This window comes from Ruegeria sp. CDSC045 (assembly GCF_059610725.1).
The window spans coordinates 113626-171296 of sequence record NZ_JBXWOE010000007.1 but is presented as its reverse complement, the minus strand read 5'-3'; the positions used below and the strand labels follow the sequence as shown (position 1 = coordinate 171296).

The window sequence follows — 57671 nt, the reverse complement described above, 5'->3', positions numbered from 1 at the left end:
TGGCATTTGACGCAACCTTCCCGTGGTCGCGTCCAGATTGTGACGACGCAGATGCACTGTCTGAAAATGACCGTTCACGTTGTGAAACCTACAATTTCTCGAACCCGTTCTATGAAGTTGTGGACACGTTCTTTGCTCGCGAAGGTTCGGGCTATGAAGAGACCCTGACATATGCGGACTTTGCCGGTGCAACCATCTGCCGACCCGAGGGCTGGTCCCTGTCGCATATGGACGCGGTGGGGCTGTACGAGCCCGCGATCACGATGCTGCGCCCGGTTTCGCCGGATGAATGTTTCCATGCATTGATGGATGGAACCGCCGACATCGCCGCCATTGAGGCCCATCTGGCCGTCGAGGCAATCGGTCGGCTGGGTTACGAGCATCGCATTGTAGAAAACCCCAACCTGGCAGCGATCAAGTCTCTTAACATCATGACTCACAAGGATAATCCTGATGGAGAAGCGATCCTTGAAACGCTTAATCAGGGTCTGGCGATCATGCAGCAATCAGGCGAGTGGCGCGACATCGTCTCAACCGCTCTGCGTTATCAAATGGAAAATGGCTAAGGCCCTTATCGGCCTAAACTCAAAAAAGTCTGGAGGAAGTGGACATGTATAAATTTAACCTGAAGAAAGTCGTGATTTCGGCCACCGCCGTCACCGCCCTGAGCGCCGGAGCTGCCGCAGCACAGGAAGCCTGTAGCAACTATACCGTCGCGGATGGTGACACGATGGCGACCATCGCCATCGCGGCTTATGGCACCTCGAACTATCAGCCGATCTTCAACGCCAACCGCAACATCATCACCAACCCAAACGCGCTGGCGCCTGGATTGGTTCTGTCCTTGCCCTGTGAAGACGGTAGTCTGCCGAATGGCCAGTCAGCACAGGAACTGATCGCAGCAGAAGAAAAGCGTGCGGCCAGTGTGAAACGTTCGAACGTCTACGCCCCGCCAATCAAGCTGGTAGCGGGTAACGGATGGGAGCCATTCACAACCGAAAGTCTGAATGGTGGTGGGATCATGACCCGCCTGGCGACCACAAGTCTTCAGCGTGCCGGCAACAGCCGTGATTTCTCGGTCAGCTTTGTCGACGACTGGACTTCGCATTTGGAAACTCTCTTGCCGCTCGGCGCATTCGACATCTCGATCGCCTGGACAGTTCCAGATTGTACAAATCACACCTATGAGTGGTCTGCAGCGACTGAATCCCGGTGCAACGAGTTTGTTGCTTCGGTTCCGGTCTATGACATCGTCGGCGGTTTCTTCACTCTGCCGGAAAGCGAATACTCACAAGCGACGGCCTTCGAAGACCTCAAAGGTGCAACCCTGTGTCGTATGGACGGCTGGAGCATGGTTGTACTTGAAGAAGTTGGCTTGAATTCCGATAACCTGACGTTGGTTCACCCCAGCTCGGCCCGCGAGTGTCTGGATGCCGTTTTGACCGGCTCAGCCGATGTGGCCGCGTTCGAGGTCGATCTTTTCGCCGCAACCATGAAGGACATGGGCCTGACCTCGGAAGATATCGTAGAAAACCCCTATGTTTCCACGCTGTCCTCGATGAGCTTCCTTGCTCACCGCACCAACCCGTTTGCACGCGAATACATCGCTATGGTCAACAAGGGCCTGAACGAAATGCGTGAATCCGGCGAATGGTACGCGATCATCTCGGACACGCTGCGTGAACAGAACGAAAAGCTGAACGCCGCGTCAAACTAATACCGATACATATGAACAGTCGCAGGGCCGGTCTTTGGACCGGCCCTGTCTTTTTTCAAGATCCAAAGATTTTTGCGACAGGAATGAGAGTCCGAATAATGGCTGCCGCGGTTTGATGCCTAAAAGGGCCGACCTTCCCTTCGAAGCCGAAACAACTTGGTCCCGGTGGCACTATCTGCCGGCGTTTGATCCAAAAGACTCGACTCTGTAAAAGCGGAAGCATAAAAAGAACAAATCAAGAACATATTGGTATCTGGCATGTTCGATGGAATGCAGCGTCGCGTCGTTTCATTGTGGTTTCCTCGGTTGGCAAGCGACCGGGTTCTGCGTCGACGCCTGGTGAATGGGCCCTTTGTCCTGACGCTCAAACAACAGAATGCCAATCGTATTTATTGTCTGAACGCTCAGGCTGCGGAACAGGGGCTGCATCAGGGCATGTCCTATGCGGATGCGCGCGCCTTTTGCCCCGCTTTGCAAAGCTGCACAGCCGATCCTCAGGCCGATATGCGTTTCCTGCACATCCTGCGTCGCTGGGCAACGCGCTATTGCCCCTGGGTGGGGATGGAAGGCGAGGATGGGCTGGTGCTTGACGTCACCGGGTCAGCCCATCTCTTTGGCGGCGAAGAGGCGATGTTGGCTGATATGCGCGGACGGTTTGCGCGCGCAGGGCTCTGGGTGCAGATCGGGTTGGGGGATACGCGCGGTGCGGCTTGGGCGCTTGCCCGTTATAACGAGGGGGTCGCAGCCTCTGGCAATATGCTGACGGCCCTAAAGTCGCTGCCGGTGGCGGCCTTGCGTCTGGATGAGAAGACCTCGGTCGCCTTACAGCGCATGGGCCTGCGCAAAATTGGTACATTGGCGGCAGCACCGCGCGCACCGCTGACACGGCGTTTTGGTCCCGGTCTGCTGCTCAGGCTGGATCAGGCTCTGGGCGCGCAACCCGAAGCAATCACACCGCTGTCCGATCCCCCCAATTACGCGGTGCGCATGACCCTGCCGGACCCCATCGGATTACTGTCGGACGTGATGGCTGGTACCGAACGGCTGTTGGCCCAGCTCTGCGCCAAGCTGAAGGCGCAAGAGATGGGCGCCCGGAAACTTTGCATGACATTGCGTCGGGTGGACCAGGACTGCCAGCAGGTTGAACTGCGTCTGGCCCGACCTCTGCGCGATCCTCAGCGTATCCTGTCTTTGTTCGAACGCGGTTTGGGGGAAATAGATGCCGGTTTTGGCATTGATCAAATGCGGTTGGAGGCCACCGGGGTTGAAGCGCTGCCAGTACAACAAATCAGCCATGTGTCGGACCACAGCAAGAGCCGGCTGGATGATCTGATCACCCGGCTGGGCACCCGGGTCGGGCTGGAGAACATTCAACGTTTCCTACCTGCGGACAGCCATATTCCCGAGCACAGTTTCATCATCGCGGCCGCCGCCTATTCCAACCCCTCCAGCGGCTGGAGCATCCTGAACCCACGCCCGCTCTACCTGTTTCCACCCGAACCAATTGCGGCAACCGGCCCGCATCCGCCCGCGCGGTTCCGCTGGAGACGTATGTCCCTGACAACCGGCCATGCCACGGGCCCCGAACGCATCGCGCCCGAGTGGTGGCATCAGGATGAAAGCTGGCGCTCTGGCCTGCGGGATTACTGGCGAGTGGAAACCACGCAGGGGCGCAGGCTCTGGCTGTTTTACACGCCACAGAATCCGGGCTGGTTTGTACAGGGAGAGTTCGCATGATCACAGCAAACCGCCCGACAGACGCCCTGCACCGCCATATGCCAAAGCCCCATGCACAGGGGCTGGGTTATGCCGAACTCTGTGTCACCACGAATTTCACCTTTCTGACCGGGGCCTCCCACCCCGAAGAGCTTGTCCTGCGCGCCGCCGAGCTGGGATTGTCGGCAATAGCTATCACGGATCACAATTCGTTGGCAGGGGTTGTGCGCGCATGGTCGGCACTGCGAGAGCTTAAACGACAGACCAAACAGCCCCTTCAAATCAGATCCGAACATCGTGTTGATACCTCTTCCCGGCAGGAGGTTGGCCACAGGCAGGCGCTTCCGAAACCGGACTGTACTGTTCTGCCTAAACTGATTACCGGCTGCCGGCTGCTGCTGCGCGACAGTGCGGTAGATTGGGTGGCGTTGCCCTGTGATCTGGCAGCCTACAAACGCTTGGCCCGCCTGCTGACTCTGGGCAAACGGCGTACAGATAAGGGCGATTGCGAGCTCTATACGCAAGACATGCTGACGGCCTGCAAGGGCATGATCCTGATCGCCCTGCCCCAGACCACCCTGTCAGAGGCCGCATCAGATATTCGGACCGTGCGACGGCGCTTTCCCAATCATGTTTTTCTGGGCGCTGTTCCGCGCTATGACGGCAGCGATCAGGCCTACCTGGCCGAATGCGCACAACTGGCCCAGAAGAGCTGCGCCCCCATGGTGGCGGTCGGGGATGTTCTGATGCACCGCGCCCACCGCAAGCAACTGGCCGATATCCTGACCTGCATGCGTGAAAATATCACGATTGATCAGATCGGCACCCGCGCATTGCCCAATGCCGAACGCCGCCTCAAATCCGGCCATGATCTGGTCCGGCTGTTCCGCCATCACCCCAGCGCCTTGCGGCGCACGATGGAGATTGCCGACAGGTGCAGCTTTGATCTGGCGGAGCTTTCGTATGAATACCCCGATGAGATTGCAAGCGGGGAACATCCGCAAACGCGTCTGGAACGTCTGGCACACGAAGGGTTGCAGCGCCGGTACCCCGAAGGGCCGCCCGACACGGTGGTCGGGCTGATGCGCAAGGAACTGGCGGTGGTCGCGGATCTGCAGTTTCCCGCTTATTTCCTGACTGTACATGACATCGTACAATATGCCCGGTCGCAGGGCATTCTGTGTCAGGGGCGCGGGTCCGCGGCCAATTCGGTGCTCTGTTACCTCTTGGGCATCACGGATGTCAGCCCCGACCAGATCGCCATGGTCTTTGAGCGATTCGTGTCCAGATACCGGGGCGAGCCGCCGGATATTGATGTCGATTTCGAGCATGAGCGGCGTGAGGAGGTGATCCAGTGGATTTACGAGAAATATGGCCGCGAACGTGCTGGTCTTTGCGCAACTGTCATCCATTTCCGCACCCGTGCAGCCATTCGCGAGGTGGGCAAGGTCATGGGGCTGTCGCAGGATGTAACCGCTGGGCTGTCGAGCCAGATCTGGGGCATGAGCAATGGCGGCGTTGATCTAGACCGTATTCGCGAGCTGGGGCTGGACCTCAGCGACCGGCGCCTCATGCAAACCATTCATCTGATTGGCGAAATCATCGGATTTCCCCGCCATCTGTCCCAGCATGTTGGTGGTTTTGTGATCACCAAAGGACGCCTGGACGAGCTTTGCCCGATTGAAAATGCCGCAATGGAAAACCGCACCGTCATCTGCTGGGACAAAGATGATATTGATGCTCTGAACATCCTGAAAGTCGATGTGCTGGGGCTTGGTATGCTCAGTTGTCTGCGCAAATCCTTTGGCCTGCTGCAACAGCATGAAGGCCAGACCCTGAGCATCGCCAAGGTGCCTCAGGACGACACCGCCACATATGACATGCTCTGCCGGGCGGATGCGATCGGCGTCTTTCAGGTCGAAAGTCGGGCACAGATGAATTTCCTGCCCCGGATGCGCCCCCGCGAGCTTTATGACCTGATAATCGAAGTTGCGATTGTGCGCCCTGGCCCCATTCAAGGGGATATGGTGAAGCCCTATATCCGGCGACGCAATGGGCTGGAAAACCCCGAACCCTTTGGCCCGAAACTGGAACAGGTGACAGCGCGCACATTGGGCGTCCCCCTGTTTCAGGAACAGGCCATGCAGATTGCCGTGGTCGGGGCCGGATTCACGGCGGAAGAGGCCGACCATCTGCGCCGCTCATTGGCCACGTTCCGGCGAATGGGCACAATCGGCACATTCCGGGATAAATTCATCAATGGGATGCTGGGCAACGGCTATGACATCAAAGTAGCTGAGCAGTGTTTTTCCCAGATCGAAGGCTTTGCCGATTACGGGTTCCCGGAAAGCCATGCGGCGGCCTTTGCCATGCTTGCCTATGTCTCCGCCTGGCTGAAACGCCATCACCCGGCGATCTTTGCCTGCGCGCTTTTGAACTCTCAACCCATGGGGTTTTACGCGCCCGCTCAGATCGTGCGCGACGCCCGCGAGCATGGGGTCGAAATCCGCCCTATCTGCGTCAATCATTCCGAGTGGGACAATATACTGGAACGCCGCCCCGATGGCGCGCTGGCGCTGCGGCTGGGATTCCGCCAGATCAAGGGGTTCAGGGAAGAAGACGCCGGCTGGATTGAGGCCGCCCGCGGCAATGGATATCAGGATCCAGAGGCGCTGTGGCTGCGTGCGGGGCTGCGGCCTGATGTACTGACGCGCCTGGCCGAGGCAGACGCTTTTTCCGATATGGGGCTGACCCGGCGCGATGCACTCTGGCAGGTCAAAGCCATTCAAAGCCCCAAACCTCTGCCCTTGTTCAATGATCCGATTGACGGGGAAACGGTTCACGAACCCCCGGTCAACCTGCCCGCCATGCAGCTGGGCGAAGAGGTGGTCGAGGATTATGTTGCCACCCGCCTGACCCTGCGGGCCCACCCGATGGAACTGCTGCGCCCCTCTCTGCCAGGGCTGACCACACATGTCGCCTTGCTAGAGGTGCCCCTGGGGCGGCACAGCGTTTGTGGTCTGGTTATCACCCGTCAGCGGCCGGGCACGGCGTCGGGTATAATTTTCCTGACGCTAGAGGATGAAACCGGGGTCAGCAATGTGGTGGTCTGGCCCAAGGTTTATGAGCGTTTCCGCCGGGCCGTGATGGGCGGGCGCCTGCTGCGGATCACAGGGTATCTGCAGCGTGAAGGGATTATCGTGCACCTGATCGCCCAGGACGTTCAGGACATGTCACATAAGCTTTCCGAATTGGGGCACCCGCAACCAGAGGTCCTAAGCACCGAAGGGTCCCGCACTGATGATACACCGAAGAAATCCCGCTATCCTGCCAGGGCAATGCACCCACGGGATCAGGCAAAGCGGCTGTTTCCAAGCCGGGATTTTCATTGAACCGCACTGCTGCATATCTCTGGCAGGGTCCGCACTGTCGGATTGCCGCAACTCAAAACAATATTGAGGCAAACTCACCCCTACCCCGTTCACAGGGCAAGACACCCTGTGCTAGGTTAAGCACGTATAATTGTTTATGAATTGGTGAGTTTCCGATGGCGCGAAAATGTCTGGCAATCCTGATTACGTCGGCGGGTCGCCGTGTTGGCTTGTTGCAATGCTTCAGGGCGGCTGCGGAACGTCTGGATGTTGATCTGACCATCATCGCCTGCGACCTGAACCCAAATGAAAGCGCGGCCTGTGCACTGGCCGATCACGCCGCCGCCGTGCCGCGATGTGACAGCCCCGATTATGCAACCTCGATCCTCGAGATTGTGCGTCAACACGGGGTCAGCTTGGTGATCCCCACAATCGACCCGGAACTGATGCCCCTGGCACAGGCCGCACCCGCCTTTGCCAATCTGGGCGCGCGAGTCCATGTCTCGCCGGTGAACGTGATCGAGGTTGTCCGGGACAAGCGCCTGACAATCCAGAAACTGTCCGAAGCCGGGGTTCCAGTTCCGCGCACATTGGATCATCAGGAATTGCTAGAGCGGCCACAGGACATCAGTTGGCCCATCTTTGCAAAACCAAGCGGCGGCAGTGCAAGCCGGGGGCTGGATGTATTCGAAACCCTCGCTGATGTCCCCTCTGAATTCCCCGAACCGATGATCTTTCAGGACAAGCTGAACGGACCGGAATACACAATCAACATGTTTGTAGATGCCTCGGGTCAGCTCTGCACGGTGATCCCGCATCTGCGCATTCAAATTCGCGCCGGTGAGGTTGAAAAGGGTGAAACCAGGCGACGCAATGATCTGCAAACCATCGCCGAAGGCATTGCACAGGCCCTGCCCGATCTGCGCGGTGTCGCCTGTTTTCAGATCATCGATGACCCAGAACATGGCCCCGCAGTGCTTGAGATCAATGCGCGTTTCGGGGGTGGCTACCCTCTGGCCGATCATGCGGGCGCACAGTTCGCACAGTGGCTTTTGGAAGAGGTCGCCGAATTACCGTCAACCGCTCATAACAACTGGCGCGATGGTGTGAAAATGATGCGATATGACAGTGCGGTGTATCAGGGCTGATGCTGGTATTTGATCTGGACGACACCCTGTATCTGGAGCGAGATTTTGCCTTTAGCGGCTATAACTGGCTGAACGGTTGGGTCCACGAAAAAACCGGCGCTGAAGGGTTCGGACAACGGTGTCAGGCCGCGTACAATGCGGGGGAAAGACGACGCATATTCAATGTGGCTTGCGCGCAGACCGGCCTCGATGCGACCGATGCTTTCATACAGGACCTGATCACCAAATACCGATCACACCCGCCCCTCATTTCGCTGTGCGAAGACGCCGAGCGGTTTTTGACAAACGCAGATCAGCCGATGGGGTTGATCACCGACGGGCCCGAAAAGATGCAGCGCAACAAGATCGCCGCGCTGGATCTGGACCGCTTTATTGCGCATATCCGCCCGACCGGCGCCTGGCCGGATGGCTACGGGAAACCGCATCCCCGCGCCTATGAAGAGATGGAATTGGCCGCGCAAAACCCGCGCAGAATGGTCTATGTCGCGGACAATCCGGCCAAGGACTTTATCACCCCGAATGCCCGAGGCTGGCGGACGGTTCAAATCCTCCGGCCCGGAGCGGTTCATGATCCTATTCCACCCAGTACCCAGCATACCGCATATGCCACGGTCACCAGCTTAGACCAGCTTACAGAAGTTCTGTCAGACCTTTAGCCGTGCCGGCTTTGGCAGCAACTCCGATTTGCACATTGGCAATCAAAGAATCCCAGTCCGACAGGACGTGCTGCGGTTCCAGCCATTCCCTGTTATGGCGCGCATTCTGACGCATTTTATTCAGTAAGGCATCATCCTTTGACAGGCTGAAAATCGCCTTGGTCAGACCGGCAACATCCTCGGCCGGAACAAGCAATCCGTTTTCCCTGTCGCGGATCAATTCCCGTGGCCCATAGGCGCAATCGAACGATATGACCGGCAGACCTGTGACCGTGGCCTCGGCAACTACATTCGGGAACCCTTCAAAGCGAGACGGGAATACAAGAATATCCGCGTCTTGCATCCAGTCTCCGGGTTTTGGGCTGGCGCCGGGCAATGATACGACATCCGATAAATTCGCAGCAGAGATCTGCTGTTCCAACGCGTCGCGCTCTGGGCCCTCGCCAAAGATCGTCAACCGGATGTCTGGGTTGTCGCGCAGCACTTCGGGCATTGCCCGCAGCAGCATATCGAACCCCTTTTGACGATCCAAACGCCCGACAGCCACAAGCCGGGTCTGTCCGGACCCGATGTGGATCCCCCCCAGCGGAGCACATGGATTGGGGATTACACTGGCCTTTGGGATCAGGTCCGCAGGCAAATCCAAACGCGCACGTTCGGTCTGCATGACAATTCCGGATGCCCCCCGCGCAAGCCTGTTCACCGCTTTCAGCCACATGGGATTTCCGCTTTGAACCAGCGGGTTGTTCCTCTCAGAGATCACGACAGGCACCCCGGTTCCACGCGCGGCCAACATGGTCAGCACATTCACCTTGGTCAGAAACGAGATGATCAGATCGGGACGCACAGCCCGGATGACCTTGCGAATATGCAAGTAGCGCCGTGCCTGCGTCAGTCGCCGCGAGATCTTTAGCGGCTGAATCATGTGTAAATGCGCGCACTCAGGATAGGCGAAGTAGGAACCAGAATCCTCTGTCGCCATCCCGGCGACGTGAACCTCATCCCCGGCCGAGATCCGATGCGCGGCGATCATTGCGGCGATCTTTTCCGCACCGCCTGCTCCGAACCCAGCTTGCACCAATAACAGTTTCATTTTTCACTCAGCGGCGCTTTTTACACGATCAGCTTGCTGTACCAGATCCAGAGTTTCCGGACGGTTCAACTCTTGTTCGACAATGGGCCGGTTCAGGTCTTTGGACTGCAGGAAAATCCGCCCAATATATTCGCCCATTATTCCCAGGAACATCGCATTCAAGGTCATCGACAGCAGCAACAGGATGGTGGTCGTGGCAAAACCGCCCGGCCAGTTCTGGCCAAAGAACAGCTTGCCGATCACATATCCGATCATCAACAAAAACGTCCCTGTGCCAACCGTCAGACTGATCATCGAGGCAAGGCGCAAGGGCAGAAGCGAGTGGTTGATCAGCCCGTCGACAGCAAGCGACAGCATGGCCCGAAACGGAAATTTCGACTCGCCAGCGGTGCGCGCATTGCGATCATATTCAAAGCCGATCTGGCGGAAACCCATCCCACTGATTAACCCGCGAACATAAGGAGAGCGATCATCGACCCGGCGCAGCTCGTCCAGAATACGCCGGTCAGTCAGCCGAAACTCGCCCGCATTTCTCGGCAAATCATCATTGCTGATCATGTCGATCAAAGCATAAAAGCCTCGCCGCGCGGCAGCGACGATGGGTCCGTCCGGCAGGCTACGGCGAATGCCGTATACCACGTGATATCCCTGCCGCCAGGTATCCAGCATCTGCGGGATCAGTTCGGGCGGGTCCTGCATGTCGCAATCCAGTTGGATCGAACAGGCCCCGTTTGCGGATCGATAGGCCGTCAGAACTGATGACTGATATCCCATATTGCGGGCAAACCGGATGACCCGGACACGGGGATCAGCAGCAGCAATATCCGACAGGATTTCAAATGTACGATCCGTGGAATGGTTGTCAGTGAAAATGATCTCGGGCTCATAAGAGGGCAGATCGTCAAACACTTTGGTCACACGTTCATAGGCCGTGCGAACATTATCTTCTTCGTTCAAAGCGGGGATCAGGATTGAAACCAAAGTCACGCGTTCATCTCCGCTTGTTGTGACTGTTTTGTCCATTGAACCGTCCTTTCAAGGCCTTCACGCAAAGCGATTTTTGCCGACCAGCCATAACGTTCCGCCATCTGTGAAGGATCCGAAACCAACAATACCGGGTCATCCTTCGGCGGCGCAGAGGAAACCATATCCGGAGCTGCTCCGGTCAACACCTGCAACTCTCCTGCGACTGCTGCCATATCCGGAGCATCGCCAGTGACAACATTGATGACCGACCCCGCCTTGTCCGGCGCGTCAACAATCAAAAGCAGCGCTTCGACTATGTCGTCAATATGTATCAGATCACGCCGATCATGTGGACGATGAAGGAAAACCGGGGCTTTCCGCAATAGGCGGCCAATGGCATGGGGTATGAAGAAATCTTCTGACTGTCCGGGACCATAGGTCAGCGCCAACCGAGCCGTAACAGCCTTGAACGGCAGCCGGGGCTGAGCCATTTCAATATATTGCGTTCCGGCCACCAGAGACGCGCCATAGGAATTTCGCGGGTTCTCTCGCGAAGTTTCGACATAGGGCAGCTTGATATCGCCATATTCCGCAATGGATCCGGTGCGCACAAACGCATTGGGTGGCTGATCACAGATGGCCAAAGCCGACAGGATCGCAACCAGCGTCGAGAGATTTTGCAAAATACTGGCATTCAGATCTGCCAGGTCATCAGTCTCGGCAAATTTTGTCTGCGCGGCGGTATGCAGAACTACCTCGGGTCGGAACGCATTCGCGACGCGTTTGATCGCGGCAACATCCGAATACCCATCGGTGAAAACGCGGATTCCCGAAACACCTTGCAAACGGTCCAGAGAGGAACCCGGCCGCGTAAGCACAGCGACCTCATCGTCCCGGGCCAAACAGGCCCGAGCCAGATGAGAGCCGATGAATCCGCTGGCTCCGGTGATCAGTACGCGCGTCATTGTTTTCCCTTCAGGGAATAACTACTGGCATTGGCAAAGGCACGATGAACTTGCCGCCAGCGGCTTCGAAATCAGCCATCTGCTCGCGGATTTCGTCAAAGAAGTTCCAGGCCAAAACCAACAGGTAATCAGGTTTGCGTTCCATGACCGCTTCGGGGGCCAATACAGGAATAAGCTTGCCCGGCGAATACAGGCCCTGTTTCAACGTGTTCCGGTCAACCAGAAAATCCAGAGTTTCCGTGCCGATATCAAAGTAGTTCAACAGCGTATTACCCTTAGCGGGCGCACCGTAGCCAGCAATCGTTTTGCCAGATGCCTTAAGCTCGGCCAGCATGGAAACAAGGCTGTCCTGCATCGCGTGAACACGCTCGGCAAATGCTTCGTATGCCTCTTTGTTGGTCATGCCCGCGGCATCTTCGTCAGCCAGCATATCAGCAACAATCGGCGCCGGGGTTTTGTTCAGCGCGGCGGGTTGCATGAACACGCGCATCGAACCGCCATGAACCGGCAGTTTTGTGACATCCACTACATCGAGCCCAACGGACTGGCCCAGTTTGACGACGGACAGAAGGCTCAGTTCAGAGACATGTTCGTGATAAACATTGTCGAACTCGTTGGTCTCGAGGATCATCTTGCCCCAAGGCACTTCGATGATGAAGACGCCGTCATCTGTCAACAGGTCCAGAACACCTTCGGTAAAGCCGTGCAGATCGTCTATATGGTTGAAGGTATTGGTCGTCGTGATGACGCTGGCCGGCCCTTCGGTTTCACGAATCTGCTGCGCGGTGGCGCGGTTGAAAAAGTCCACATGGACCCGAACGCCCCGTTCGCCGGCAATCTTGGCTAGGTTGGCCGCCGGGTCGATACCCAATGTGCGCCCGCCCTGATCGTTGGCATGGGACAGCATCAGCCCATCATTACAACCGATATCAATGATCAGCCCACCTTGCGCACGCTCTACCGCGACCGAGGCGAGTTCGGCGAAATGCGTGTGCATAGTTGCCGCACCGGACGGAACATAAAGATAGTCCGTAAAGAAATCAGCAGGCACCTGATCTGCAACCTGGATCAAGCCACAATCCAGACAGGCCTGAGTATTCAGCGGGAAAGCCGGTTGCGGAACATCCTTTTGCTCGGGCCGTGCGAACATATTGGCGGGCGGGTGATCGCCCATCGGCAGCACAAGCATAAGGTTGGTAGACCGGCAGGTACGGCAGGTCGTGCGAACAGACGTATTGATGCTTTGATCGTTCATCAGACCAGTGCTCCTTGGAATTTCAATGCAAATTCTTCAAATTTTGCATGCATATAATCGATTTGCGCTTGTATCAGACCATGGTGACAAGCCAGCAGGATACCCCCGCGCATAACCGCATCGGAATTGGGATAGCCCGCGGGATCTGCTCGGTATTCTACTTGCTTCATGGCAGGCTGACGCAGAATGTTTCCGGTAAAGACAGGCCGAGTTTGAATGTCTGAAGTCTCAAGGAATATCTGCATCTCGCGCCGCGTGAATGGGGCACCTTCGCGCAATGTCAGCGGGAAGGCCAGCCACCCGGTGCGCGAGTTCGGCAGTTGTTCAGGCAGGATGAACCAGTCTTCATAGCGGGCAAAAAAGGCGCGATGAGCAGCGAAGGCCTCTTCGCGCACGCGGATGTTGTTGTCCAGTTTGCTCAGCTGCACCAACCCGAATGCCGCGCTGATTTCCGAAGGTTCAACGTTATAGCCAAGATCCTCGAACAGAAATTTGGCATCATACTCGATCCCGTCCAGTTTGACGTTGAACCGGTTCTCGATGGCCTCGGATTCCACAAACAGCGAGGACGACCGCCCCCAGGACCTCAGCAACAGCGCCTTGCGGCCAAGCTCTTCGTCATTCACGCACAACATGCCACCATTCCCGGCGCCATTGATGACGTGGCTGCCGTAAAAGCTGGTGGTAGAGACGTCGGAATAGACGCCCGTGCTTGTACCGTCGATGGTTGCGCCCAGCGTGTCAGCGCTGTCTTCAATTACCTTCAGACCATGCGCATCGGCCAGCTCGCGGATACGGCGCCAATCTGGCAGGTTTCCGATCAGTGACGGGATCATGACGGCAGATGTATTTGGCGTGATCATGCGTTCGATCGCGTCTACGTCGATATTATAGGTCCCGACCGCGGCATCCACAAATGTCGGGATCAGGCCCTGACGGACAAGCGGAGCAACCGTCGTGGCAAAAGTCAGGGCCGGAGTGATAACTTCGCTGCCCTTTGGCAAGTCCAGAATCTCGACCGCGAGGTAGTTCGCCGATGACCCCGAGTTCACCATGATGCCGTGGCGTTTGGAAAACAAAGCAGCCACTTTTTCCTGCATCTCGCGCACTTTGGGGCCCATCTGGGTGGACGTTTTCAGAACTTCGACAACCGCGTCGATCTCCTCCTGGCCATGCACGGTTTGACCGTAATTCACTCGCATAATTCTTTTCTCCTCAATAACCCGCTATTGCGCGGCGACCGGAGCCCGGTCGAAATCCCGTGAAGACATCAGGTCACTGTAGAACCCGATCTGATTGTTTGTGATCCCACCCATCTCCGAACCGGCGGCATGGGCCTTGTACCAGTCTACTGTCAGGCGAACGGCTTCGGGCAATGTCAGTTGCGGACGCCAACCCAATCCCGTTTGCGCCTTAGTACTGTCCAGTCGAAGAATACCTGCCTCATGCGGCGCGGCAGATGTCTGTTCAGCAGACGCCATCGAAAACTGTGGCGCTCCGTCGCCCCAGGCATCCTGCATCAAGGTTGCCAACTGCCGGACATCCACCGTCCCCGACACATCAGGGCCAAAATTCCAGGCGCCAGCAAAGCTTTGCCCATCCCGATACATTCGCGCGGCCAAGGCCAGATAGCCCGACAGCGGTTCAAGAACATGCTGCCAGGGGCGCACGCTGAGCGGGTTGCGGATAACCACCGGTTCGCCCGCCTCGGATGCGCGGATCACGTCGGGGATAAGCCGATCTTCGCCCCAGTCGCCCCCTCCGAACACATTCCCGGCCCGGACTGTTGCCAGTTGCGGCCCATCCGCTGATGAAAAGAAGGAATGACCATAAGATTGCGCCACAAGCTCGGTACAGCCTTTCGAGGCGCTATACGGGTCCCTGCCGCCCATCGGATCGTTTTCGCGATAACCCCAGGTCCATTCCTTGTTGTCGTAACATTTGTCACTGGTGACAACGACCACCGCCTTCAACGAGCGCATCCCCAAAGCGGCATCCAGAACATGGGCGGTTCCAGATACATTGGTCGCAAAGGTTTCGGCAGGATCCCTATAGGACCGGCGCACCAAAGGCTGTGCAGCCATGTGGAACACGATTTCAGCGTCCACCCCTGACAGTGTATCCAGCACCGCCTGACGATTGCGGATATCCGCAATCCGGCTGTCGGTCAGCCCGTCAACAGAACAGGCATCAAAGAATGAATGCCCCTGTTCGGGAGGCAATGACAAGCCTGTCACCTCTGCCCCCAGACGCCTCAGCCATGCACAAATCCACCCGCCCTTGAATCCGGTATGCCCGGTCACAAGAACACGGCGGCCGGCAAAAACGCCATCAAACTGAGAATTGACCTGCCCGCTCACGGTTCACCTCATATCGCCAGAGCTGGGTAGCTCTTGCCCGAACCTTCGTTGAAATTAAGCCAGGGCGGCGTTTCACCTTCGCACAGACCGTCCAGCGTATTCCTGTCGCGCAGAGTGTCCATCGGATGCCAAAACCCATCGTGGCGATAGGCCATCAGCTCTCCGTCGCGGGCCATCTGGGTCAGCGGGGTCTGTTCCAGCGGCTCATTGTCATCAACCATATAGTCCAAGACGCCCGGCTCGAAGACGAAGAAGCCGCCATTGATCCAGGTTTCGCGATTGCGGACTTTTTCTGTGAAGGCGTCAACCCTGTCGCCCTTGAGCTCGATGTTACCAAACCGCGCCGGGGGCTGAACCGCAGTTACGGTCGCCAGCTTGCCGTGTGATTTGTGGAAATCAATCAGTGCATTGATGTCGATATTTCCTACGCCGTCCGAATAGGTGCACATAAACGGCTCCTCAGGAGTCAGCCAATCCTTGAGCCGACGGATACGACCACTGGTCATGGTATGCGCACCGGTGTCGACCACTGACACATTCCACCCGCCCGGAGCAGAAGGGACCAGTTGCAATTCCCCAGTGTCCAACGATACCGAAATATTGTTGGCGATCAGGTGATAATTGGCAAAGAACTGCTTCAGCAGCAATGCTTTGTACCCGGCAGCCACAACAAAATCACGATGCCCGAAATGGCTGTAGATATCCATCACGCGTGCGATGATCGGACGCCCGCCCACTTCAACCATGGGCTTGGGAATGGAAACCGTTTCTTCGGCCAGACGCGAGCCTAGTCCACCAGCCAGAAGTACCGTTTTCATTGTCTATCCTTCCTTTATTCGATCAATAGAATTGATGGTCATGTGAATGGGCCCGCCCAGGAAAAATATAGGCAGGTTGAGTCGCGCAGGCACTGGTCATTGTTCAGCCCCTGCAGCTTTCAAGTATACCACACCTTGGCCGTAGCGGTTGCTCAGACCTGATAATTCGACCGGGCGGTAGTTGTTTGCCCGCGCATAGCTCAACAATGGGGCTTCCAGAACGGAATCGTATCCAAGCAGGAAAGCCGAAGGCGGGTTATCTGCAAACAGAGCCGGTAAGTCTTCGGCGCCTGCCATCACGTATTTGCCGGCAAGTTCCGGGTCCGTGAAGGGTGCAATTCGGTAAGCGAATGGCCCCGTTGCAAATTCTGGATAAACGCTCAAGCCCGCCTCAAGCGGATAGATCGGCAGCAAAGTCGCGACCGGACCATCAGGCAGTGCACTGCCTGCCACCGCATCCCGCAGGACAGCGCCGGAACCGGCAAAACGGGCCGAGGTGAACTTCGAAGGCTCTGTCAGCGAGACCAGGCCCATCCCGATACGCGGGAGTCCCAGGATGACCATCAAGACAATACCTGCCACAAGCACAGGCACTGCCTCGTGCCGCCGTGGCGGGTCAAGCCGACGGAACAGAACCGCGAGCAGCAGAGGCAGACAGACCAGAGGCTGGATATAATATTGCGGGAAACCGGGCGTTGGGACAAAAGCCATCGAGGCAGTCAAGATAATGATCGCCAGAACAACACCACCATGCCGCAGTTGCGAGGGCTGCATTTCGTCGACACGCGCACCACCACGCAGGATAATCCAAAGCACGGACAGAATGGCCATAACCATCACCAAGCCCACTCCGGCCACCCATGCCGAATGGGCCAGCATCAACTTGCCCGACAATCCCAGGGCCAGCCCTGGTTCTGTTGCGGCGTTGGCCTCCCAATAGGCGACATGTGGTCCGGTGTGAAACCCCAAGACATGCGCCAGAAAGACGCCCGGATCAGCGAGCAGGAAGGCAAACAGGGGCAAGGCCCCGATCAACCCTCCGATCAGCAGCGGCAGAACCACGGCTTTCAGTCGTCGTGCCATCGAAACATCCGCTGGCAACAAGAATGCGGCAAGAGCAATCGGCGGAATAAACAGTACCGCACTGACCTTCATCCCCGCCGCAATAGACAATGCGACGCCCGATAGGACCAGCGTCAAAAATCGCGGCGCGGGCTTTGACGTCTCGATCAAAAACAGGCCAAGCCCGATGACCGCAAATGGCAGTGGCAACAGATTGTTGGTTGCGGCCATACCGGCGCCGGTCAGAAACAGCTCGCATGTCACGATGCCGATAACTGAAAAGACGGCGAGAACCGGCGATCCCGACAAGCGCAGCGTTACCCAGCCAGTTGCAGCGATCAATCCAAGCCAGGCCAGAAACAGGCCGATCCGAGCGGACCCCAACAGGCCGAACTCATCGAACAGAATGCCGGACCCAAGGTAATACCACGCCGAATAAGGGACGTGATTGTAGAAGAAGTCCGAATAGAGCTCCCACTCTCCGAGCAAACGCGCCGGAGGGACGAACATCAGCTCATCCCGGCGCAGATCATAGGTCATCAGGCGGCCGAACAAACCGGCAATCAGCAACACAAGCCCCAGACCAGCGGTCACGATCCCAAGCATAGCACCCATGCGCGTACTTGACGGGGTGGTGCCCTTAAAGCTTGATATTCTCGCATCGCTCATCTCAGCCCCTCCGATCCAACGCCTGACCCCGGCCAAGCGCACGCGAAATCATGAGGTAAGACAATATGACAACCGGCCCCAATGCGACCGCCTGTGCCAGATAGGGATCAAGCCCAACCTGCATCAATCCGCGCAAAAGCAGCGCATTCACAAAATACAGCACGACATAAGACATCGCATAAAGCGGGAAACGGCGGTATCCCTGCACGCCAAAGACAAACCGGGCGTGGATACAAAAATTCCAGATCACACCCAAGATAAACTGAAGCAGAAGCGCAAGCTGTGGATGCATGCCCGCAAAAATCAAAAGGGCAAACACGCTATAGCCAAACGCCGTGTTGATCAGGCCGGCCCAGAGAAACCGTACCACCTGCGCACGTTCCTCTGACGGCGCAAAAGCCGAGCGTATATTAAGCCTCGCCATCAAATGTTGGCCCTTTCGGCGGAAATATTAAACACAGAAACCAAATTCGGCAAAATAACCGACACCAGAAAAAACAATGCTAAATCAGCTGCCAGCGGGCAGCAGTTCCGGGTTTTCTCCTTCAGACTGATTGACCGCATTTGCTGCGTTTGTGCCAGCGCTTTTGAAAATGGGCTTGGATGAAAATTCCGAGATCGGAACCGGACGCAGGCCATTTGCACCATACCCAGGCACGAGCTCTTTCAGCAGGCGCTTGGCTGCCAGTTCGTCACCTTCTGCCGCAGCCTGTTCCAGTTTCCGGATCATGGCGCGCAGGCGGGCGACGGGAATGCCCTCGGGCCGTGCGGATCCGACGCCCGGAATGCCACATTCGTGGCGCTTCTCAGACGCATCAAACAATTCCTCGAACAGCTTTTCGCCTGGACGAATTCCAATGAATTCGATGTCGATATCCTCATAAGGCTTTAGCCCGGCGAGGCGGATCATCCGTTCGGCCAAATCCACGATCTTGACCGGCCGACCCATATCCAGAACGAATATCTCTCCGTGGCTGCTTTCCATTTTCAACCCGCTTGCAGCCGCAACCAGAGTCAGTTGCACGGCCTCACGGATGGTCATGAAGTACCGTTCCATCCGGGGATCGGTCACGGTCAGCGGACCACCGTTCGAGATTTGACGTTGAAACAGCGGGATCAGTGAGCCCGACGACCCCAGAACATTGCCAAACCGTACCGAGAAGAACCGGGTTTCTTCCTCGGTTCCGTTGGTTACACGGTCCTGCGCCTGAACGTAGAACTCAGCAACGCGCTTGGTTGCACCCATCACATTGGTGGTGTTTACAGCCTTGTCCGTGGAAACCTGTACCATCGCGATGGCACCATAGTTCCGGGCCGCATCCGCGACGTTACGGGTTCCGATCACATTGGTCAAAACGCCCTCGCAGGGATTCATCTCAACCATCGGAACATGCTTCAGGGCTGCGGCATTGAATACCAACTCGGGGCGATGACGTTCAAAGATGTCATTCACACGCGACGCATTGCGAATGCTTGCGATATACATCCGCCGGGGAACATCTGGAAAGTTCTGCGACAAATCCATGTCGATGGAATAGGCGTTGAACTCGCAATGGTCGATCATCACCAGTTCCGCCGGATCGAAAGAGGCTATCTGACGTGCCAGTTCGCTACCGATCGAACCACCGGCACCGGTCACCAATACGCGGCGCCCACGGAACATCTCGCGCAACATCGAGCGTTCGACAGCTTTTTGTGGCCGCTCGAGAATTTCCTCCGGGTTGATAATACAACCGTTGGCCGCATCCTGGCCTTCTTCCCCAAGACCCGGCACGCGTGAGACAGCGATACCGTTGGATTCACACCAGCTGGTCAGCTTGCGGATGCCGTCACTTTCAAAATGCGTGATCGGTTCGGTCAGGAACAAGCGTCTGGGCAAATGATCCCAGGCTTTAAGCCGCTCGACCACGCGATCGGCATCCAGAAGAGATCCGATAATCTGAACATCGTGGAAATACAGCCCCATGGTATTGCGCGCATCGTCAATAATGCCCACCGGCTGATACTTGGAATGCGTATTCCGCAAAGACCTGACAAACAGATCACAACTTGCACCCGTGCCAACCAAAAGCACCGGAACCTTGTCCTGATGTTCGGCCATCAACCGCGCATTCTGGCGATTCAGCTCACGGCTACGGGCAACTACACGCAGGGCACTGAGCAGAAGGATCATCAAGCCAAGCTGAATAATGAAGGCCGCGAAGGGTACAGCCTTGGTCACTTCGAAAACTGCACTGGCAGCCATGAGGCACAGGACCAACATTGTCGATCCCCGCAGGATCAGACGAATGTCTCGCAGTGATGTCGAGCGTGTGTGGCGCCGGTACATGCCCGCAAGCGGGAAAACCGCCAGTCCAATCAGGCTGGACAAGAGCATCAGCGGGAACATGGCTGGCGCCATCTGTTGCGCTACCGTTCCACCATTCGCAAGATTGATTGCCACTACGGCTGAGAAAGACGAAGCAACAATGTCTCCAAAGACTAATCGATGATTGGCACGCAACTCACTAACAATCTGCGTTTGCCAGCAATGAAAACCCGAAACCATTTACCTCACCCCTTTATCTCATCACCGGCTCAATTCCGGTCGAGAATTACTCGTACATCGTTACCCAACAGGGTCCTGCAGCATCAAAACATTGCCACAGCTCCCAACTGATCACTCACAGACCGCTTGCAGCTGTCCTATATAAACCAAAGGCTCGCGATCAGATGATCAACCGAAAGCCTTGTACCCGTATCTTTGTTTTGCCCCCTTCACTTGAGCTTGTCTCAATCGCCCAAGTTGAACACACTCACTTCACTCGTTAATAATAATAATTCGCGCAAGTAACAAAATTGTTCCTCTGGTTCGCCGGTTAGCGCAATTTCTTCAATCTCCTTCAACGCTAACATACGTTTCCGCGCCCTCAAAAGTAATTTCTTCACACTTCATTAACGAATTGCAGCGTTTCCTGAAGTACTCTTTGACTGATATTTTGCTGAGGGTTGCAGAAATTCCTCCCTGTTTCGGCTGACTTGAGCGCCGATTGACCTAGCGTAAACAAGAGAAATGCTAATCTCACGGGGAAAATTACAGTCATTTTCTCAATCCGATGAAATCTTCGGGGGCCGCTGTCCGGGTCTCAATATTGCCCAATCGATCCACAATAAGCCCCTATCGGGGCATTGTGAACCAAGACGCAACAAAGATGACAACTCCTTTCGGCCAATCCTCTAATGAGTCGCAGGCCGGTTTTCCTGACAAAGGCTTTGTGAACTTGGCGCATGCTTGGAAAAATTTCCGCATAGTCAGGGTGCCGGTCAGCTCTGCCGCTTGAATCGAGAATCGATTTGGGATCAACTCAGCCCAGACTTCGTATCAGTGCGCCGGAACTTGGATCCGGCCAGCAGGATGATCCGGAGAGATGTTGGTTCTTGGTTTGATATTCGTAGTTTTCAGCTACAGTTCTTGGGTTTGAATATGAACAGATTTCTCGAAATACTGTGTTGCCTGATCGCGGGCACGATCGCGCTGCCCTTTTTTCTGGCGGGTTGTGTGATTGTGCTGTTTTCGGTCGGGCGACCTTTGTTTTTTGGCCAACGGCGGGCAGGCTGCAACGGGCGCGTCTTTCGCATCTGGAAGCTGAGAACAATGTCCGACACACGCGATCAAAGCGGGGCTTTGCTGCCAGATTCGGAACGTCAGACAAAAACCACCAAGCTTCTGCGCCGCGTAAGGCTGGATGAGATGCCCCAGCTTGTGATCATCTTGCGCGGAGATATGGCCCTTGTTGGCCCCCGTCCCCTGCTTCCCGAAACCATCGAAGAGTTTGGAGACAATGGGCGGGTGCGCTGCACGGTTCGGCCCGGTCTGACAGGGTGGGCTCAGGTCAGCGGCAATACCGCGCTTTCAAATGACGAGAAGCTAAAGCTGGATCTATGGTATGTCGCGCACCGGTCACTGTCGCTTGATCTGAAGATATTGTTCGAAACCATTATGGTAGCCTTGGCCGGAGAGCATAAACGCCCTGACCGAATTCAGGCCGCAGACAACTGGCTGGACAGCCGAAAGGAGACACCTGCATGAAGACGGTATTTGTGGGGGCGGTCGAAGGATCGCATGTCGCCTTATCCGCCATATGTGCCCGAGGGTTTGTACCGGATTTGGTGGTGACACTACCGCCGGACTTGTCCCACCGGCACTCTGATTTTGCAGATCTCAAACCCACTGCAGATCGGTATGATATTCCTGTCCACTATACGGCCAAAAGTGACTCGGCCGGAACAATCAAAACCATTCAAGCCGTAAAACCTGATCTGATACTGGTCATCGGGTGGTCTCAGATATGCGGGCCGGAATTTCGAGCCCAGGCAAAGATCGGATGCGTCGGGTTTCACCCATCCGCACTGCCCCGTCTGCGCGGACGCGGTGTGATCCCCTGGACTGTCATATTGGGCGAAACCGATGTAGGCGCGTCATTGTTCTGGCTTGGCGAAGGGGCCGATGACGGCCCGATTGCGGCGCAAGCTCGATATGCGGTCGATCCCGACACGGTAACAGCGCGCGAGCTGTATGACCGGGCGCTTCAGGCCCTGACGCAGCTGCTGCCTCAGCTTTTGACACAAATCTCCGAAGGTGACATCCCGGCGGCGCCGCAACCGGAAACCGGGATCAGCCTTTGTGCGCGGCGGCGGCCCGAGGACGGCCTGATCGACTGGACCAGACCGGCGGCAGAGATTAACCGGTTGATACGCGCAGTCGGGCCGCCCTATCCCGGCGCTTACACGTATTCTGCATCCGGTGAGAAGTTGGTCCTGCTGGGTGTACAGAAAACCGCCCTGCAGGGCTACTATATCGGCCTGCCTGGTCAGATACAGGCCATCGAAGGAAACCGGTTTACGGTCGCCTGTGGGGATGGGAAATGTCTGGACATCATAAACTGGACCGGCGCCGATGCGCCGCCCGATCTGCACTCAAAGCTCAGGAATTCCGAATGACAGCGCTGACACCTTTTGACGGACAGGACGGACCGGTACTTGTGGTTGCTCCGCACCCGGATGATGAAGTCCTTGGGGCTGGCGGCACCATCGCACGACTGGCAGATGCAGGTCGCGCAGTCCATATCGCGATTGTCACAACGGGTCGGTCGCCCCGGTTCAGCACGGAACAGATCGCCAATGTACAGGCCGAAGCCCGGGCCGCACATGAGCATCTTGGTGTGACGCATACGCACTGGCTGGACTTCCCTGCCGCCGAACTGGCTGAGCACCCCCATGGTGACCTGAACGCAGGTCTGGGGACGCTGATCCGTGACCTCGACCCAAGTGTCATCCTGGCGCCGCATCCCGGCGACATCCATCTGGACCACCAGTTGAGTTTCCTTTCGACTTTGGTGGCAAGCCGACCTTATCAGGACAAATACCCGACGACGATCGCGGCCTATGAGACGCTGTCCGAGACAAATTGGAACGCGCCATATCTGACGCCGCCATTCGTGCCGAACATGTTTGTGGACATTTCGGATACATTGGAGCGTAAACTGGAAGCCTTCCAGTTATTTGCAAGCCAGGTCAAACAGCCCCCGCACGAGCGTTCGGTTCAGAGCTTGAAAGCGTTGGCAACTTTGCGTGGCGCGACGGTTCACCGGGCCGCGGCTGAGGGCTTTGTCTTGGTCAGGTCGGTTATCTGACTGACCTGATCGCAAAATCGCCAAGCTGTGATCAGCGCATCCACGCTTCGGACCATAGTTGGAACATAAAGACCGTCCACAGCTGAGCACCCCAGTTGCGTTTGCCTGATTGGTGCTCGGCCCAGCATTTTTCCAACGCTGCCTTGTCCACAAAACCCTCAAGCCCGTTCCCATCCAGAAGAATGCTGGAAACACGGGACTTTAGGGGCCCGCGCAGCCAAGCGTTGAGTGGGATACCGAACCCGCGCTTTGGCCGGTCGTACAGCGATTGCGGAACCCGCTTTTTCAAAAGCTCCCGCAACGCCACCTTGCCAACCTTCCCGTCGCACCGAAGCGAAGCCGAGGAACGCCAGGCGGCCGTTACAACGCGATAGTCCAACAATGGGGCGCGCATCTCAAGCCCGACCGACATCGACGTGCGGTCAGCTTTCACCAGAATATCATCCGGCAGATAATAAAGTGAATCCAACAACATCATGCTGTCCAACCGGCTCAATCCTGCGGGCAAATCATGCGTTCCGATCTCATTGCCCAGCGGGATGCCGGACTTTCCAAGCATACCGGAGGACCAGATCGAAAACTGGGCCTGATAGCGGCACTGGAACTCTCGCCCCTGCAGAACCGGCGCCAGCTTGGCCAGACGATCCGCGCTCAGATCGTCACGCATGCTGCTTGGGGCGAATGGCTTGAGGACAGGCACCAGAGCGCTCAGCACCGATTGCGGCGTCTGCGACAGCGCCTGAATCGCCAGGTCAGGCATCTTGCCCTTCAGGCGTTCAAAAGCCTGCATCCGAACATAGCGAGCATAGCCACCAAACGACTCGTCACCGCCGTCGCCGGACATGACGACCTTAAGCTGCTGGCGCGCCAGTTGCGAAACCAGCAGGGTTGGTAGTTGCGACGGGTCGGCGAAAGGTTCGTCAAACACCTGCGGCAAGCCTTCGATGGCTTGAAACGCCATTTCCGGCGTCGCCGTCACCTCGTGATAATCCGTCCCAAGATATTCGGCGATAGCCTTTGCATGGTCGGCTTCGTTGGTGTCTTCGTCATCGAAACGCACAGTAAAGCTGGGCACTTTTCTGTTCGACTGCTCTTGCATCATCGCGGTGATCAGCGACGAGTCGATGCCACCCGACAGGAAGGTCCCAACCGGCACATCCGCAACCATCCGCTCGCCCACCGCGCGCAGCAGTTCGGATTCGATTTCAGCTATTGCTGTTTCATCGTCGGGATATGGGTTTGCGCGCGCCTCGGTGACCACCGCCTCGATATCCCAAAACCGCTCGATCCCTTGCAGAAGCGCATCCAGCGAGGCCGGTGGGGTGTCAAGTTTGATCTCGACCATAGAGCCCGCAGGTAGTTTCAGGACATTTGGGTAAATCGTGCGCGGGGCAGGAATATATCCCAACCGAAGAAACGATCCTAAGGCTGCGCGGTCCACCTCTGCCGGTCCAAATTCCGGATGCGCGCGCAGTGACTTCAATTCAGACCCAAACAGAACGGTTTTCCCGGCCAGGCCCAGATAGAGAGGTTTTTTGCCAATCCGGTCGCGTGCCAGTGTCACGCTTTGGGTTTTCCGGTCAAACACGGCAATGGCAAACATCCCGTGGACGCGGTCCAGTGTCTTGCGGATACCCCAAAGCTGCATCGCCGCCAGCAAAACTTCGGTATCGGACGTACCCCTGAAGCTTATGCCCAGATCCTGCAATTCCTGACGCAATTCCAGATAGCCATAGATCTCACCATTGAACACAATGGTGAACCGGCCATCGGCGGAATCCATCGGCTGTACCCCGGTTTCCGAAAGATCAATAATGGCCAGACGCAGATGCCCCAGGGCCACGCCCTGATCTGGGTCCACAAACAACCCGGTTCCATCCGGGCCACGGTGTTCAATCGATTGACACATCTTGCCAAGGACGGATGAGGCCTGAGACCGATCAACGGTGCCAAAGTTGATAAATCCGGTGATGCCACACATCGCTCAGATCCCCTTCTGTTCTGGCTGAGAGGCAATCTTATCGGGATCAAGACTGCCGCTCTCCAAAATGTCCCGATACTGTGCGGCAACGCGGTCAAGCTGGTAAGTGCTGGCCACAATCGCCCGGGCTTTTTCTCTTTTCTCCAGATACTCTGGGGCCGACCAATTTGCGGCATGGACCAAAGCGTCTGCCAGCAATTCCGCGTTGCGGGGCGGTACGATCAATCCGCAGTCGCGAATGATCACCACCGCATCACCCACATCCGTCGACACAACGGGGTGGCCATAGCTCATCGCTTCGACAATGACATTCGGAAACCCTTCGGTTCGGGATGAAAGCACCAGCGCATCAATCCGTTTGTAGAATGCAGCCATATCATGCAGGTCGCCGCACAGCTCTACATTGTCCGCAGTCAGGTTATAGCGCGCCAGCAATGATTGTACTTCGGAGTTTTCAGGCGACATATTCTCTCCGGCCGCGATGATGCGCAGATCGGGGACTGACCGCAGCGCCAGAGACAGTGCCTGGAAAAGGGTTTCGTGATCCTTCTGTGGATGAAACCGCGCCGCGATCCCAAAAACCCTGGGCGGGTCGCTCCGCACCACAGAGGCTTGAGGCATGATCAGACCGTTCGGAATGACGCAAGACCGCGCAGCAGCAAACCCGTTCTTCGTGTGCTGATCCAATGCGCGTTGCGAGTTATAAATGATCCCTGCACACCTGCCCGACAAACGCCGACACAGATCAACGGCAATCCGCGTGCTGCGCGTGAATGAGCTGGTATCGTCCAAAGCCTGCCGCACCGTCCAGTAAACTGGCACCTTTCGACCTGATATCCAGCTGGCAATCAGCCCGATGACCATCGCATGGTACATCCAGCACAGAACTGCCTGCGGTTTATACTGACGGATAAGACGCGATATCTGCAATATCGCGCGGGGCATGGACGACAGTGATCTGGCATTCAATCCGATCAGAACGGCGTTTGGATTTGCACATTGGCTTTTGATCCTGTCCGAAACCTCCGTCAGCGACACCACCAATACCCGATCCCCGGATTTGGCAACCAGCCGCGCCAGCATCGCCTGGGCCCCGCCCTGACCGGAAAAATCGGTGATGACATGCATGATCATCCGTTCAACACCCGAAACTCACTAACCTGATCCGGCGGCACATGCCGGGTCGGAACCTTCAGACACGCCCCTGGATGCGGCGGTGTGAACTGCCTATGCACGCGCCCGATCTCCGATTTCGCGTACAAATTCGGCCAGTCCGACAATGTCTTGATTCGACCAGGTCGGATCAACCAGAAAAGCAAGGCTGGTTTCACCAAGCTCTTTCGCCACCGGTAAGGGATCAACCGGGCCAACACCAAGGCGTGCGAACATCTCTTCTCTATATATTTCAGAACAACTGCCCGAGAACACGGGGAAACCCGCCTCAGAAATCTCAGCTATGATGCGATCCCTGCTCCAACCCGAGGCCAGATTCTCAGGTCTTATGAACGCATAAAACCGGTAATAGGCGTGTGTCAGCCCGGCAGGTGGAACAGGTACCCGAAACGCAGCGCATCCGGATAGAGCTCCCGCCAAAATCTCGGCATTTCTGGTTCTATGGGCGCGCCACCCGTCCAATTTCGCCAGCTGAATGCGCCCGATGGCGGCGGAAAGCCCGGTCATCCGCAGATTGGTGCCCGGCTGGCCACTATGTAGCCAGCGAAACCCCGGAGGGTGGCTTTTGTTAAACACCTGTTCATAGTTTTTACCGTGATCCTTATAGCTCCAGACCTTGGACCACAGCTCATCATCATTGGTGATCAGCATTCCGCCTTCGCCGCCGGTTGTGATGATTTTATCCTGACAGAAAGAATACGAGCCGCAGGTGCCAAAGGTTCCCACGTGCTGGTCACCGATCATGGCACCATGCGCCTGCGCACAGTCCTCTATCACCCAGAGGTCGCGGCTGCGCGCCAGATCCATGAGACCCGCCATATCCGATGGCCACCCGGCCAGATGGACCGCGATAATCCCCACGGTTCTGTCGGTCAGAACCGGTGCAATCGTTTCTGCGGTGATGTTCTGGCTGTCACGATCCACATCTGCAAATACCGGCTTGCCACCGGCCAGAAGGATCGAACTGGCAGACGCGATAAAGCTACGCGGTGTGACGATAACCTCGTCTCCGGGTCGGATGTTCAACGCCAGCAGCGCGGCGTCCAGAGTGACCGTGCCATTTGCCATGGCGATCGCATGCTGCGCGCCGGTATAGGCGCTGTATTCACGTTCGAATTCTTTGACATCGGGGCCGGTCCAGGCATTCACGCAACCGGATCTTAGCACTGCGCTGACAGCATCAATTTCATCTTCTTCGAAGAATGGCCATTTGGGCATCAGCTGTTTCCCTTCAGATAAGCGGCCAGAGGATAGCCGATGGAAGATGGGCCAAGCCTATTATTGCTCAAATTTAGACAGCAGGATTTCCGGATCATTTCTTTACCTCACGCCAACCCATCCGAGGATGGTCAGGCAAACTCAACAATTAACAAATTTTTGGCGGCAAGCGCCTGAATTGGAAACAAACTCCGCAGGTTCGGAAATATCTTTTTGTGCCGCGGCAGGCAAAACCTGACCTGAATCGATTGCTTATGCAAGGTTCCAGGTCACTTAACGGCGTGATTTTTCAACAATCAGGCCGCAGACAGTCAGAGGTGAAAAATAGGCAACAATCGGCTCTGGTGACAGCGCCGTTGACAGCTTCGGCGACATGGATCAGCATCGCCTCAACCTTGGTTTTTAAAGTTTGAAATGTTTCTTTGATGAGTGATATTCCCAACACCGCTTCCGGTGCCCAAGCCGTACCTGCCGAACGTAGTTCGACAACTGGCGGACGTCCAAAAGTTCTATTTGTCGGCAATCTTACGACCTCACTGACCAATTTTCGCTATGATCTGTTGAAAGAGCTTGCTGAACGCGCAGACGTACTTGCTTGCGCACCGGAAAACGATGCGGCGACCGAAGCAGCCCTAGCCGAGATCGGCGTGACATTTCGGCAAATCCCTATGGCGCGCGCGGGGTTAAATCCATTTCAGGATCTGTCCACCCTGTTCACACTGATCGGGATCTGCCGGGAAATACGGCCCGACATCGTCTTTGCCTATACGATGAAGCCGATCATCTTCAGCGGCCTTGCGGCGCGGTTGACCGGCGTTCGGCGGCGGTTCGCGATGTGTACCGGTTTAGGTTATGTATTTGCGGATGCCAAACTGACCCTGCGCCGAAAAGTGCTGAGAGCGGTGGCGACAGGCCTTTACCGCATCGGATTGAAAGGTGTCGACGAAGTTCTGGTTTACAACTCGGTCGACGCCGAGGAGTTTCGCAGCAGACGGTTGATGGCGAAAAAGGCCGCGCTGTCGATTGTGCCCGGTTCCGGTGTCAATCTCGCCAGATACGCAAAATCCAACCCGCCCACAGATCCGCCCGTTTTCCTGTTGATCGCGCGCCTGCTGCGCGACAAGGGCGTGTTCGAATATGCCGAGGCCGCCCGGCAGCTTAGGGAACAATTCCCTGATGTTCGTTGTCAGTTGTTGGGCCCGCTGGATGACAATCCGGACTCGGTCAACGCACAGCAGCTCGAAGAATGGGGTCAGCAGGGGCATATCGAATATCTGGGCGAAACCAAGGATGTTCGGCCATTTCTCAAGGAATGTTCGGTCTTCGTACTACCCACCGCCTATCGTGAGGGCATCCCCCGCGCCATTCTTGAGGCGATGTCGACAGGGCGCGCCGTCATTACGACCGATGCCCCGGGATGCGCCGATGCGATCAGCGACGGGGAAAACGGGTTTATCGTCCCCAAACGCAATCCAGAGGGGCTGGCGGATGCGATGAGAAAATTCGTTGAAGACCGGAGCCTAATCGAATCCATGGGTCAGGCCGCGCGGGCGCGTGCCGAGCAAGAGTTTGACGTCGCGCGGATCAACACGATCCTGCTACGGAAAATGGGGCTGATCGACAGCGATACCACGCTGCCCTCGACTGCCACCGACTGATCCACACCCATTCTAAGCTGACGTCTAATCCGAGAAACTGCGCCACCCGCGGCTGAGACCCGGATCAATCGCATCAAGCTCGGCGACGTCAGGCCTATAGAAATCGGCCATTTTATGCGCCAATACATCCGGCAATTCAGGATACTCCACCTGCCGCGCCACCGCTTTGCGAATGGCCTTTAACGGCCCCGTATGCCGGATCGGGTCAAGCAACGGTCGAAGCGGCGCCAGAACCCGCCTCAGAGGCAAGGGCACGATTGGCGTATTTTTGTTTTTGACCCGCTCTTCTAGTGGCGGCTCCACGACGCCGGAAAAACCGATGTGTTCGGCGACACGGCGTAAGGTTTCTACCGGTTGTGAGATCGTGTTTTCGTAGGCCAGCAACAGAATTTGATCTGTCGGGAACAGATCGTAGAAACGGCGCAGGTGATAGGCATATCTACCATTGTGCAGGAACCTTTCATCACCGGCCTTGTCAGGGTCCAGATACCGATGAATGTCGTCCCCGACAGTGCCCCGGCGATACAACATGCAGTAGTCGGAATAGGCCCTTCGAACCGGATCGCGCATCTGCAGGATCAACCTGACATCGGGATGATCCTGGGCGATCCTTTTGGCGGCCTCTGGATGTGTCAGGTAGGTATTGCACTTTTCACCCACGATGCTCTGGCCCGCATATCCCTCGTATTGATCGCGATACCAGACCGCCCCCCGGTCATAATGATCCGAGAAATAGTGCAGCTCGGGATCCGGCATGAAAATCTGCGGCGTCGCCGTCAAAGAATTCTGCAACCAGGTGGTCGCACATTTCGCAGCACCGAATATCAGGAAATCTATCTTTCGCTCGTTCGCCAGGCCCATATTATCCTCTAATCCCTACGATCCGCATCGGGATCACGATACCAATTCGCGGTACACGTCGGACACTTCGGCCACGTGTTTATCCAACCCAAAATTATCCTGCACATATTGGTAGGCCGCTTGTGTAACCTGCTGCCTCAGCTCCTGGTCCTCGATCAGAGAAACGACCGGCTCAACAAAGGCTTCGGGGTCTTCTGGATCCACCAGAAAACCGGTTTTGCCATGATCGATTGCCTCGACATTGCCGCCGTGCCGTGTGGCCACAACAGGCAGTCCAAGGTGCATTGCCTCGATCAAAGTACGTCCAAATGGCTCGTTCAAGGCCGGCACAAGGGTGGCATCCATGGCGACCATGCACTTTTCAACATCCTGCCGAAACCCCATCATATGAATCTGCGCGCCCATCCCCTGTTCTCGGGCCACGTCCATGGAGCCTGTGTCCAACCCGTCATCGGGATTGAGTACTTTGCCAAATAGCAGGCCATGTACCGGCCTGTCCCCAATCTGTTTCTGAATGGCCACAAGGCTTTGGACAAAATGAACCGGCCGTTTTCGCGGTTCCAGATGGCCAAAATATCCTAGAAGAACTGCATTTTCCGGCGCACCGATTTCGTTCAGGATCATCCGACGCGCCGCGTCTGGATCCGGGCGCTGAATGCTCAGGTCGAAGGGGCTGCGGATGACCTGAAACTTTTTGTCAACCGAGCGTATCGGGCGCGAGGGTTTCGAAAAATACGACACGCTTAGGATGCGGTTCGAAAACACCGGCGCGACATAGTTAACGCCTACCGCGCGCGGATCCTGCCTGTGGTGCCAGATATGCTTGATCCCCAACCGTCTGGCCGGAAACACCCAATTCACATGCAATCGGCCCTCATTTGTGTGGACGATATCTGGCTTTTTGTCCCGCAAAAACCGGACGAGCTGGCCGTAGGTCCGGGTCCAGTATTCCGGAAAGCCAACATCTGCATCCGTTTTGTTGTTTGGAGGGCCCATAAGCCTGGGGCCCTGCAAAACATCGACATTCAGACCCAGCGATTGAGCATACTGCCCAACCGACCCAGCTTCGTTGTGGCAAAGGACCAATGGTTCAAACTGATCCCGGTCCAGACAGGACGCAAGTTTGAGCGCGGAAACATGACTGCCGCCCAGATCTGCCCAACCTGCAAAGGGAAATAAAACGCGTATCTTTTTCATTCTGGCCTGCCGCCTTTTTGGCTCAGCGCCGGACATCAGAACCGCGCGCTGAACCATAAATCATTGAACTGAAATCTATTGTGTTTGCGTGACGAAGGTTCGAGAAACCGAAAGCGTATCCCCAGGGGACAAGACAGTGTCACCCGAAATCGCCGTTGCGGCTCCTCCGGCCGCGCGGGTGACCGAGTATTCGATCACGATCTCTTCGACCGCATCAACCTCTTCAACAACGCCAAGCGCTGCCAGCTCAGCCTGCAGGATTTTCGCGGTGCCCAGCCGGGTCTGCAAATCCTCGAGTTCGATCTGCACCAGATTCAGCCGCACCAGCGCATTCGAGCGCGCGGTATCAAGCAACTCCAGCTCATCGCGTTGCGCGCGGTTCAGCTGTTGCCGGGCCAAGCCCAAAGCGATCTCGATATCCACACTTTTGCTTTCCAGATCGTTCAGCGAGTTGGACAGAGATGACACGCGCGAACTGACCGTAAGACCCTTTTTCTGTAGTGCCAGAGCATCATCCAGATCTTTGCGCGTGATCCCGATCTGATTTGCGCGCAATTCCAGCTGCCGTTCGAGGCTATCGATCTGATCTTTGAGGGTTTCCTGTAATTGGATGATGCGTTCACCCTGCCCTTCCCGGGCCTGTTGATCCGCTTGCAGAATCTCCCCCTGCAGACCTTGTGGGGGTTCAATTTTGGCATCACCACCGTCCGGGGTTAGTGTTGACAGATCAGCCAGCAGTCGGCGTTGTTCGGCTTGCAGAGCTTCGATCTGTTCATTGTACAACTGAACTTCACCCTGAACCCGCAATCCGGTAAAGTTCGTTCCTACGTCATTTTGCAACGGCAACCGGTATTCCCCGCCCGCAAGCGCCATCGCCTGCTGCGCGGTCAGTTGTGGCCGATAGGGGTACGAGCCTGGAATCTGGACATCCCCCAATATGTATACAGGCAGATGGCCGATGACTTCGATCGCCAGATGAGGCGGTTCTGCCATCCCCACGCGAGTGCGCATCTGAGTTTCCAGCAGCAGTACCAGTTCTTCGGTCGTTCGCCCTTCAGCATGAACCTGGCCGGCCAGAGGCACCATCAGCATCCCTCCCGAAGAAAGCGCATATTCACCGGAAACGCCTTGCCAGTTCACAAAAGACGCAACCACCGGATCCCAACGCATCGCACGCAAATTGATCTTGTCCTGCGGTGCCAGAACATATTCCTCGGCCTGAAGCGCACCGATAAAACAAGCCGAAGCCGCGATCACAGAAAGCATCAGTTTTTGCAATAATTTCACGACATTCTCCTAAGTGTATTCGTTGGTCCTAACACCGGCAGGCGCGACACGCTAAGCGCAATGGCAAGGACAAAGGGTACGTTCCAGAACCGGGCATAAAAGGTCGTCGCTCCGGCAAGCAGCACGACATACATCAGCATGGCAACGATGGTCAGTGCCCCGACCGATGGCGAGCGGCCGACAGAAATGGCCATCCAGGCCAAGTATATGCTGGCCAAAATAAAGCCGACCATACCGAGCAGAGAAATCAAGCCACCTTCGGACAGAGTCAGCAAATAGGCCGAATGAACCACGATTCCCTGTTCGCTGGCCAGGCTGTACTGGTTTGCACCCAGCCCGATCAACAAAGTGCCACGGGATACCTCGAAAGCCTCTTGCAGCAGGAATAACCGGTCAGAGAACGTGCCCGCCTGGCTAATGTCACCTGCAAGAACGGCATTCAGAACTCGTTCGCGAAAGACCTCGGGCAAGAAAAGCTCACCAAAGTTCAGGACCACCAAAACCGCAATCAACGTGCCGACGATCAGGGTCACAACATGACGCGGGGACCCGCTGCTGAGGATAATGGCGACAGTCCCCACTATGGTCACGATCAGACCAGAATTCGAACCGGTCAGGATGACGCCGTAAAACAGGATTGGCAGCCCGATCAGCCCCCAGATGCGGCTGCTTTGCTTCTGCAGGATCAGGCTAAGCAGGAAAACGATGGCCATCGCCAGCATAAGCGCGCATTCATTTGCCCGCTCGACCAGCGAAAGCATGCGACCATTGGCGGATACAAACCGGTGTGTCGGGTCTTCCATGAAGTTGATTGCATAGATGCCAAACAGCACAACAATGCCCATACCAATAATAAATGCCTTCATCAGCAGGACGATCTGATCAAAGCTTCGATTGCCGATCAGGACTGGCAGCACGATCAACGAAAAGAAGTACTGAACAAACACTGTCAGCAGCTCGGTCGGGTCACCGTTGATCAACGAACCTATGGTCAGGCCCCCTGTGAAAAACAGGAACGAACTGTACCAGAACCCGCTTGCGGGCCCGAATATCTTAACCGGCAGCTGGCCAGTTGCCAGCATGACAAACCCAGCCAGCACAAAGAAGAAATCCGAGAGGGTGAAATAGACGAAATCCACTCTGAGATAGTTCATCGGCGCCAGGGCTACAGCCGCCATCAGGAAATAGAGAGCTGCCATGTCTACGCTTGGCAAATAGCCGATCCCATTGGTCGGCTTGCCAAAGGAAACTGATTGGGCCGATGCAGGTCTCATGGGCGCACCTGCTCCTTTCCGTGTAATGCAGGGTTCAGCAATGTACGCCGCAAGTGTAACACACACAGCCCTAGCCAGACGGAATTACACAGCACATGCGCCACAGCGGCACCGACCACGCCCAAAACAGAAACCATCGGTGCAATGAGGATCAGAAACAAAATAGTGTTCAACAAACCGATCCGAACCAAGGCCCGGTCTTGCCCCAGGCTCAGCAGTGCAGGGTTCAGCAATATCCCACCAAGATAAATACCTACCGCGATTGCCTGCACGCGCACGACCGGTACTGCGGGGGCATAATCCACGCCAAAAATCGCAGTAACGATCGGTTCCAGCATCAAGATCACTGGAATCAAGACAAGGGCAATTACCCCCCAGAACCCGGCGCTGAGACCCGTTAGCATTTTTTGCAAACGGTCAAATTCATTTCGGGCGGCAAACCGGGTGAACTCGGGATAGATCGCCTGGCTTAGCGGTCGTCCAAGACGCAGTGCAGCTTCGCCGCACCGTTTCGCGATATGGTAATATCCCACCATCGTCGGTGAAATCAGAACACCCAATATGATCACGTCCAGGCGCTGCGTGGTCTGACGCAAGATGACCGAGAGATTGCTGTTCCAAACAAAGCGCAGAAACCCGGAATTTTCACCCAGAGTTTGCTTTATTCCAAGCATCGGGCGGCCATAGCCATTCCGCGACATTTCTCGCAGCCCCGCGGCAAAGGCCAGAACGCCGTCTAAAAGGCTGACAGCAACAAATATCGCGACAAAGCCAGGCAGCCCAAACCCAAGTTGCCAGGCAATTACCCCCAGCACCATCCGCACAGACGCTGCGAAAATATCCAGTTTGGCCAACAGATCGAACCGGTCGAAGGACCGCAACAAAGCCAGCCCGGTTGGCCTCAGCGAAACCAGAATTCCCAGCGATGCGACCGGCAGCACCCATGCAAGATCCTGATCCAGCCCCAGCCATCCGGCGATGATCGGTGCGAATGCGATCGCAGCGCCGGCGGCCAATACGCCCCCAACCACGTCAATCAGGACCGACAGCCCGACAAGTCGGCGAAATCGTTCGCGGTCTTCTTCCTCCAGCGCAGTGCTTCCATATCTAATCACCGCCTGCCAGGGCTCAAGATGAAGGAACCGGGAAACGATCCGCGCATAGGCCTCGGCGATGGCCATCACACCCAGACCTGCCGCCCCAAGCGCGCGGGCGGCCACCGGCAGAAACACAAGGCCCAGCAAAGCGACTGCTATCTGAGAGGAAAAGATCCATTTCAGATTGCGCAGTAAACGCCGAAGCACAGCAGTCGGGATTGAGGTTGCGCCGGGCTGAGAGGTCATGTCTGATCCACCCGCCCGCCGCACAAACGACCGGCCAATTCCGCCCCTTGGCGGCTGCCGGTCATTGGACCACGCCGCAAAAGCGTCGCGGGCGCTGTGCCCTCATTTTCGCAAATAAAAACCAATACCCAATCACCAATCTAACAAATCCTACAAGGGTCTGCGAACCGTAATCAGCTGCTTTTCCCAGGCTCATCCGAGTAATGATATGTATAGGCACCATACCCATATTGCCTTTGCTTCCGCATGTTCACACCATTCATGATCGTACCGGAAATCTTGATATTGCTCATCCGCAGCTTTTCGATTGCATCCTTGAGAATTTTTTCGGTGGTCTGCCCCCAGCGCACCACCAGGAACGTACCATCGACAAGCGGCCCAAGTCGGATCGTGTCATCAATGACCAATGTCGGCGGCGTATCGACCAACACAAGATCGTACTGATTGCGCAACATGCGCCCGTATTCACCAAGCTGCTGCATCAACTGTTTGCGGGATATTTTCGGACGCAGGTTCAGACTGATCGACGAAACCCCCGGTACCCGTTCGCCATCGACATAAATCTGGCTGGGTTGCACGGCACCGCTCAGCGCGTCCTCGATCTCGACCGGGGCCGCCCCGGTCAGACCCAGTGTTTTTGAGGCACGGCAACGGTGGTTGTCCATATCCAACAATAGAACGCGCATCCCATCTGTACCCGCCACTAGGGCCAGCGAAACCGCAACCACGGTCTTGCCTTCTCCAGGAACACCAGAGGTGACCATGACGATGCTGCCGTCATCATTTGTGTTAAACCACATGGTCAAAACACTGCGCAGCGCCTCGACATAAGGCGAGCGGCCCTGATCACGGATAAAGCGCAACAACTCCTGCTGACCATCCGTGTCCGAATCCATCACCGTATCCGGCAGGAAACCCAGATTGGTCAGATCGGTTTGCTGTTCGATCTGGTTTTCGTTGACGATCCGCGTGTTGCTGCCCTCCATCAACAGGGCGATCACAAATGCCAGAGAGAACCCGACAATCGCGCTGACTGCGACGGCGACTTTGGTATTCGGCCAGAATGCCGAAGTCGGCGCATGAGCAACCGAAACCTGCTGAACCGCCTGGCCAAGAAACTGTTGCTGGGTTTCGAAATCATTCAGCTTTTCAATCGTCGTCTGATACCGGATCCGAAGAAGCTCTAGCGCGCGTTCCATCCGCAGCAATGCAATTTCCGAACCGGTCCGGCTGCGCAATGCCTGTTCAACAACGGCAATCTGGTCAGCAATTTTGTCGACCTCTTCGCTGCTGGCTTCGTTGATCTCATGCACATCTTTTTGCGAGTTCAGCCGCGCAAGTTCCGACCGAAGCCTACCCGGCACGGATTCATCCGCCAGATTTTCTTCAAGAATAAAGGCCGCCATCTGAAGTTCGTCACGGGTTAGTTCGTCACCCAGCTCATTTACGCGGTCCTTAAGAAAAGAAATGGAAGATGAAAGACCTTGCTGCCGCCGCTGCTGCAGGCGAAGGATAAAGGTTTCTGCAACTGTATTGGCAATATCGGCTGCCAGCTGCGGGTCTTCTGCTGTTGAGATGATCTCAATCGCAAGGCTCTCTCCTTGCCGAAGTACGTTATATGTCGACAGTGTATTGTCGATTACACGATTGCGGATAACGGATGTGGATTGCGGATTTGCGGGGTTTTGCGCCCCGGCAAAAGCCTCATTCTCGAACAGGTCCAGCGCCAGGGCGACCTCTGCCGCAAACTCTCGTGACCGCAGGATGTCGATTTCGGTTTCAATCAAAGTGCGGGTCAGCTCGTAGGATTCAAGTTCGACACTGTCGGCGCGGACGCGCATATCCAGAGATGTGAGAACGATTTCGGCGCGGGATTTGTATCTTGGGTCCAGTTGATTGACGACCATAAACGTGCCGACGATCACAGCTGCGGTCACTCCGAGGATCAACTTCAGATGACGGTAAATCATCCGCCATATGCCATCCAGACGCTGCTGGCCAAATTGGTTTGCGATATGGTTTTGATCCATTCTCTATCGTCCCTTGTAGCGACCAAGATCACCGTCGCCTGAAATACAAATCTTTGATGCTGCGCCCATGTTCGAACGAATTCTTATCCTAATGATTGGACAGCTTGGCCATTTTTCCGAGTTTTCTTGTCGTTATTTGCTCAATGTTTCCACACAAGAGACAATAGGCCGGAATCCTTGCTGTTGCAGAAGCTAAGAGGCGGCGTCTTTCAAAGTTTTGCAGACCTGATTCATACGACAAAGTACTTAACCTCCAAAAGTGCGGCGACACCGCAAGCGCGCCAATATTACTAGTTAAACCTGTAAAACGTGTTTCCTGCGACAAAGCCGTCCAGCTTTGCCGATCTTGCATAGTGATGCAGATCACTGGTTTTGTTTATGAACCCCGCTCCGCGAAAGTTCAGTGACGTATTGCACAATACACCCGTGCCCGAAGCCGACTTGAATGCGTTCAGCAGGTCGTAAAAGAAAGCATTCTGATCCCGGCGGACTGTTTGGACCCTTGCTGTCCCGTCTACATGCGTGATCGCGGCCAGGTTCTGATTGGTCACCTTCTGCAGATGCAACATATAAGGCGCGGAGTTTTCCCACTCAAAATGCTGGCTGACATCTTCCTCAAGGCAGGATGGGGCCACGGGGCTTGTATCCGGCCGGTTTTTAGCCCTGTTCAGGCGCACGCGGGTTTCGGCCCAGAACGGGGCCGCCAGAATCGAGCGGTTGCCCAATGCGCGCGGACCGATTTCACAGTTCCCTCTGGCCCAACCGATGAGCTCACCGGACATCAACGCATCCGCGACATCGTTCAGACGCAGCTCGCTGACCCGCATGCCGCTACTGTCGATTTTATCATCCACAAAGGACTGTCCGGAATAAACCGTCCAATCCAGCTTTGCCTGGCCCGTATAGTGGCGCATGGCATCAACCGCAGTTCCTATGGCGCAGCCGGAATCACTGCTGCAAGGCGGTACAAATACATCTCGGAACAAGCCGCAATTCTGCCACTTGGTGTTCCAATCGCAGTTCAATCCACATCCGCCAGCAATCACCAGCGGATAGCCCTCTGTCAGGTTCTGTTCGGCAAAGGCAAGGAACCGTGAAAAAATCGCATCCGAGAGTTTCTGTGCAAGATTACTGAACTGCTGGCTGTGCATTCCGACGTTGAAAAACGGGGAATCGGTCAGACGGTCCTTGCGTAGAATCTCGGCCAATGGCTGATCTGACAAAAGATAGTCTATCAGCGCATGTTCATCCGCGTCATGTGAACCGGGCTCTGCATAGGCACATGCCGCCATCATCCTCCCGGGGTCTTCACGCCGTTGTTCACGCGAAAGCACGGGATAATCGGGATCAACCAGTGCGCTCAGGAACGAATATCGGGCACCGGGCCCGGTCATCACCCGACCGACATGAGACAGCTTTAGATCTTCATCAATCTTGTAGAAATCGCCAAGCGTGTCTTCCCAAACCAACACATAACAAGGTTCACCTTGACGAAACGGAGACATCCCATAAGCGCCCCAGATATGTGCCCTTTCATGGGTCGATGAGAAATAGTCGATCTCTTTGCCAAAAAACGTCCGTTTCCCCACGGTCTGAGCATCTTCGCCAGTGCCGAAATACCCTGCCCCCGAGGTCGTCACATGTTGTGTTCCGGTCGTTGACCAGCCGCTAAGGGCCAGGATATCAGGCAAGTCCCGGAACCACAGGCCAGAGTCGATAAATGTATCCGGTGTGACTGACGTGTTGCGGGGAAAACTGTCTTTCTCGGATTCATAGGAAAACAGCAGGTTACCGTTTTGGGCATCAATACCCGCAACCGTACCGTCGTGACCCGACTTGAATGACAAAATCTTCATTTCACACCTCTTTACCGCGCTTGTTGCGCGGTCCTGGCAAAACACACCAATTCGTTACTGTTCTATCAAATTGCGTTGGCGCAGCCCCTCTGTAATTGCCCGAGCGGCCAGTTCTGCGCCTGCTTCGTTGAAATGAGAATCCGGCGCATAATACGATGCCGGATCCTCTTGCATTTCGATAACATCCGTTAAGTCTATCACGTCCAGCCCAGCCTGCGCAGCCGCATCTTTCACCAATACTCGCAGCGGGTCGTGGATAAAGGGCTGGGCGACCAGACCCATATAGCGGCTGACCGTCGGAACATACACAATGGCAATCTCACCATCCCATTCTGATGTAATCTGTTTTGCCCGCATCAGAACATCGGTAAATACCGGATTTTCATCAGTTGCCTTGGGATAGTGAATCCCAAGGATCTCGGCCGTTTTCTGCAATGCCAGAAAGTTTCTGAACACCCGTTGCGCCCGCAGGTAATCGCCCCAGGATAAAGTAGTCTCTGCCCACCATCCGGATATCACCGGTGCGGTTAATTCCGACTGGTCCGGATGCTCGATTGGGCCAAAATCTACAGCCGGGTCTAGTGCTGCGCTCAACCATGGCTTCTCAAGCTCTCGTTCCAGATTGCGCCAGTCATTGCCCGCAAAGAAAGAGAAAAGCGTGAGGTCGGGCTGGAACTCTGGCCCGTACCGGCCCAAAACCGCCAGTTGATACAGCGGGCCAATGCCCCTGTGGCCGGTGTTAAGCAGGTTCGGCATGCCCTGACGCAGCTTATCCGCCAGATGCTCACCCTCTCTCAGGCAGAACCCCTCGGAAAACGAGTCACCCAGCAGCATCACACTCACATCGTTTTCATAGACCGATGGTGGATTGCGAAACCCCAGACGATCCGGCGTGTAGGTCACCGGCTCGCCCAACACCGAGCACAATAGCATCTTGTCACCCGGCATGGGGGCCAGATACGCAGTTTCGAGCAGTTGTGTATCCAGCGCATCGTTTACATGTTTCATTGTCCTGCCCGGAGGCAAGTTTTCCTTGTATTCTTCGACGCTTACCTCATCGCCGACAAATCCGACTAGCCCTAGGCGTCCGGGGATTATTTTGATGGTCAGATAGGCCTCAAATGCAAACAGAGCCGCCAAAAGCGATACCGCGCTCAAACCAACAGTCAGCCTGGCTTCGTTCGACAAGAAGGCCGCGCACAAGGCCAGGGCCAGCCCAATCGCGCCCGGAGCCAGTATGTATCGGATCAACCGCGCTGTTCCATTGGCAAATTCCGCTGAATTTACCAGTGCATATGCGACGACCCCAAAGAAATAGAGAGCGGCGACCAGACATAGGATTGACCCGAAACGCGAACTGCGGGTTTTTTCAGTCATTCCATCTGGTCCCTTTCGACCGATATCGACATTTGCCGTCATTAACGGCGAAACCGGGCGAATTCAGTTGAACCGATTTGCGTATCATCGGCAAGCTTTTCTGCGGCGGCCTGAAAAGCGCAGGAAGCAGACGCATCGCCTGACCCTCTAGAATATGAAAAACGCTCAAAAACAACAGGATAAATACACACAGCACACAACACTCGAATACAAAACAAAACCAGATTTTTTTACCACCGTTATGCCGAAAAGCAAATCACCCGCTCTTTCAACGCCTAGTGGGCGCACGGCGCTATCACATTGCGCGCATAATCCGTCCTTGTACGGCCTATTGTTCCCGAATTCAGTACGGCGACATAGTCCTTTCCGTCGCCGGAGGACAATGATTTTGGCGGGTGTATCGTCAGCGGCACAGCAGACGGATGAATATACGGGAAACCCCTAATATCCAGCCAGCAGGGTTTTGTTACAGTTGACGCAACTACACCGGAGAGGCTTCGGCCTCCCCACTCGCTCAAAAAGGGACTGACTTTGGGGGTCGGTCCCTTTTTAGTTTTTATGTCAGGTTCAGAACCCTGCCCAAATCAGGACAGGGCACCTGGATTACCCGTCAATGATACCATTGAGTGTTGCGCTCGGGCGCATGACTGCTGCAGTCTTGGTCGGGTTGGTGTGATAGTAACCACCCAGATCTGCCGCTGCCCCTTGTGCGTTGGCCAGTTCGGATAGGATCTGCTGTTCTTTCGCGGCCAACTCTGCAGCAATCGGCGCGAACTCGGCGGCCAGATCAGCATCATCGGATTGCGCAGCCAGCGCCTCGGCCCAATAGCGCGCGAACCAATAGTGGCTGTCGCGGTTATCCGGCTGCCCGACTTTGCGGCTGGGCGACTTGTTGTTGTCCAGAATGCCCTGCGTTGCGGCCTCGGCAGCGGCGCCAAGAACTCCGGCTTTGGCGTTGCCTTTGCTGTCGGCCAGGAAATTCAAAGACTCGCCAAGCGCGCAGAACTCACCCATCGAGTCCCAGCGCAGGTGGTTTTCCTCGACCAGCTGCTGCACGTGTTTCGGGGCAGACCCACCCGCGCCGGTTTCGAACAATCCGCCGCCCTGCATCAGCTTGACGATCGACAGCATCTTGGCCGAGGTGCCCAACTCAAGGATCGGGAACAGGTCGGTCAGATAGTCACGCAGCACGTTGCCGGTGATGGCGATGCTGTCGTTACCGGCGGTGATGGTCTCCAACGACTGGCGGGTCGCCTCACGCGGTGCCAGGATTTGGAACTTGTCCGCCACGCCAGCAGCTTCCAGTGCGGGTTGGACGGATTTGATCAGTTCGGCATCATGGGCACGGTTTGCGTCCAGCCAGAAGATCGCCTCGGACCCGGTCAGACGCTGACGGTCCATCGCCAGTTGAATCCAGTTCTCAATCGGAGCCTTCTTCACGGTGCAGGCACGCCAGATGTCGCCCTTTTCAACCGCATGCTCGTGCAACGTCTCACCATTGGCCAGCACGATGCGAATGGTCCCATTCGCAGGCGACTGGAATGTTGTCGGGTGGCTGCCGTATTCTTCGGCTTTCTGTGCCATGAGACCCACATTGGCCACAGCTCCGACGGTGGCTGGGTTCAGCGCGCCATTGGCTTTGAAGAATTTGACGGATTCATCATAAATAGACGCATAGCATCGGTCGGGGATCACACAGTTGGTGTCACCCTTGGACCCGGTTTCGTCCCAACCCTTGCCACCAGCACGGATCACGGCAGGCATCGAGGCGTCGATGATCACATCAGACGGCACGTGCAGGTTGGTGATACCCTTGTCGCTGTCAACCATATACATGGACGGGCGGTCGCCCTTGATCGCGTCAATGGCGGCCATGATATCGGCGTTGCCTGCAACCCGCTCCAGCAGATCGCCCAGACCCGAGTTCGGGTTCACACCCAGCGCATCCAGTTCAGCGCCATAGGCCTCGAATACCGGGGCAAGCCACGCCTTAACCGCATAGCCGAAGATGATCGGGTCGCTGACCTTCATCATTGTGGCCTTCAGGTGAAGCGAGAACATGGTGCCGTCTTTTTTGGTGTCTTCGATGGCCTCGGCCAGGAAAGACGACAGCGCATTGACGGACATGAAGGTCGCATCGGCAACGGTGCCCTCGGCCAGCGGCCAGCCGTCTTTCAGAACCGTAGTACTGCCGTCTTGTCCGACAAATTCGATTTTGGCGTCACCGGCTTGCGCCGCAGTGATGGTGGCCGATTTCTCGTTCGCGTAGAAATCATTGCCGGACATGGACGAGACTTTAGTCTTGCTGTCCGCGGCCCATGCGCCCATCGAATGCGGGTTCTTCTGTGCATAGTTCTTGACGGCGCGCGCGGCGCGACGGTCGCTGTTACCTTCGCGCAGAACCGGGTTCACAGCAGAACCCTTGATGGCATCATACCGCGCGCGGATCGCTTTTTCTTCATCAGTCGCAGGTTCTTCGGGATAGCTCGGGATGTCATAGCCTTGTGCTTGCAGCTCTTCGACGGCGGCCACCAGCTGCGGCACCGAGGCCGAGATGTTGGGCAGCTTGATCACGTTGGCATCAGGCGTCTTCACCAGCTCACCCAATGCGGCCAGATCATCGGTGATGCGCTGCGCATCCGTCAGCTTTTCGGGGAAGGTCGAAATAATCCGCCCGGCAAGTGAAATATCCTTGGTTCCTACGCTGACACCAGCGGCGGATGCAAACTTGCGAATGATGGGCAGGAATGAGGCGCTGGCCAGTTCGGGCGCTTCGTCTACAATGGTATACAATATGTCGAAGTTCGATTTATCTGCCATATTCTTTTACCTTTTTTAAGCCTTTCGGGGCGTGCGATCCAAGAGTTGGGGCCACGTCGATGTGGCACGTAAGGGACGTTACAAGACTGCCGTCCCGGGATGACTCTGTATTGACAGGGCCTCCCTTAAATGACGTTTGGCTTGGGATCAATCGCCAGAGACCGCGCATTTTGACACGGTTTGCGGAAAATCATCAAAACTGCTTGCCAATGGGCAAAATTCAGACGCCCCAAGTATCGCTGAGCTTATATCCGCCCGGCCAGGGATCGTCCGGGTCAAGCATGTGTTGATGTGTACCGGTAATCCATCCGCGGCCACTGATCTCGGGAATGATCGCGGCACGCCCCCCGATCGTTGTGGCCTCGACGATCTGTCCGGTGAAAGACGAGCCGATGATCGAAACCGCCTGGAAAGTTTGCCCGACTGCCATTTCTCCCTTGGCGGCCATCAAGGCCATGCGGGCAGAAACTGCGGTACCGGTAGGGGACCGATCAACTTTGCCCGGCTGGATCGCCACAGCGGATTTTCCGCGCAGGCCATTTGCGACCCGCTCGGTCGGGCCACAAAAAGCGCAGAATGAAATGTGATTCCAGTCCGGGTTTTCGGGATGCGTAAAACCAATTTGTTCGTTGGCCGCATTGGTGATCGCTACACCCAGCCGCGCAATGTCGCGTGCTTCGTCTTGTACAATGTCGAACCCAAGCGCCGCTGCATCGACGACCACGAAACTGTCGCCCCCATAGGCCGTGTCCACGGTCAGGGCGCCAAGACCCGGCACCTCAAGCGGAACGGCGAGCCGGTCTACAAAACTGGGCAGGTTCTGCACAAATATGCGCTCAGTCTTTCCATTCCGGCATTCGGCGCGCACCGGGACCAGCCCACCCGGTGCCTCAAGCGTCAGATGTGTAACCGGTTCCTGCATCGGAATGATCCCGCTATCCAGCAGCACGGTGGCCACGCAGATCGAGTTTGAACCAGACATGGGCGGTGTGTCTTCGGGCTCCATGATAATGAACCCGGCATCTGCCTTCGGATGTTTGGGCGGCACCAACAGGTTCACATGGCGAAACACGCCTCCGCGCGGTTCGTTCAGGACAAAGTTGCGCAGGGACTGGTCGCGGGCGATGAACGACCGCTGCTCCCACAAGGTATCACCGGGTGGCGGAAGAACACCGCCGACGATGACGTCGCCAACCTCGCCCTCGGCATGGGCAGAAATGACGTGGAGGGTTTTGATGCTGCGCACGACCCCCTCCCTCAGAACCGGCCAGCAGCAAAGGGGGCTGGCGATATCGGGGGGGCCTGACGGTCAACCATGGCCCCAACAAGTTCGGCCGTGCCTGCGGATTGGGTCAGCCCAAGATGCCCATGGCCGAACGCATAGAACACGCCGGACGCATTTGGAGAAATACCGATGACCGGGATGCTGTCAGGCATCGACGGCCGGAACCCCATCCATTGCGTGCCTCCTTCGGTCTTGAGGCCGGGTAGAAACTCTTCGGCTTTGTGCAATAACGTGTCGGCTCGTTTGAAATTGGGGGCGAGGTTCAGACCGCCCAACTCGACCGCGCCGCCGATCCTGACGCCATTGTTGATCCGGCTGGCAACGAACCCATGCCGCGAGAAGGACAAGTGCATCCGCAGATCAAATGCACCTTCGGGCAGGGTCGTGTTGTATCCACGCTCGGTTTCAAGCGGGAACCGGTCACCAAGAGTTCTAGCGATGTGATGAGACCATGCGCCAGCAGCCACGACCACTTTCGCCGCGTCCACGGGCCCTTCCGCCGTTTCAAGGCGCATGCCACTTTGCTGTGGCACCAACGCCTGAATATCGCGCCGCTCGATCCGACCTTGCCGGCTTTGAAAGGTCTGGGCAAGGCGCTCGACCCATTTCTTGGGATCGACGGTATTCAACCAGTTGGGCGTAAAACCTGCATGGGTGAATCGCGGGCTGAGACCCGGTTGTTTTTCGGCAATCGCCTCGGGGCTTTCCAGCAGCTCAAAGTCTATTCCGTGCTGGCGGCGCACTTCCCAGGCCGGCAGGCTCGCGCGGAATTCGGCATCGGACTCGTAAAGCTGCATCTGCCCGTCCCGCTGCATCATCGCCTCGCCGTCAACCGCTGTAATCAACCGCTCAAGCGCTTCGCCGGAAAGTTGCATGAGGCTGGCCTGAGCTGCCAACAGCTCAGCGTAGCGACCGGGCTGACTGGCGCGCCAGAAACGGTACATCCAGGGCGCAATCTGCAACGCATAGGCAGGCGGGATAGACAGAGGCCCCAGAGGATCCAGCAGCCATCTCGGTGCTTTTTTCATGATGCCGGGCGTCGCAAGAGGCTCAACCTCGGGAAACGCAAAAGCCCCAGCGTTTCCAGCCGATGTCTGCGCGGCAACACCTTCTTTATCCAGCACCAAAACGGAGTGACCCCGGCGCTGTAATTCCAGAGCAATGGTTATGCCGATTACGCCGGCCCCGATGACAATGATCTGCTGGGTCATGCCTCAATCCCCGAACGGAATGGATCAGCGGCTTCAAAAATCAACCGCGACTCCGCCATAATATGGGCTTGCCCGGTGATCGAAGGAATGACACCGCCATTCGGACCGGGCTGATAGGACAAGCGATAAGTGCTGCCGATTATACTTTGCTGCACGATTTCCTCACCGGGTACCAATCTACCATCAGCAGCCAAACAGGCCAGCCGGGCGGAGCTGCCGGTGCCACAGGGCGACCGGTCGTAATTGTCATCCGGGCACAGAACAAAGTTGCGGCTGTGAATCGCTTGCTCGGGCGATGCGTCCTGAAAGATTACATGATCAATCGGTTCACCCTGCTCGCCCCCAACCCCCTGCGCGATCGAGGCTTTGCGGATAGCAACGGCCCTATCGGTCAGTTCCCGAATATTGGCCGGAATAACGGAAAGCGGGCTTGGATCGACGATAAAGAACCAGTTTCCACCATAGGCCACATCCCCTGCAACCTCACCGAAACCGGGCACATGAAGTGAAATGTCGCTGTGAACGCGGCGGCTTTCGATATTCGTGACCGTGACAGTATTTGCATCGTGCAGCTCGACCGTGACAACTCCGGCTGGCGTTTCGATCCGATGTATTCCAACATCGATCCGACCAAGATGCGCCAGTGTCACGGTCAGGCCAATGGTTCCGTGGCCGCACATTCCCAAAACAGAATCGACATCAAAATAGATCACGCCGGTGACACAGGTTGGATCAACCGGTTCCACCAACAAGGCCGCAACCATGGCCGGTTGTCCGCGCGGTTCAAGCATGACCGAACGATAGAAATCCCTGTATTCGGTGTCCAGCTGCCGGGCGCGTTCAGCCAGAGGGCCAGAGCCCAGATCTGGTGCACCATCGAGGATGACCCGGGTCGGTTCTCCTCCGGTGTGGCTGTCGATCACATGCATTCTGCGATCACCCCACCTTGTTTCAACCAATCGGCGAACCAAGCCCCAAACAACGCGTATTGCTGTTCGCAATAATTCCGCTGTGCATCTGTCAGGGCGTCAGTTTCATTGAAATGCAGGCGGTATTCCTCTTCCCCGTTCAACACCAGAAGATGCTTGTAATACAGCACAAGATCCGGGCCCTCATCAAAACTGGACAGCACCTGAATGGCCTCGGTCAGTTCTTGCGCCCGTAACCGGGCTTCGGCATCGCCCCGCGCGGCCTTTTGAGAAAGCGCAGCCAACAGCAACGCCTCACGTGGGAGGGCCGTTCCGATCCCGGTGATCGACCCGGTTGCACCACAGTTGACGAAACCGTGGTAAACCTCGGTGTCCACACCCACCATCAACGTCACATCATCATCCTGACTGGTGATGTTTTCCGCTGCATAGCGCAGATCGTCCTTGCCTCCGAATTCCTTGAACCCAATGAGGTTAGGGTGTTCGGCGCGCAGGGCAAAGAACAGATCAGCCTTTGTTGCGAAACCATAATATGGGCTGTTGTAGATAATTGCCGGCACGTCCGGCGCAGCAGACAGGATTGCCTTGAAATGGTTCTTTTGCGCAGTTGATGAGCTCCCTCGGGACAGAACCCGGGGAATGACCATCAACCCGACAGCGCCGACCTTTTGCGCATGTGCTGCGTGGGCCTCGGCGGATTTGGTGTTGATTGCCCCGGTTCCGACCACAACCGGCAACCCGGCATCCACCAGACGTTCCACCCCTTCCATGCGCTGTGCATCCGTCAAAAGCGGCCAGTCGCCCATGGATCCGCAATAGACAACCGCAGACATGCCTGCGTCGATCATTTGCTTGCCCTTCCGAACAAGTGCGTTGAAATCCGGCTGCCGATCCGCCGAGCAAGGGGTCATGAGCGCGGGCATCGTACCGCTAAATACATTGGTCGACATACGGTGCTATCCTCTAGTTACAGGAGTCCAGATAGGCGTCATGCGCCCGTTTTCACGCGATAACGGATATTGGATACAAAATCCATATATAATTCGACGCAAAAAGCCCGCGTTGGACCTTTCGTCTGACGCGGGTGTTTTTGACTGTCTAAACGGCGATTATCTCAACCGCAGGCCGGTTTCGGGATCAAACAGCATGGTGCGTTCCGGGCGGATCGAAATACCAATGCGTGTACCCTGCTTACTGCGCTCGTCTTCGCGCTCTTCAACGATCAGCTTGTCGCCATTCGATGTCAGCAAATAGGAATAGCTGACGCCGCCAAGCGCCTCGGTCAGATCAACGGTGCAGGTATCGCCCGAACGATCAACCTGAATATGTTCCGGGCGGATACCCAGCGTGACCCGAGACAGACCCAAAGGAACCGATGCTGGGACGGGCAGAGGCTGAGTGATCGCCGGATGAGTCACCTGACCATCAACGATGTCGCAATCCAGAAAATTCATGGCAGGCGAGCCAATGAACCCTGCTACAAACTTGTTATCTGGATCCCGATACAGATCCATCGGCGCACCGACCTGTTCGATCCGACCATCGCGCAGCACCACGATCTTATCGGCCATGGTCATCGCCTCGACCTGATCGTGAGTCACATAGATCATGGTCGCGCCAATTTCATTGTGAAGCCGGGCAATTTCCACACGCATCTCAACGCGCAATTCGGCGTCCAGGTTGGACAGAGGTTCATCGAACAGAAACACCTCGGGGCCGCGCACAATCGCACGACCGATGGCAACGCGTTGGCGCTGACCACCCGACAGGGCCTTGGGTTTGCGCTTCAGGTACTGGTCCAGCTTCAGGATACCCGAGGCTTCCTGAACCTTCCTGTCGATCTCGGCTTTGGCCACGCCGTTCATCCGCAGGCCAAACCCCATATTCTCGGCCACAGTCATATGCGGGTACAGGGCATAGGTCTGGAACACCATCGCCACGCCCCGTTTCGCAGGGTCCTGATGTGTCACCTCGCGCGCGCCGATGTGAATTTGGCCTTCGGTCGTTTCCTCAAGCCCTGCGATCATCCGCAACAAAGTGGATTTTCCACATCCCGATGGGCCGACAAAGACACAGAATTCACCATCCTCAATTTCGAGGTCGATACCGTGTATCACCTGCGTCTGGCCGTAACGTTTGATCGTTTGGTTCAGAGTTACTCCGGTCATGTCGCTTGTATCCTGTCCTTCTGGCCATCGGGGCGTGTTTCAGGGAACCGCCAGGCCTGAGCTTCGGCCGCGATTTGTTCGGCCACCCGGCGCACGCGGGGAATCCAAGCCTCGAGCTGGTCGAAATTCATCCGCTCGGTCGAGCCGGTCACCGATATTGCACCCAGCATCCGCCCGCCCGGCGTTCGGATCGGGCAGGCAACACAAATGATCCCCGTCTCGTGTTCTTCATCGTCCAGGGCGTAGCCCCGGCTGTGGATCAGCTCTAGATCGGACCGCAGCGCAGCTTCCGAGGCCAAGGTCTTATCCGTAAACCGGTGAAAGCTTTGCTGTGAGATCACCTTGTTCAGCTCAGCCTCGTCCAGAAAGGCCATCATCGCCTTGCCCACACCTGTACAATAGGCCGGTCCGACCTTGCCCGCCTGTGAATACATCTCAACCGGCTGGGCAGCATTGCGCTTATCGACATACAGAACCTGACCAGAATCAAGCTGCGCCAGATGCACAGTCTCGCCCGTTTCACCGCTGAGCGTATCAAGAAACGGCCTTGCGATCGGCGCCAGTGAGCTTTGCGTCCACGCCGCATGGGCCAGCCGAACCAGCCTCAAACCCGGCGCATAGGTCTGCCTATCCGGGTCATAGGACAACATCCCCTGATTGGTAAGGGATTGCAGAAACCGATACAGCGTTGCTTTGGGAAAGCGGCTGCTTTCCAGCAGTTCCGCAAAGCGAATTGGCCGCTGAAACGCGGCCACCTGATCCAGCACGTCACATGCTTTCCCTATCGTTCCATCACCTGCCACGGGCGCTCTGTCTCCTCCGATTAACCTGCGGCCGCAGCCACGAGGGTCTTGACAAGACTAACCGAGTCGATGTGTAGTTTTCAACATATAAAACTAAGTTCCAATATATGGAACTAAAATGGAAGCTAAGGGAGGAAACCATGCATTCCATCTACAAGCGCACCACGGCCGCGCTGGCCATGAGCGTTGCACTTGCTGTTCCCGCCTCTGCCGAGCTTACCGGCGAATTGCGGATATTCCTGGACACATCGAACCCGGCACCCCGGGCCACGATGGAAGCAATGATCGACAGATTTCAGCAACAGCATCCGGATTTGGCCATCGAGACAACGGTGATCGACCGCGAGGCCTACAAAACCCAGATCCGCAACTTCTTGACTGCGGATACGCCGGATGTCGCCACGTGGTACGCGGCGAATCGGATGAAACCCTATGTCGAGGCTGGCCTGTTCGAAGACGTCTCGGACCTGTGGGCGGAACCTGCGATTGCGGACAATCTGGCCTCAACCAAAGGTGCGATGACGATCGACGGCAAACAGTGGGGCGTGCCCTATACCTACTATCAGTGGGGCGTTTATTATCGCAAAGACATCTTTGACGAGCTGGGCCTGACCGAGCCCGCAACCTGGGAAGAAGAGCTGGCGAATTGCCAGAAGATCGTCGATTCCGGTCGCGCCTGCTATACGATCGGCACCAAGTTCCTGTGGACTGCCGGTGGCTGGTTCGATTACCTGAACATGCGCACCAACGGCTATGACTTCCACAACCAGTTGGCCAATGGTGAAATCAGCTGGGAGGATGACCGGGTCAAGCAGACCTTCGCCAACTGGAAACAGCTGATCGATATGGGTGCCTTCATCGACAACCACCAGACCTATAGCTGGCAAGAAGCTCTGCCCTTTATGGTCAACGGTGATGCGGCGGCTTATCTGATGGGCAACTTCGCCGTGGCGCCACTGCGTGAGGCGGGCCTGAGTGACGACCAGCTGGACTTCTACCAGTTTGTTGCCATCAACCCCGATGTCGAACTGGCCGAAGATGCACCGACCGACACGTTCCACATCCCGTCAAACGCGGCGAACAAAGAAGCCGCCCGTGAATTCCTGCGCTTCGTTGTGTCTGCGGATGAACAGACCGAGATCAACAATGGTTCGAATCTCGGCCAGTTGCCGGTCAATGCTCAGTCCTCGGTAGATGCCGACAAGTTCCTGCAGCAGGGCTTTACCATGCTGTCGTCAAACAGCCCGGGCGGAGTCGCCCAGTTCTGGGACCGCGACGCACCGGCAGAAATGGCCAAAGCGTCGATGGAAGGCTTCCAGGAATTCATGGTCAAGCCAGACAATGCGGACAAAATCCTGGCCAAACTCGAACGGGCGCGTCAGCGCATCTACGACAACTGAACCGGTCAGGATTGGCAAAGCCCATCCTGAGCCATGACCTGCGTAAGGCGGGTATCAACCCGCCTTACTCCGCCTACCAGAACCGGGGACGCCCATGACCGCCGTCGATACCCACGAACAAGAAAGCTGGTTCCACCGAAACCAACAGCGCATCGCGCCCTGGTTATTTTTGGCCCCAGGCCTGTTGTTCTTTATGGTCTATGTGATCATTCCGGTCTTTCAGTCCTTCAACCTGTCGCTTTACGAATGGGACGGCCTGGGGGCTGCCGAATATGTCGGATTTCGCAATTATGAAGACCTGTACTGGGAATGGTCGGACCGGGACGCCTTTTACATCTCGCTCAAAAACAACCTGATCTGGTTGCTGCTCTATCTGGCGGCGATTCCGGCGGGTCTGTTCATTGCGCTGTTCCTGAACCAGACGGTCTGGGGCATCCGCCTGTATAAATCCCTGTTTTTCTTCCCCTTCGTGATTTCTCAGGTAGTTGTTGGCCTAGTGTTCACATGGTTCTATGACCCCACATTCGGCCTGTTGAACGAATTCCTCGGATTCTTTGGCATGGGCCCGGTGAACGTGCTGGGCGACGAGCGTTTCGTCACCTATGGCATCATCTTTGCTGGCCTCTGGCCACAAACCGCCTATTGCATGATCCTGTACCTGACCGGCCTCAACGCTGTGGACCCCGAACAGATCGAAGCCGGGCGGCTGGACGGTGCCAAGAGCTGGCGGATGTTGTGGCATATCATCCTGCCGCAATTGCGCCCTGCCACCTTCATTGCCTTTGTCGTCACCATCATTGGCGCGCTTCGCAGCTTTGACCTGATCTCAATCATGACACAGGGCGGTCCGTTCGGATCATCGCGCGTGCTGGCCTATTACATGTTCGAGGTCGCCTTGTCCGAATACGGATTCCGCATGGGATATGGCGCAGCTATCGCGGTGATCCTGTTCCTGATCATGCTGTGTTTCATCGGTTATTTCCTGTGGTCAATGTACCGCGAAGAAAGGGGGCACTGAGATGTTTCCCAAGCCAATCGAAAAACAACCTCGTGCAGCGCAGATCACCTATCAGGCGTTGCTGCCGCTGGCCTTGCTTTTGTGGCTCGGGCCGTTGCTGGCCGTCGCCCTGTTCTCGGTCAAACCCGCCGCGGATTTCACCAATGCCAACTACTGGGGGATGCCGTCCAGCTTTGAGGGCGCATTCAACTATGGGCAGGTGTTTTTCAATTCGGATATGCCGCGCTATCTGATGAATTCCTTCCTGATCACCGTTCCCACGGTCATCGGGTGCGTCGCGCTCAGCAGCATGACGGGGTTTGCACTCGGCATCTACAAATTCAAATCGAACCTTTGGATCTTCTTCCTGTTCGTAGCGGGCAATTTCGTGCCTTTCCAAATCCTCATGGTGCCCGTGCGCGACCTGACGCTGGACCTGGGCCTGTACAACACCAAGACCGGGCTGGTTTTGTTTCACATCGCGTTCCAGACCGGGTTTTGCACCCTGTTCATGCGGAATTTCATCCGCGCCCTGCCCTTTGAACTGATCGAGGCGGCGCGGGTCGAAGGGATCAGTGAATGGCGTATCTTCTGGTACGTGGTGCTGCCGCTGATGAAGCCCGCCATTGCGGCGCTCAGTGTGCTGATCTTTACCTTCATCTGGAACGACTATTTCTGGGCAGTAGTGCTGACGCAAGGTGCTGAGAGCCAGCCTGTAACCGCAGGGATCACCAGCTTTAACGCGCAGTTCCGCGCCGCCTATCAGCTGATGAGTGCCGGTTCCATTGTCGCGGCGCTGCCGCCGGTTGCCATGTTCTTCCTGATGCAGAAACATTTTATCGCGGGCCTGACACTCGGTGCCGTAAAATAACATCAAGCTAAAGGTTTGCCTGATGACCAAAATCACTTTTATCGGGGCCGGTTCCACGATCTTCATGCGCAATATCGTGGGCGATGCCCTTTTGACCCCCGCCCTGGCCGACAGCCATTTCGCCTTGATGGATATCGACACACAGCGCCTGGCTGAGAGCGAATCCGTGGCCCGCGCCATGGTGCGCTCGGTCGGCACGGGGGCTACCATAACCACCCATACCGATCGGCGCGCCGCATTGGAGGGGGCGGATTTCGTGATTACCGCCTTTCAGATCGGCGGGTATGACCCCTGTACAGTGACTGATTTCGAGATCCCCAAGCAATATGGCCTGCGTCAAACCATCGCCGATACGCTGGGCGTGGGCGGGATCATGCGCGGGTTACGCACCGTTCCGGTTCTGTGGGACGTGGCGCAGGACATGATGCAGCTCTGCCCCAACGCGACGCTGTTGCAATATGTGAACCCGATGGCGATCAACACCTGGGCTTTGGCCGAACGGTTTCCGACATTGAAACATGTCGGACTGTGCCATTCGGTGCAAAACACGGTCGAGGAACTGGCCCATGATCTGGAGCTGCCCAAGCAGGAGTTTCGCTATAAGGTCGCAGGCGTCAACCATGTGGCTTTCTTCCTCAAGCTCGAGCATCAGGGCCGCGATCTCTATCCTGCGCTCCGACAGGGATATGCAGGTGGACAACTGCCGAAACCGCCCCTTTTGATGCCACGCTGCCCCAACAAGGTCCGATACGAAGTGATGGATCATCTGGGCTATTTCTGCACCGAAAGCTCGGAGCATCTGGCCGAATATGTGCCCTGGTTCATCAAGGATGGGCGCGACGATCTGATCGAGCAGTTCTCGATCCCGCTGGATGAATACCCCACCCGCTGCGTCGAGCAGGTCGAGGACTGGAAGGAACAGGCAAAAACCCTGACCGACGGGCGGGCGGTAGAGGTATGTCGCAGCCACGAATTCGCGGCGGATCTGATGAACGCCATCGTGACCAATATGCCCTACACCGCCTATGGCAACCTGCCCAATACCGGCCAGATCCCGCAACTGCCCTTGGGGGCTGCTGTGGAAACGCCGTGCCTGGTGGACAGCAACGGGGTGCAACCCTCGGTCGTGACCGACATCCCACCGCAGCTGATTGCGCTGATGCGCACCCAGATCAACGTGCAGGAACTGACTGTGCGGGCGCTGACCGACCAGAACCCCGAATACATATACCACGCCGCCATGATGGACCCACACACAGCCGCCGAGCTCGACCTGCAACAGATCCGCAATCTGGTCAGCGATCTTTTGATCGCGCATGCGGATTGGTTGCCAGGCTGGTGCAAACCGGCCAAAGCGGCATGACCAAATATTAAAGGGCTGACAATAATGACAAAAAAACGCCGCTCGCAGCATTGGTATGGCAAGCTGGACAAGGATGGTTTCATCCACCGGTCCTGGATGAAGAACCAGGGCTTTCCCGACCATGCCTTTGACGGGCGTCCCATTATCGGCATCTGCAATACATGGTCCGAACTGACGCCGTGCAATTCCGGCCTGCGCGATCTGGCCGAAGGCGTCAAACGCGGCGTGTGGGAGGCTGGCGGCTTCCCGGTCGAATTCCCGGTCATGTCGCTGGGTGAAACCCAGATGAAGCCCACCGCCATGCTGTTTCGCAACCTACTGGCCATGGATGTCGAAGAATCCATCCGCGCCTATGGGATTGACGGCGTGGTTCTGCTGGGTGGCTGTGACAAAACTACGCCGGGGCAACTTATGGGAGCCGCCTCGGTCGATCTGCCCGCCATCGTTGTCAGTTCCGGCCCGATGCTGAACGGCAAGTATCGCGGACAGGATATCGGCTCGGGCACGGATGTATGGAAGTTTTCCGAAGCCGTGCGCGCCGGGGAAATGACCCTGCAGGATTTCATGAGTGCTGAATCCGGCATGTCGCGCAGCGCCGGTGTCTGCATGACCATGGGCACCGCGTCGACCATGGCATCCCTGGTCGAAGCGATGGGCATGAGCCTGCCCACCAACGCCGCGCTACCCGCCGTAGATGCTCGCCGAATGGCGCTGGCGCATCTGACGGGTAAGCGGATTGTCGAGATGGTGGATGAAGACCTCAAACCCTCGGACATTCTGACCAAAGAAGCCTTTGAAAACGCCATTCTGGCCAATGCTGCCGTGGGCGGATCGACGAACGCCGTGGTGCATCTGCTGGCTTTGGCCGGTCGTGTAGGCATCGACTTGACACTGAAGGATTTTGAGATCGGGTCGGATATCCCGCTGCTTGTGAACTGTATGCCCTCGGGCCAATACCTGATGGAGGATTTCTGCTATGCAGGTGGCGTGCCTGTGGTTTTAAACGAACTCAAACCCTTCCTACGACCTGCCAAAACGGTTTTGAACAAGGATATTTCGGCCCATTACGAAGGTGCAGAATGTTTCAACCGCGATGTTATCCGTCCCTTCAACGACCCAGTAAAACCTGCCGCAGGCCTGCGTGTGCTGCGCGGCAATCTGGCGCCGAACGGGGCCATTGTGAAACCTTCGGCGGCCACGGACGCACTGTTGGAGACCGAGGCTGTGGCCCATGTCTTCGAAAGCATCGAAGATATGAAGGCCAATATCGACAGGGATGACCTGCCGGTGACGCCCGAGACCATATTGGTGCTGAAAGGCTGTGGACCCAAGGGTTATCCCGGCATGCCCGAGGTTGGCAATATGCCGATCCCGGCCAAGCTGGTGAAGGACGGTGTGCGCGACATGATCCGTATCTCGGACGCACGGATGTCCGGCACGGCATTTGGCACTGTCATCCTGCATGTCAGCCCCGAAGCCCAGGCGGGCGGCACGCTGGCGCTGGTCAAGACCGGTGACCGTATCCGTGTATCCGCTAGCAAGGGCGCGCTCGAGTTGCTGGTTGACCAAGTTGAACTGGACGCCCGACGCGCCGCATGGCAACCGGATGCTCCGCATTACTCCCGCGGCTATGCCAAGCTTTACATAGACCACGTCCTGCAGGCCGATCAGGGTGCGGACCTGGATTTTCTTGTCGGCAAAGACACCCGCCTTGTGACCAGAGAGAGCCACTGATGGACCAACCCGCCACTTTCCACGACCTGAACGGTGCATCCGTCTTTATCACCGGAGGTGGTTCTGGTGTCGGGGCCGCTTTAACGGACGGATTTCTGGCGCAGGGTGCACAGGTCGCCTTTATCGGGCGCTCCGACGCCAGTGCCTTTGTTGATGAGATGCGCGCCAAGCACGGGCGCGGGCCGCTGTTTCTGCAAGGCGACATGACAGATACCGACCTGCTGCGCGCCTCAATGGCCAAAGCCACCGAGGCCCATGGCCCCCTTGGTGTGCTGATCAACAATGCCGCCAACGACAAACGCCATTCGCTTGACGAAACCACGCCCAAATTCTGGGACTGGATGATCGAGGTGAATCTGAAGGCGTATTTCTTTGCCTGCCAAGAAGCCGCACGTCAAATGCAAGACAAGGGCGGATCAATCATCAATTTCAGCTCGATCAGCTATATGATGGGTAATTCCGGTTATCCGATCTATACGACATCAAATGCCGGGATCACCGGGATGACCCGGTCGTTGGCGCGCGAGCTTGGCCCGCAGAAAATCCGCGTTAATGCGCTGGCCCCCGGATGGGTTCTGACACAGAAACAGCTGGACATGTGGGCCACGCCAGAAGATCTGGCCGCACATCTGGAACGCCAATGCCTAAAGGACCACCTGACGCCCGAGGATATGATCGCACCGACCCTGTTTCTTGCGTCGGAAGCCAGTCGCGCCATGACCGGGCAATGCATGGCCGTTGATGGCGGTGTTGTAGTAACAGGATGAGAACATGACAATCGAATGGATCGCTGTTGATTGGGGAACAACTCATCTGCGGGCATGGGCAATGCAAGGTGACACCATTCTGGACCAGGCTCAGTCCGCAAGCGGCATGGACCAAATTCCCCGGGATGGGTTTCAAAAAGCATTGCTGGACCTGATCGAGGGCTGGCTTGGCGATGCCGCCATGGATGTGGTCGCCTGCGGTATGGTGGGTGCGCGTCAGGGCTGGGTTGAGGCACCATATTCCGCTGTACCTTCGGTTCCTGTTTCCGTTGCACCTGTCCGCGTTCCGGCAACAGATCCCCGTATCCGCGCCTTTGTCGTACCCGGGCTAAAGCAAACAAGCCCCCCCGATGTCATGCGCGGAGAAGAGACACAGATCGCCGGTTTTCTGGCCCACCGGCCAAACTGGGACGGCATCATTTGCCTGCCCGGAACGCATACCAAATGGGTACAGGTCAGCGCGGATGAAGTCGTCAGCTTCCGCACATTCATGACAGGCGAAATCTTCGGATTGCTCAGCAATCAATCCGTCCTAAAACATACGGTCAGCGAAGGCTGGGACGACGCGGCTTTTGCCGAGGCTGTGGCGGATGCCCTGTC

The 57671-nt window shown here is 56.5% G+C and carries 45 protein-coding genes (2 of these 45 only partly in view); 17 read left to right on the top strand and 28 right to left on the bottom strand.

What is annotated here, in order from left to right:
- From AC2FH6_RS13835 to AC2FH6_RS13810, 6 genes are all read left to right on the top strand, one after another.
- Positions 1 to 566: the end of a transporter substrate-binding domain-containing protein gene (locus tag AC2FH6_RS13835; RefSeq protein WP_142636243.1), read on the top strand. It extends 676 nt beyond the left edge of the window; only the last 566 of its 1242 coding nucleotides appear in the window; its start codon lies off the left edge, out of view; it ends in the stop codon at positions 564 to 566.
- Between the two features lie 44 nt (positions 567 to 610).
- Positions 611 to 1717 (top strand): peptidoglycan-binding protein LysM, encoded by a 1107-nt coding sequence (locus AC2FH6_RS13830; RefSeq protein ID WP_496703181.1) that lies wholly within the window; start codon positions 611 to 613, stop codon positions 1715 to 1717.
- Positions 1718 to 1975: 258 nt separating this feature from the next.
- Positions 1976 to 3454, top strand: a complete 1479-nt coding sequence (locus tag AC2FH6_RS13825; protein ID WP_496703179.1) for a Y-family DNA polymerase — start codon at positions 1976 to 1978, stop codon at positions 3452 to 3454.
- Positions 3451 to 6825 carry an error-prone DNA polymerase gene (locus tag AC2FH6_RS13820; protein ID WP_496703177.1) on the top strand — a complete coding sequence of 1125 codons (3375 nt, stop codon included), beginning with the start codon at positions 3451 to 3453 and terminating at the stop codon, positions 6823 to 6825. Before AC2FH6_RS13825 ends, AC2FH6_RS13820 begins: the two co-directional genes overlap by 4 nt.
- Before the next feature lie 155 nt (positions 6826 to 6980).
- Entirely contained in the window at positions 6981 to 7952 is a 972-nt protein-coding gene (locus AC2FH6_RS13815; protein WP_496703175.1) for an ATP-grasp domain-containing protein, read from the top strand.
- Entirely contained in the window at positions 7952 to 8608 is a 657-nt protein-coding gene (locus AC2FH6_RS13810; protein ID WP_496703173.1) for an HAD family hydrolase, read from the top strand. Before AC2FH6_RS13815 ends, AC2FH6_RS13810 begins: the two co-directional genes overlap by 1 nt.
- Here AC2FH6_RS13810 and AC2FH6_RS13805 read toward each other — a convergent pair.
- The 10 genes from AC2FH6_RS13805 to AC2FH6_RS13760 form a co-directional block, all read right to left on the bottom strand.
- Complete coding sequence (locus AC2FH6_RS13805) at positions 8583 to 9701, bottom strand: glycosyltransferase family 4 protein (RefSeq protein ID WP_496691626.1); 1119 nt, start codon at positions 9699 to 9701, stop codon at positions 8583 to 8585. The genes AC2FH6_RS13810 and AC2FH6_RS13805 overlap by 26 nt on opposite strands.
- 3 nt (positions 9702 to 9704) lie before the next feature.
- Positions 9705 to 10724 (bottom strand): glycosyltransferase family 2 protein, encoded by a 1020-nt coding sequence (locus AC2FH6_RS13800; RefSeq protein WP_185956666.1) that lies wholly within the window; start codon positions 10722 to 10724, stop codon positions 9705 to 9707.
- Positions 10685 to 11632: an NAD-dependent epimerase/dehydratase family protein gene (locus AC2FH6_RS13795; protein ID WP_496689371.1), complete on the bottom strand. Its 948-nt coding sequence runs from the start codon at positions 11630 to 11632 to the stop codon at positions 10685 to 10687. The genes AC2FH6_RS13800 and AC2FH6_RS13795 overlap by 40 nt, the downstream gene beginning before the upstream one ends.
- Positions 11633 to 11642: 10 nt before the next feature.
- Positions 11643 to 12887 carry a class I SAM-dependent methyltransferase gene (locus AC2FH6_RS13790; RefSeq protein WP_496703171.1) on the bottom strand — a complete coding sequence of 415 codons (1245 nt, stop codon included), beginning with the start codon at positions 12885 to 12887 and terminating at the stop codon, positions 11643 to 11645.
- A complete protein-coding gene (locus tag AC2FH6_RS13785) occupies positions 12887 to 14089 on the bottom strand; it encodes a DegT/DnrJ/EryC1/StrS family aminotransferase (RefSeq protein WP_142636227.1) in 1203 nt (400 codons plus the stop codon). The genes AC2FH6_RS13790 and AC2FH6_RS13785 overlap by 1 nt, the downstream gene beginning before the upstream one ends.
- Before the next feature lie 24 nt (positions 14090 to 14113).
- A complete protein-coding gene (rfbG, locus tag AC2FH6_RS13780) occupies positions 14114 to 15247 on the bottom strand; it encodes a CDP-glucose 4,6-dehydratase (protein ID WP_496703170.1) in 1134 nt (377 codons plus the stop codon).
- Positions 15248 to 15255: 8 nt separating this feature from the next.
- Positions 15256 to 16065: a glucose-1-phosphate cytidylyltransferase gene (gene rfbF, locus AC2FH6_RS13775; protein WP_496703168.1), complete on the bottom strand. Its 810-nt coding sequence runs from the start codon at positions 16063 to 16065 to the stop codon at positions 15256 to 15258.
- 96 nt (positions 16066 to 16161) lie between these two features.
- Positions 16162 to 17796 carry a glycosyltransferase family protein gene (locus AC2FH6_RS13770; protein WP_496703167.1) on the bottom strand — a complete coding sequence of 545 codons (1635 nt, stop codon included), beginning with the start codon at positions 17794 to 17796 and terminating at the stop codon, positions 16162 to 16164.
- A 1-nt stretch (position 17797) separates the two neighbouring features.
- Positions 17798 to 18220, bottom strand: a complete 423-nt coding sequence (locus AC2FH6_RS13765; protein WP_496701905.1) for a GtrA family protein — start codon at positions 18218 to 18220, stop codon at positions 17798 to 17800.
- Positions 18221 to 18304: 84 nt separating this feature from the next.
- The gene (locus tag AC2FH6_RS13760; protein WP_496703165.1) at positions 18305 to 20185 is read right to left on the bottom strand and encodes a polysaccharide biosynthesis protein; all 1881 of its coding nucleotides are present in this window, start codon (positions 20183 to 20185) and stop codon (positions 18305 to 18307) included.
- Between the two features lie 1074 nt (positions 20186 to 21259).
- Here AC2FH6_RS13760 and AC2FH6_RS13755 point away from each other — a divergent pair.
- The 3 genes from AC2FH6_RS13755 to AC2FH6_RS13745 are packed head-to-tail and all read left to right on the top strand — an operon-like array spanning position 21260 to position 23468.
- Positions 21260 to 21865 carry a sugar transferase gene (locus AC2FH6_RS13755; RefSeq protein ID WP_142636214.1) on the top strand — a complete coding sequence of 202 codons (606 nt, stop codon included), beginning with the start codon at positions 21260 to 21262 and terminating at the stop codon, positions 21863 to 21865.
- Positions 21862 to 22776, top strand: coding sequence for a methionyl-tRNA formyltransferase (locus tag AC2FH6_RS13750; protein WP_496703163.1), 915 nt, complete (start codon positions 21862 to 21864; stop codon positions 22774 to 22776). The genes AC2FH6_RS13755 and AC2FH6_RS13750 overlap by 4 nt, the downstream gene beginning before the upstream one ends.
- The gene (locus AC2FH6_RS13745; protein WP_142636210.1) at positions 22773 to 23468 is read left to right on the top strand and encodes a PIG-L deacetylase family protein; all 696 of its coding nucleotides are present in this window, start codon (positions 22773 to 22775) and stop codon (positions 23466 to 23468) included. Before AC2FH6_RS13750 ends, AC2FH6_RS13745 begins: the two co-directional genes overlap by 4 nt.
- Before the next feature lie 31 nt (positions 23469 to 23499).
- On the opposite strand, the gene asnB is transcribed toward AC2FH6_RS13745, so the two are convergent.
- The 3 genes from asnB to AC2FH6_RS13730 form a co-directional block, all read right to left on the bottom strand.
- Positions 23500 to 25449, bottom strand: a complete 1950-nt coding sequence (gene asnB / locus AC2FH6_RS13740) for an asparagine synthase (glutamine-hydrolyzing) (protein WP_496703161.1) — start codon at positions 25447 to 25449, stop codon at positions 23500 to 23502.
- A gap of 3 nt (positions 25450 to 25452) precedes the next feature.
- Positions 25453 to 26583, bottom strand: a complete 1131-nt coding sequence (locus tag AC2FH6_RS13735) for a glycosyltransferase (protein WP_496703159.1) — start codon at positions 26581 to 26583, stop codon at positions 25453 to 25455.
- Between the two features lie 93 nt (positions 26584 to 26676).
- Positions 26677 to 27840 (bottom strand): DegT/DnrJ/EryC1/StrS family aminotransferase, encoded by a 1164-nt coding sequence (locus tag AC2FH6_RS13730; RefSeq protein WP_496703157.1) that lies wholly within the window; start codon positions 27838 to 27840, stop codon positions 26677 to 26679.
- 425 nt (positions 27841 to 28265) lie between these two features.
- Between AC2FH6_RS13730 and AC2FH6_RS13725 the strand changes: the two genes are divergently transcribed.
- Entirely contained in the window at positions 28266 to 29498 is a 1233-nt protein-coding gene (locus AC2FH6_RS13725) for a glycosyltransferase family 4 protein (protein WP_496703155.1), read from the top strand.
- 24 nt (positions 29499 to 29522) lie between these two features.
- On the opposite strand, the gene AC2FH6_RS13720 is transcribed toward AC2FH6_RS13725, so the two are convergent.
- From AC2FH6_RS13720 to AC2FH6_RS13650, 15 genes are all read right to left on the bottom strand, one after another.
- Positions 29523 to 30359: a sulfotransferase family protein gene (locus AC2FH6_RS13720; protein ID WP_271948788.1), complete on the bottom strand. Its 837-nt coding sequence runs from the start codon at positions 30357 to 30359 to the stop codon at positions 29523 to 29525.
- 33 nt (positions 30360 to 30392) lie between these two features.
- Positions 30393 to 31556, bottom strand: coding sequence for a glycosyltransferase family 4 protein (locus AC2FH6_RS13715; protein WP_496691351.1), 1164 nt, complete (start codon positions 31554 to 31556; stop codon positions 30393 to 30395).
- Positions 31557 to 31631: 75 nt separating this feature from the next.
- Positions 31632 to 32843, bottom strand: a complete 1212-nt coding sequence (locus AC2FH6_RS13710) for a polysaccharide biosynthesis/export family protein (protein WP_496703153.1) — start codon at positions 32841 to 32843, stop codon at positions 31632 to 31634.
- Positions 32840 to 34117, bottom strand: a complete 1278-nt coding sequence (locus AC2FH6_RS13705) for an O-antigen ligase family protein (protein WP_271948783.1) — start codon at positions 34115 to 34117, stop codon at positions 32840 to 32842. Before AC2FH6_RS13705 ends, AC2FH6_RS13710 begins: the two co-directional genes overlap by 4 nt.
- On the bottom strand, positions 34114 to 35460 hold the full coding sequence (locus AC2FH6_RS13700; protein WP_496691353.1) for a lipopolysaccharide biosynthesis protein: 1347 nt from the start codon (positions 35458 to 35460) through the stop codon (positions 34114 to 34116). Before AC2FH6_RS13700 ends, AC2FH6_RS13705 begins: the two co-directional genes overlap by 4 nt.
- 173 nt (positions 35461 to 35633) lie before the next feature.
- On the bottom strand, positions 35634 to 37490 hold the full coding sequence (locus AC2FH6_RS13695; protein WP_496703151.1) for a GumC family protein: 1857 nt from the start codon (positions 37488 to 37490) through the stop codon (positions 35634 to 35636).
- 290 nt (positions 37491 to 37780) lie between these two features.
- Positions 37781 to 39346 carry a carbamoyltransferase C-terminal domain-containing protein gene (locus tag AC2FH6_RS13690; protein WP_496691355.1) on the bottom strand — a complete coding sequence of 522 codons (1566 nt, stop codon included), beginning with the start codon at positions 39344 to 39346 and terminating at the stop codon, positions 37781 to 37783.
- 54 nt (positions 39347 to 39400) lie between these two features.
- Positions 39401 to 40723, bottom strand: a complete 1323-nt coding sequence (locus AC2FH6_RS13685) for an alginate O-acetyltransferase AlgX-related protein (RefSeq protein WP_496691356.1) — start codon at positions 40721 to 40723, stop codon at positions 39401 to 39403.
- 603 nt (positions 40724 to 41326) lie between these two features.
- Positions 41327 to 43543, bottom strand: a complete 2217-nt coding sequence (locus AC2FH6_RS13680) for an NADP-dependent isocitrate dehydrogenase (RefSeq protein ID WP_496703149.1) — start codon at positions 43541 to 43543, stop codon at positions 41327 to 41329.
- Positions 43544 to 43763: 220 nt separating this feature from the next.
- Positions 43764 to 44789, bottom strand: coding sequence for a trans-3-hydroxy-L-proline dehydratase (locus AC2FH6_RS13675; protein ID WP_496703147.1), 1026 nt, complete (start codon positions 44787 to 44789; stop codon positions 43764 to 43766).
- Positions 44790 to 44800: 11 nt separating this feature from the next.
- Positions 44801 to 46039 (bottom strand): NAD(P)/FAD-dependent oxidoreductase, encoded by a 1239-nt coding sequence (locus tag AC2FH6_RS13670; RefSeq protein ID WP_496703145.1) that lies wholly within the window; start codon positions 46037 to 46039, stop codon positions 44801 to 44803.
- The gene (locus AC2FH6_RS13665; protein ID WP_496703143.1) at positions 46036 to 46968 is read right to left on the bottom strand and encodes a 4-hydroxyproline epimerase; all 933 of its coding nucleotides are present in this window, start codon (positions 46966 to 46968) and stop codon (positions 46036 to 46038) included. The genes AC2FH6_RS13670 and AC2FH6_RS13665 overlap by 4 nt, the downstream gene beginning before the upstream one ends.
- Complete coding sequence (locus AC2FH6_RS13660; protein ID WP_281995060.1) at positions 46959 to 47918, bottom strand: dihydrodipicolinate synthase family protein; 960 nt, start codon at positions 47916 to 47918, stop codon at positions 46959 to 46961. Before AC2FH6_RS13660 ends, AC2FH6_RS13665 begins: the two co-directional genes overlap by 10 nt.
- 159 nt (positions 47919 to 48077) lie before the next feature.
- Positions 48078 to 49136, bottom strand: a complete 1059-nt coding sequence (locus tag AC2FH6_RS13655; protein ID WP_271948765.1) for an ABC transporter ATP-binding protein — start codon at positions 49134 to 49136, stop codon at positions 48078 to 48080.
- Positions 49133 to 49939, bottom strand: coding sequence for an IclR family transcriptional regulator (locus AC2FH6_RS13650; protein ID WP_496691361.1), 807 nt, complete (start codon positions 49937 to 49939; stop codon positions 49133 to 49135). The genes AC2FH6_RS13655 and AC2FH6_RS13650 overlap by 4 nt, the downstream gene beginning before the upstream one ends.
- 140 nt (positions 49940 to 50079) lie before the next feature.
- Between AC2FH6_RS13650 and AC2FH6_RS13645 the strand changes: the two genes are divergently transcribed.
- The 7 genes from AC2FH6_RS13645 to AC2FH6_RS13615 all read left to right on the top strand — a co-directional run.
- Complete coding sequence (locus AC2FH6_RS13645; RefSeq protein ID WP_142636170.1) at positions 50080 to 51339, top strand: ABC transporter substrate-binding protein; 1260 nt, start codon at positions 50080 to 50082, stop codon at positions 51337 to 51339.
- Between the two features lie 94 nt (positions 51340 to 51433).
- Positions 51434 to 52357, top strand: coding sequence for a carbohydrate ABC transporter permease (locus tag AC2FH6_RS13640; RefSeq protein WP_142636168.1), 924 nt, complete (start codon positions 51434 to 51436; stop codon positions 52355 to 52357).
- 1 nt (position 52358) lies between these two features.
- Entirely contained in the window at positions 52359 to 53207 is an 849-nt protein-coding gene (locus AC2FH6_RS13635; protein ID WP_142636166.1) for a carbohydrate ABC transporter permease, read from the top strand.
- A 22-nt stretch (positions 53208 to 53229) separates the two neighbouring features.
- The gene (locus AC2FH6_RS13630; protein ID WP_496703141.1) at positions 53230 to 54570 is read left to right on the top strand and encodes an alpha-glucosidase/alpha-galactosidase; all 1341 of its coding nucleotides are present in this window, start codon (positions 53230 to 53232) and stop codon (positions 54568 to 54570) included.
- A gap of 24 nt (positions 54571 to 54594) precedes the next feature.
- Positions 54595 to 56304, top strand: a complete 1710-nt coding sequence (locus AC2FH6_RS13625; protein ID WP_496703139.1) for an IlvD/Edd family dehydratase — start codon at positions 54595 to 54597, stop codon at positions 56302 to 56304.
- On the top strand, positions 56304 to 57071 hold the full coding sequence (locus AC2FH6_RS13620; RefSeq protein ID WP_496703137.1) for an SDR family NAD(P)-dependent oxidoreductase: 768 nt from the start codon (positions 56304 to 56306) through the stop codon (positions 57069 to 57071). The genes AC2FH6_RS13625 and AC2FH6_RS13620 overlap by 1 nt, the downstream gene beginning before the upstream one ends.
- A gap of 4 nt (positions 57072 to 57075) precedes the next feature.
- A protein-coding gene (locus tag AC2FH6_RS13615) for a 2-dehydro-3-deoxygalactonokinase (RefSeq protein WP_496703136.1) crosses the window boundary here: on the top strand, positions 57076 to 57671 show its 5' portion. The gene runs 298 nt beyond the window's last position; 596 of the gene's 894 nt are visible here — the first part of the coding sequence; the start codon lies at positions 57076 to 57078; its stop codon lies beyond the right edge, outside the window.

What these genes read in the sequence shown, in the direction of transcription:
- AC2FH6_RS13830 (WP_496703181.1), top strand. Translation starts at nt 611, where the DNA reads ATGTATAAATTTAACCTGAAGAAAGTCGTGATTTCGGCCACCGCCGTC.
- AC2FH6_RS13825 (WP_496703179.1), top strand. Translation starts at nt 1,976, where the DNA reads ATGTTCGATGGAATGCAGCGTCGCGTCGTTTCATTGTGGTTTCCTCGG.
- AC2FH6_RS13820 (WP_496703177.1), top strand. Translation starts at nt 3,451, where the DNA reads ATGATCACAGCAAACCGCCCGACAGACGCCCTGCACCGCCATATGCCA.
- AC2FH6_RS13815 (WP_496703175.1), top strand. Translation starts at nt 6,981, where the DNA reads ATGGCGCGAAAATGTCTGGCAATCCTGATTACGTCGGCGGGTCGCCGT.
- AC2FH6_RS13810 (WP_496703173.1), top strand. Translation starts at nt 7,952, where the DNA reads ATGCTGGTATTTGATCTGGACGACACCCTGTATCTGGAGCGAGATTTT.
- AC2FH6_RS13805 (WP_496691626.1), bottom strand. Translation starts at nt 9,701, where the DNA reads ATGAAACTGTTATTGGTGCAAGCTGGGTTCGGAGCAGGCGGTGCGGAA.
- AC2FH6_RS13800 (WP_185956666.1), bottom strand. Translation starts at nt 10,724, where the DNA reads ATGGACAAAACAGTCACAACAAGCGGAGATGAACGCGTGACTTTGGTT.
- AC2FH6_RS13795 (WP_496689371.1), bottom strand. Translation starts at nt 11,632, where the DNA reads ATGACGCGCGTACTGATCACCGGAGCCAGCGGATTCATCGGCTCTCAT.
- AC2FH6_RS13790 (WP_496703171.1), bottom strand. Translation starts at nt 12,887, where the DNA reads ATGAACGATCAAAGCATCAATACGTCTGTTCGCACGACCTGCCGTACC.
- AC2FH6_RS13785 (WP_142636227.1), bottom strand. Translation starts at nt 14,089, where the DNA reads ATGCGAGTGAATTACGGTCAAACCGTGCATGGCCAGGAGGAGATCGAC.
- rfbF (WP_496703168.1), bottom strand. Translation starts at nt 16,065, where the DNA reads ATGAAAACGGTACTTCTGGCTGGTGGACTAGGCTCGCGTCTGGCCGAA.
- AC2FH6_RS13770 (WP_496703167.1), bottom strand. Translation starts at nt 17,796, where the DNA reads ATGAGCGATGCGAGAATATCAAGCTTTAAGGGCACCACCCCGTCAAGT.
- AC2FH6_RS13765 (WP_496701905.1), bottom strand. Translation starts at nt 18,220, where the DNA reads ATGGCGAGGCTTAATATACGCTCGGCTTTTGCGCCGTCAGAGGAACGT.
- AC2FH6_RS13760 (WP_496703165.1), bottom strand. Translation starts at nt 20,185, where the DNA reads ATGTTCCCGCTGATGCTCTTGTCCAGCCTGATTGGACTGGCGGTTTTC.
- AC2FH6_RS13755 (WP_142636214.1), top strand. Translation starts at nt 21,260, where the DNA reads ATGAACAGATTTCTCGAAATACTGTGTTGCCTGATCGCGGGCACGATC.
- AC2FH6_RS13750 (WP_496703163.1), top strand. Translation starts at nt 21,862, where the DNA reads ATGAAGACGGTATTTGTGGGGGCGGTCGAAGGATCGCATGTCGCCTTA.
- AC2FH6_RS13745 (WP_142636210.1), top strand. Translation starts at nt 22,773, where the DNA reads ATGACAGCGCTGACACCTTTTGACGGACAGGACGGACCGGTACTTGTG.
- asnB (WP_496703161.1), bottom strand. Translation starts at nt 25,449, where the DNA reads ATGTGTGGCATCACCGGATTTATCAACTTTGGCACCGTTGATCGGTCT.
- AC2FH6_RS13735 (WP_496703159.1), bottom strand. Translation starts at nt 26,583, where the DNA reads ATGATCATGCATGTCATCACCGATTTTTCCGGTCAGGGCGGGGCCCAG.
- AC2FH6_RS13730 (WP_496703157.1), bottom strand. Translation starts at nt 27,840, where the DNA reads ATGCCCAAATGGCCATTCTTCGAAGAAGATGAAATTGATGCTGTCAGC.
- AC2FH6_RS13725 (WP_496703155.1), top strand. Translation starts at nt 28,266, where the DNA reads ATGAGTGATATTCCCAACACCGCTTCCGGTGCCCAAGCCGTACCTGCC.
- AC2FH6_RS13720 (WP_271948788.1), bottom strand. Translation starts at nt 30,359, where the DNA reads ATGGGCCTGGCGAACGAGCGAAAGATAGATTTCCTGATATTCGGTGCT.
- AC2FH6_RS13715 (WP_496691351.1), bottom strand. Translation starts at nt 31,556, where the DNA reads ATGAAAAAGATACGCGTTTTATTTCCCTTTGCAGGTTGGGCAGATCTG.
- AC2FH6_RS13705 (WP_271948783.1), bottom strand. Translation starts at nt 34,117, where the DNA reads ATGAGACCTGCATCGGCCCAATCAGTTTCCTTTGGCAAGCCGACCAAT.
- AC2FH6_RS13700 (WP_496691353.1), bottom strand. Translation starts at nt 35,460, where the DNA reads ATGACCTCTCAGCCCGGCGCAACCTCAATCCCGACTGCTGTGCTTCGG.
- AC2FH6_RS13695 (WP_496703151.1), bottom strand. Translation starts at nt 37,490, where the DNA reads ATGGATCAAAACCATATCGCAAACCAATTTGGCCAGCAGCGTCTGGAT.
- AC2FH6_RS13690 (WP_496691355.1), bottom strand. Translation starts at nt 39,346, where the DNA reads ATGAAGATTTTGTCATTCAAGTCGGGTCACGACGGTACGGTTGCGGGT.
- AC2FH6_RS13685 (WP_496691356.1), bottom strand. Translation starts at nt 40,723, where the DNA reads ATGACTGAAAAAACCCGCAGTTCGCGTTTCGGGTCAATCCTATGTCTG.
- AC2FH6_RS13680 (WP_496703149.1), bottom strand. Translation starts at nt 43,543, where the DNA reads ATGGCAGATAAATCGAACTTCGACATATTGTATACCATTGTAGACGAA.
- AC2FH6_RS13670 (WP_496703145.1), bottom strand. Translation starts at nt 46,039, where the DNA reads ATGACCCAGCAGATCATTGTCATCGGGGCCGGCGTAATCGGCATAACC.
- AC2FH6_RS13665 (WP_496703143.1), bottom strand. Translation starts at nt 46,968, where the DNA reads ATGCATGTGATCGACAGCCACACCGGAGGAGAACCGACCCGGGTCATC.
- AC2FH6_RS13660 (WP_281995060.1), bottom strand. Translation starts at nt 47,918, where the DNA reads ATGTCGACCAATGTATTTAGCGGTACGATGCCCGCGCTCATGACCCCT.
- AC2FH6_RS13655 (WP_271948765.1), bottom strand. Translation starts at nt 49,136, where the DNA reads ATGACCGGAGTAACTCTGAACCAAACGATCAAACGTTACGGCCAGACG.
- AC2FH6_RS13645 (WP_142636170.1), top strand. Translation starts at nt 50,080, where the DNA reads ATGCATTCCATCTACAAGCGCACCACGGCCGCGCTGGCCATGAGCGTT.
- AC2FH6_RS13640 (WP_142636168.1), top strand. Translation starts at nt 51,434, where the DNA reads ATGACCGCCGTCGATACCCACGAACAAGAAAGCTGGTTCCACCGAAAC.
- AC2FH6_RS13635 (WP_142636166.1), top strand. Translation starts at nt 52,359, where the DNA reads ATGTTTCCCAAGCCAATCGAAAAACAACCTCGTGCAGCGCAGATCACC.
- AC2FH6_RS13630 (WP_496703141.1), top strand. Translation starts at nt 53,230, where the DNA reads ATGACCAAAATCACTTTTATCGGGGCCGGTTCCACGATCTTCATGCGC.
- AC2FH6_RS13625 (WP_496703139.1), top strand. Translation starts at nt 54,595, where the DNA reads ATGACAAAAAAACGCCGCTCGCAGCATTGGTATGGCAAGCTGGACAAG.
- AC2FH6_RS13620 (WP_496703137.1), top strand. Translation starts at nt 56,304, where the DNA reads ATGGACCAACCCGCCACTTTCCACGACCTGAACGGTGCATCCGTCTTT.